General features: G+C 34.5%; 40 protein-coding genes, 1 tRNA gene, 1 pseudogene and 1 CRISPR repeat array (1 of these 43 running past the window's edge). Of the genes and pseudogenes, 22 read left to right on the top strand and 20 right to left on the bottom strand.

Annotated elements, in window-relative coordinates; all coding sequences use genetic code 11:
* The 4 genes in view from ACODSI_RS13095 to panC are tightly spaced (at most 56 nt apart) and all read right to left on the bottom strand, a layout consistent with a single transcriptional unit that may run on beyond the window.
* Positions 1–910, bottom strand: partial view of an alpha/beta hydrolase gene (locus ACODSI_RS13095; RefSeq protein ID WP_488917307.1) — the 5' portion only. The gene continues 245 nt to the left of window position 1, outside the view; only the first 910 of its 1155 coding nucleotides appear in the window; the start codon lies at positions 908–910; its stop codon lies beyond the left edge, outside the window.
* Positions 911–966: 56 nt separating this feature from the next.
* Positions 967–1926: a lysylphosphatidylglycerol synthase transmembrane domain-containing protein gene (locus tag ACODSI_RS13090; RefSeq protein ID WP_488917306.1), complete on the bottom strand. Its 960-nt coding sequence runs from the start codon at positions 1924–1926 to the stop codon at positions 967–969.
* A 4-nt stretch (positions 1927–1930) separates the two neighbouring features.
* A complete protein-coding gene (gene panD, locus ACODSI_RS13085; protein ID WP_274781136.1) occupies positions 1931–2281 on the bottom strand; it encodes an aspartate 1-decarboxylase in 351 nt (116 codons plus the stop codon).
* Positions 2282–2295: 14 nt separating this feature from the next.
* Positions 2296–3144 carry a pantoate--beta-alanine ligase gene (panC, locus tag ACODSI_RS13080; RefSeq protein ID WP_488917305.1) on the bottom strand — a complete coding sequence of 283 codons (849 nt, stop codon included), beginning with the start codon at positions 3142–3144 and terminating at the stop codon, positions 2296–2298.
* Positions 3145–3251: 107 nt separating this feature from the next.
* On the opposite strand from panC, the gene ACODSI_RS13075 reads away from it, so the two are divergent.
* The 11 genes from ACODSI_RS13075 to bioD all read left to right on the top strand — a co-directional run bounded on the left by ACODSI_RS13075 (position 3252) and on the right by bioD (position 17258).
* The gene (locus ACODSI_RS13075) at positions 3252–4055 is read left to right on the top strand and encodes a glycogen/starch synthase (protein WP_488917304.1); all 804 of its coding nucleotides are present in this window, start codon (positions 3252–3254) and stop codon (positions 4053–4055) included.
* Between the two features lie 16 nt (positions 4056–4071).
* On the top strand, positions 4072–5757 hold the full coding sequence (gene bamH / locus ACODSI_RS13070; RefSeq protein WP_488917303.1) for a BamH family beta-barrel-assembly machinery protein: 1686 nt from the start codon (positions 4072–4074) through the stop codon (positions 5755–5757).
* A 15-nt stretch (positions 5758–5772) separates the two neighbouring features.
* Positions 5773–7623 (top strand): glutamine--fructose-6-phosphate transaminase (isomerizing), encoded by a 1851-nt coding sequence (gene glmS / locus ACODSI_RS13065; RefSeq protein WP_488917302.1) that lies wholly within the window; start codon positions 5773–5775, stop codon positions 7621–7623.
* A 277-nt stretch (positions 7624–7900) separates the two neighbouring features.
* Positions 7901–10735 (top strand): TonB-dependent receptor, encoded by a 2835-nt coding sequence (locus ACODSI_RS13060; RefSeq protein ID WP_488917301.1) that lies wholly within the window; start codon positions 7901–7903, stop codon positions 10733–10735.
* 33 nt (positions 10736–10768) lie between these two features.
* Complete coding sequence (locus ACODSI_RS13055; RefSeq protein WP_488917300.1) at positions 10769–12322, top strand: G-D-S-L family lipolytic protein; 1554 nt, start codon at positions 10769–10771, stop codon at positions 12320–12322.
* A gap of 227 nt (positions 12323–12549) precedes the next feature.
* Positions 12550–14061 (top strand): F0F1 ATP synthase subunit beta, encoded by a 1512-nt coding sequence (gene atpD / locus ACODSI_RS13050; protein WP_488917299.1) that lies wholly within the window; start codon positions 12550–12552, stop codon positions 14059–14061.
* A gap of 86 nt (positions 14062–14147) precedes the next feature.
* Positions 14148–14432 carry a F0F1 ATP synthase subunit delta/epsilon gene (locus tag ACODSI_RS13045; protein ID WP_488917298.1) on the top strand — a complete coding sequence of 95 codons (285 nt, stop codon included), beginning with the start codon at positions 14148–14150 and terminating at the stop codon, positions 14430–14432.
* Positions 14433–14494: 62 nt separating this feature from the next.
* Entirely contained in the window at positions 14495–15016 is a 522-nt protein-coding gene (locus ACODSI_RS13040) for a hypothetical protein (RefSeq protein WP_488917297.1), read from the top strand.
* Positions 15013–16167: an aminotransferase class I/II-fold pyridoxal phosphate-dependent enzyme gene (locus ACODSI_RS13035; RefSeq protein ID WP_488917296.1), complete on the top strand. Its 1155-nt coding sequence runs from the start codon at positions 15013–15015 to the stop codon at positions 16165–16167. The genes ACODSI_RS13040 and ACODSI_RS13035 overlap by 4 nt, the downstream gene beginning before the upstream one ends.
* Positions 16168–16201: 34 nt before the next feature.
* Entirely contained in the window at positions 16202–16603 is a 402-nt protein-coding gene (locus ACODSI_RS13030; RefSeq protein WP_488917295.1) for a GxxExxY protein, read from the top strand.
* A 37-nt stretch (positions 16604–16640) separates the two neighbouring features.
* Complete coding sequence (gene bioD / locus ACODSI_RS13025) at positions 16641–17258, top strand: dethiobiotin synthase (RefSeq protein WP_488917294.1); 618 nt, start codon at positions 16641–16643, stop codon at positions 17256–17258.
* A gap of 51 nt (positions 17259–17309) precedes the next feature.
* On the opposite strand, the gene ACODSI_RS13020 is transcribed toward bioD, so the two are convergent.
* Positions 17310–18737 (bottom strand): hypothetical protein, encoded by a 1428-nt coding sequence (locus ACODSI_RS13020; protein ID WP_488917293.1) that lies wholly within the window; start codon positions 18735–18737, stop codon positions 17310–17312.
* 26 nt (positions 18738–18763) lie between these two features.
* The gene (locus ACODSI_RS13015; protein ID WP_488917292.1) at positions 18764–19960 is read right to left on the bottom strand and encodes a hypothetical protein; all 1197 of its coding nucleotides are present in this window, start codon (positions 19958–19960) and stop codon (positions 18764–18766) included.
* Positions 19961–20104: 144 nt separating this feature from the next.
* Between ACODSI_RS13015 and bioA the strand changes: the two genes are divergently transcribed.
* Together bioA and ACODSI_RS13005 are read left to right on the top strand one after the other, a co-directional pair.
* Positions 20105–21376: an adenosylmethionine--8-amino-7-oxononanoate transaminase gene (bioA, locus tag ACODSI_RS13010; RefSeq protein ID WP_488917291.1), complete on the top strand. Its 1272-nt coding sequence runs from the start codon at positions 20105–20107 to the stop codon at positions 21374–21376.
* A gap of 91 nt (positions 21377–21467) precedes the next feature.
* Positions 21468–22622, top strand: a complete 1155-nt coding sequence (locus tag ACODSI_RS13005) for a beta-ketoacyl synthase N-terminal-like domain-containing protein (RefSeq protein WP_488917290.1) — start codon at positions 21468–21470, stop codon at positions 22620–22622.
* A 56-nt stretch (positions 22623–22678) separates the two neighbouring features.
* On the opposite strand, the gene ACODSI_RS13000 is transcribed toward ACODSI_RS13005, so the two are convergent.
* Together ACODSI_RS13000 and ACODSI_RS12995 are read right to left on the bottom strand one after the other, a co-directional pair.
* Positions 22679–26773, bottom strand: coding sequence for a beta strand repeat-containing protein (locus ACODSI_RS13000; RefSeq protein ID WP_488917289.1), 4095 nt, complete (start codon positions 26771–26773; stop codon positions 22679–22681).
* Between the two features lie 475 nt (positions 26774–27248).
* Complete coding sequence (locus ACODSI_RS12995; protein ID WP_488917288.1) at positions 27249–27725, bottom strand: regulatory protein RecX; 477 nt, start codon at positions 27723–27725, stop codon at positions 27249–27251.
* A 127-nt stretch (positions 27726–27852) separates the two neighbouring features.
* Between ACODSI_RS12995 and ACODSI_RS12990 the strand changes: the two genes are divergently transcribed.
* Positions 27853–33003: a DUF8693 domain-containing protein gene (locus tag ACODSI_RS12990; protein ID WP_488917287.1), complete on the top strand. Its 5151-nt coding sequence runs from the start codon at positions 27853–27855 to the stop codon at positions 33001–33003.
* Positions 33004–33071: 68 nt separating this feature from the next.
* On the opposite strand, the gene bioB is transcribed toward ACODSI_RS12990, so the two are convergent.
* From bioB to ACODSI_RS12975, 3 genes are all read right to left on the bottom strand, one after another.
* Positions 33072–34157 carry a biotin synthase BioB gene (bioB, locus tag ACODSI_RS12985; RefSeq protein WP_488917286.1) on the bottom strand — a complete coding sequence of 362 codons (1086 nt, stop codon included), beginning with the start codon at positions 34155–34157 and terminating at the stop codon, positions 33072–33074.
* Positions 34158–34231: 74 nt separating this feature from the next.
* Positions 34232–34672 carry a hypothetical protein gene (locus tag ACODSI_RS12980; protein ID WP_488917285.1) on the bottom strand — a complete coding sequence of 147 codons (441 nt, stop codon included), beginning with the start codon at positions 34670–34672 and terminating at the stop codon, positions 34232–34234.
* Between the two features lie 111 nt (positions 34673–34783).
* Positions 34784–35713: a bifunctional riboflavin kinase/FAD synthetase gene (locus ACODSI_RS12975; RefSeq protein ID WP_488917284.1), complete on the bottom strand. Its 930-nt coding sequence runs from the start codon at positions 35711–35713 to the stop codon at positions 34784–34786.
* 162 nt (positions 35714–35875) lie between these two features.
* Here ACODSI_RS12975 and ACODSI_RS12970 point away from each other — a divergent pair, with 162 nt between their 5' ends.
* The 3 genes from ACODSI_RS12970 (at position 35876) to ACODSI_RS12960 (ending at position 44451) form a co-directional block, all read left to right on the top strand.
* Positions 35876–38560, top strand: a complete 2685-nt coding sequence (locus ACODSI_RS12970) for a zinc-dependent metalloprotease (RefSeq protein ID WP_488917283.1) — start codon at positions 35876–35878, stop codon at positions 38558–38560.
* Positions 38561–38659: 99 nt separating this feature from the next.
* Positions 38660–42019 (top strand): zinc-dependent metalloprotease, encoded by a 3360-nt coding sequence (locus ACODSI_RS12965; protein WP_488917282.1) that lies wholly within the window; start codon positions 38660–38662, stop codon positions 42017–42019.
* A gap of 110 nt (positions 42020–42129) precedes the next feature.
* Entirely contained in the window at positions 42130–44451 is a 2322-nt protein-coding gene (locus ACODSI_RS12960; RefSeq protein ID WP_488917281.1) for a zinc-dependent metalloprotease, read from the top strand.
* Between the two features lie 50 nt (positions 44452–44501).
* On the opposite strand, the gene pth is transcribed toward ACODSI_RS12960, so the two are convergent.
* The 3 genes from pth to ACODSI_RS12945 form a co-directional block, all read right to left on the bottom strand.
* A complete protein-coding gene (gene pth, locus ACODSI_RS12955) occupies positions 44502–45122 on the bottom strand; it encodes an aminoacyl-tRNA hydrolase (protein WP_488917280.1) in 621 nt (206 codons plus the stop codon).
* 199 nt (positions 45123–45321) lie between these two features.
* Positions 45322–45927, bottom strand: a complete 606-nt coding sequence (locus ACODSI_RS12950) for a 50S ribosomal protein L25/general stress protein Ctc (protein WP_488917279.1) — start codon at positions 45925–45927, stop codon at positions 45322–45324.
* 140 nt (positions 45928–46067) lie between these two features.
* Entirely contained in the window at positions 46068–47009 is a 942-nt protein-coding gene (locus tag ACODSI_RS12945) for a ribose-phosphate pyrophosphokinase (RefSeq protein WP_488917278.1), read from the bottom strand.
* Between the two features lie 431 nt (positions 47010–47440).
* Between ACODSI_RS12945 and ACODSI_RS12940 the strand changes: the two genes are divergently transcribed.
* Positions 47441–47520 (top strand) — tRNA-Leu (locus tag ACODSI_RS12940).
* Here ACODSI_RS12940 and ACODSI_RS12935 read toward each other — a convergent pair.
* The 3 genes from ACODSI_RS12935 to ACODSI_RS12925 all read right to left on the bottom strand — a co-directional run bounded on the left by ACODSI_RS12935 (position 47474) and on the right by ACODSI_RS12925 (position 50206).
* A complete protein-coding gene (locus tag ACODSI_RS12935; RefSeq protein WP_488917320.1) occupies positions 47474–49117 on the bottom strand; it encodes a recombinase family protein in 1644 nt (547 codons plus the stop codon). The genes ACODSI_RS12940 and ACODSI_RS12935 overlap by 47 nt on opposite strands.
* Complete coding sequence (locus ACODSI_RS12930; protein ID WP_488917277.1) at positions 49092–49283, bottom strand: hypothetical protein; 192 nt, start codon at positions 49281–49283, stop codon at positions 49092–49094. The genes ACODSI_RS12935 and ACODSI_RS12930 overlap by 26 nt, the downstream gene beginning before the upstream one ends.
* Positions 49284–49348: 65 nt before the next feature.
* Entirely contained in the window at positions 49349–50206 is an 858-nt protein-coding gene (locus tag ACODSI_RS12925) for a hypothetical protein (RefSeq protein ID WP_488917276.1), read from the bottom strand.
* Between the two features lie 94 nt (positions 50207–50300).
* On the opposite strand from ACODSI_RS12925, the gene ACODSI_RS12920 reads away from it, so the two are divergent.
* Both ACODSI_RS12920 and ACODSI_RS12915 read left to right on the top strand, forming a co-directional pair.
* Positions 50301–50678 (top strand): hypothetical protein, encoded by a 378-nt coding sequence (locus ACODSI_RS12920; RefSeq protein ID WP_488917275.1) that lies wholly within the window; start codon positions 50301–50303, stop codon positions 50676–50678.
* 7 nt (positions 50679–50685) lie between these two features.
* The gene (locus ACODSI_RS12915; RefSeq protein WP_488917274.1) at positions 50686–50910 is read left to right on the top strand and encodes a hypothetical protein; all 225 of its coding nucleotides are present in this window, start codon (positions 50686–50688) and stop codon (positions 50908–50910) included.
* A gap of 60 nt (positions 50911–50970) precedes the next feature.
* On the opposite strand, the gene ACODSI_RS12910 is transcribed toward ACODSI_RS12915, so the two are convergent.
* From ACODSI_RS12910 to ACODSI_RS12900, 3 genes and pseudogenes are all read right to left on the bottom strand, one after another.
* Positions 50971–51390: a hypothetical protein gene (locus ACODSI_RS12910; RefSeq protein ID WP_488917273.1), complete on the bottom strand. Its 420-nt coding sequence runs from the start codon at positions 51388–51390 to the stop codon at positions 50971–50973.
* 29 nt (positions 51391–51419) lie between these two features.
* Entirely contained in the window at positions 51420–51632 is a 213-nt protein-coding gene (locus tag ACODSI_RS12905) for a hypothetical protein (RefSeq protein WP_488917272.1), read from the bottom strand.
* A gap of 723 nt (positions 51633–52355) precedes the next feature.
* Positions 52356–53139: pseudogene (locus ACODSI_RS12900) on the bottom strand (endonuclease/exonuclease/phosphatase family protein).
* 95 nt (positions 53140–53234) lie between these two features.
* Here ACODSI_RS12900 and cas1 point away from each other — a divergent pair.
* Both cas1 and cas2 read left to right on the top strand, forming a co-directional pair.
* The gene (gene cas1, locus ACODSI_RS12895) at positions 53235–54119 is read left to right on the top strand and encodes a type II CRISPR-associated endonuclease Cas1 (protein WP_488917271.1); all 885 of its coding nucleotides are present in this window, start codon (positions 53235–53237) and stop codon (positions 54117–54119) included.
* A complete protein-coding gene (gene cas2 / locus ACODSI_RS12890; protein ID WP_488917270.1) occupies positions 54110–54439 on the top strand; it encodes a CRISPR-associated endonuclease Cas2 in 330 nt (109 codons plus the stop codon). The genes cas1 and cas2 overlap by 10 nt, the downstream gene beginning before the upstream one ends.
* A gap of 220 nt (positions 54440–54659) precedes the next feature.
* Positions 54660–57655: direct repeats of the CRISPR family, unit length 36 nt; unit sequence AATATTGTGTTTTCTAATCTTTAATCAATCCACAAC.
* Positions 57656–57671: the final 16 nt, after the last annotated feature.

The following is a 57671-nucleotide window of genomic DNA, read 5'->3' as shown; positions in this document are numbered from 1 at the left end:
CTTCAATGGCTTTGAAATCGTTGATTCTGATGTTCATTTTGATGCCCAACGCTTTGTCTAAAACATCGTATTTGTTTTTAAGATAATCGACATAACCCGATTCTAGCTTGACAATTTTTTCTTGAAATTCAGCTGTAGAAATGGGTTGATAGGCAGCAAAAAACTGATACAACGCACTTGGTATAGAATACAACACTAAAGAATAGTGAGAAGCTTCTTTAAAATCGTCGAATCTATAATTTAATGTAGGATTGTTAAGGGCTTTAATATTGGTGTCTAATGTGGTTATTTTTTCTTTCATGGATTTTACATCACCATCACCCGAAGATTGGTAGTAGAACATGTTTTGTTTAAACGTACCTAATCGTTCTGCAACACGAGTTTCCATTTCAAAAGGCAGTTCTGGACTTAGCGAAATATAGGCGTTAAAAAGCGGATTGTCTTTGTATAAAAATAAATTCATTACGCCAGCAGTAAGGTCATGACCAGCAATCATTCTGAAATTAGAAGTTCGGTATCTGCTTTGGATGTAAGGCACCAATTCACCACCAATAAACTCAAAAAAGTCTTCACCTTTATCTTGTGGTAAACCTGTTGTTTCGTCAAAAGAGCAGTAGTCTTCACGTTCATTATTTTGGTTGAATTGCAATCCTACAATAATCACTTCGGGTAAATCATCCCAATAATAGCCGTAATTTAAGGCACCTTGAAAAGGTTCAAACAAATAATCACCATCTAGAAGTAGCAGTAAAGGGTAGGTTTTTTTAGAATCTTTGTTATAACTCGGGGGTAATGATACTTTTAGGTATTTATAGCCGTCCAATTTTCTAGACAAAACGCTGTCTTTAACCTTTTGTGCAAATCCGTTACAACTAAAGGCAATAACAATTAAAAGAAGTAATTTTTTCATAAAAACGTTTGATTTTGAATAACTAAAAGTAATCTAAAATCAAGCAATATAATAAATTATTTTCTATTCAGTATGGGAAGCAGTAAAAATGATAATAATCCTAAGATCAAAACCAAAAGCATTTGAGACGTCCAAATAATCCATCCAAAGGCAGCCCCAGCGGGTTCTGCAATTGCATAAAATAAAAGTACTTTTGAAGTTAAAAATGGATAGGCTCCAAAGCCACTATTGGTAAATGCAATGGCAATACTTCCTACCACAAAACAAGTAATAATAGCGCCGACAGAAAGTGAAGATGTTTCCGGAATTACCTTGGTAGCAACATAATACGTAACAAGATAGGACAGCCAAATTAGGATTGTTTGGAAAATGTATTTCCATTTTTCTTTCATGTGAAAAATACTTAATAATCCTTCTTTTAATCCAGAGATTTTTTCTTTAAAAAGCAATACGATTTTTAATTTGGAGTATTTGTAAACCAAAATAAAAACAATAAAACCTACGATTCCAAAAGTTAAAATCAAGGCTAGTAAATGCAGTGGAATTTTATCCAGAATAAAGGCTTTTACAATTTTAAATTGGAGTATAACGGCTAATAGCATGAAAAATAACAAGAAGAACATATCTATTATTCTCTCGGCCACAATGGTCCCGAAGCCTTTGTCGAAGGGAATGTTGTTGTATTTTTTTACAATTAAAGCTCTAGAGATTTCACCCGATTTAGGCACGGTTAAATTGAGAAGATAGCCAATATTAACTGCCATAAAATTATTTTGAAAATTGGAATCGTATCCCAAATGGTCGAGCATGTATTTCCAACGATAAGCACGTAGGGCATTGCCAATAAATCCTATGAAAACCGCTAATGTTACATAAAAATAATTGGCATTTTTAAAATAGCCAATAATTTCTTGGATTTGTGCCTCGGTAAATTGGTAGTATTGGTATACAATGATTCCAACGCCCAATAAAATTGGAATAAGAATCGACAGCCATTTACTGATTTGATTTTTCAAAAGATTATTTCAAAGAATTGTCGTTTTCATTCGGAAAAACGAGCCATGGTTTGAATGTTTTAGCTTCTTCAAAATCTAAAGTAGCATAAGAAATAATGATGATGATGTCGCCGGCATGTACTTTTCGTGCTGCAGGACCATTGAGCGTAATTTCGCCTGAATTGCGTGCGCCTTTAATAGCGTAGGTTTCAAAGCGTTCGCCATTATTAATGTTTACAATAGAAACTTTTTCGCCCTCAATAAGATTGGAGGCATCCATTAAAGCTTCGTCGATAGTAATACTACCGATATAGTTCAAATCTGCGCCAGTTACTTTAACGCGATGAATTTTTGATTTTACAACTTGAATTTGCATGGGGCAAAGTTAAATTAATTTAGTGAAATAGTATCAATCAATCTGATTTTGTTAACAAAAACGGCAATAAAAGCACGATATTTCTTGTTTTTATTTTTTCGAATACATGGCAATAAGGTAGCCTCGTCTGCAATTTCAAAATATTCTAGTTCGAAAACAGGATGATTTTGAAAGGTTTTAGCAACAAATTCTGAAACGCTTTTAGCAGATTTTGTGCCAAATTGTTTTTTTGCTTCGTTAATGGTTTTGTAAATTATTGCCGCTTCGGATTTTTCTTTTTCGGAAAGTCTTTCATTTCTAGAACTCATTGCTAATCCGTTAGATTCTCTATAAATTGGACAGCCAATAACGGTTACGGTTAATTTTTCTTTTTCTACGAGCTTTTTCACAATTTGTAATTGTTGGAAATCTTTTTCGCCAAAATAAGCATTCGTTGGCTGTACAATTTCAAAGAGCCGTTTAACAACTGTACCAACACCGTCAAAGTGTCCGGGACGAAATTTGCCTTCCATTTGATGTTCCAATCCATCAAAACTGTACTGTTCAGATTTGGTATTTCCTTCATAAATATCGTCTACTGATGGCGCATATACCAGAATTTTATCGGAAACTGACTTTACTTTTTCAACATCATTTTCTAAGGTTCTAGGATATTTTTCTAAATCATCAGCATTGTTGAATTGCGTTGGATTTACAAAAATACTAATCACAGTAGTAGTGTTATTTTCAACAGATTTTTTTAGTAACGAAAGGTGTCCATCGTGTAATGCACCCATAGTAGGAACAAAACCAATGGTAGATTTAATGAGGCCTTTATCTTTCAAGTAGCTTGTTAAATCGGCTTTTTTGTTAAAAATATGCATCTGTTTTTAATTAAAATAGGGTACAAACTTACTACTTTAGTAATTATCTGCATAAATTTTTGTAATTTTGCCTGTTTTTTATTGCCAATACATACATACATAACATAATGGAAGATAAGAGGATATTATATGTATCATCTGAAGTGGTGCCTTATTTAGCAGAGAATGAAGTTTCTCTAATGTCATATGACGTACCAAAAATGATTAATGATCAGGGTGGACAAATCAGAATTTTCATGCCTCGATATGGAAATATTAATGAAAGAAGACATCAACTACATGAAGTAATTCGCCTTTCTGGGATGAATTTAGTGGTAAACGATGTCGATATGCCTTTGATTATCAAAGTAGCTTCCATTCCGAAAGAACGCATTCAGGTATATTTTATTGACAACGATGAATATTTCAAAAGAAAAGCAACGTTTTCTGATGAAGATGGGGTATTGTATCCCGATAATGATGAGCGTGCCATTTTCTTCGCCAAAGGTGTTGTTGAAACGGTAAAAAAATTGAATTGGGTTCCCGATATTATACATGTACACGGTTGGATGGCTTCCATGCTACCGGTTTACATGAAACATTTTTACAAAGACGAGGCCTTGTTTTCTGAAACAAAAATTGTTACTTCGGTATATGGTCAATCTTTTGATGGAACTTTGGATGTTGAAATGATCAATAAAATTAAGTTTGACGGAATTCCGAACGAGGCTGTTGCCGATATGGAAGTTCCAAATTACGAAAGTTTAATTAAAACCTCGGTAATGCACTCGGATGCCGTGATTATTGCTTCCGAAAATCTTTCTCCAAGTTTAACAAAATTTATAGAATCTTCAGGGAAACCTTTTTTACCTTTCGCTCCGAAAGATGCGTTTGCTGAGGCCTACACGTCTTTTTATAAAAAGATGTTATAATATAATTACAAAAAACATGAAATTTAATTTCTTTCTTAAAACAGTAGTGGTTGGAATAGCAATCGTTTTATTCGCCTCTTGCGACAGAGACTTTAATGAAATTGGTTCTGGAATTGTTGGAGATGAACACTATGGTTTGAACCATAATACATATGATGTAGTTGCATACAACCAAGGGTTAGGTCCTGTTCAGTCTAACAATCTGCCTGTCAATCAGTTTGGTTTTTACAACAATCCAGTTTTTGGAAAAACTACCGCTAGCTATGTTACACAATTGGAGTTGGCTTCAACAAACCCAACGTTTTATGATCCAGCTAATATCGTAGTGGATTCTGTTTATTTATATGTACCCTATTTTTCAACTTTTGTGAGTACGGATACCGATTCGGGTGATAGTACTTATGAATTGGATTCGATTCAAGGTAGCGCACCCATAAAATTGAGTATTTATGAATCGAATAAGTTTTTAGAAACGTTTGATTACACTAATGGTCCGCAACAATTGCAAAAATATTACTCCAATCAACAAGTACAGTTTGAAAATGAAGGAATGATTTTAGGAAATAGATTGAATGATGACAACGGAAGCATTTATGATTTGACCGCTACCAATGACAACAGTCAAAATGATAAATTTACTTTTAGTGATAAGCAAATAAAATTATACAAAGAGGCAGCTCATACTAATGTCGCTGAACGCAAGGCACCAGGTATGTTCATTAATTTGAATAAGACATTCTTTAAAAATAAAATTGTCAATGCACCTTCAGGGAAATTGTACAATAACAATGTGTTTAAAAATTATTTTAGAGGATTGTATTTTAAAGTAGAGCCTTCTGCAGGTTCACCCAGTCAAGGAACTTTAGCCATGATGAATTTTTCTAGAGGAACTATCACTATGGTGTATCATGACCAAACGTCATCTACCGATACTGCGGTAATCCGAAAAACACTCACTTTAAACCTTTCTGGAAATACCGTAAATTTCTTAGATAATGACAATAACTTTCCAGGTTATGTAACTCCAAATCCTACTACTGGAGATGATAATTTATATCTAAAAGGCGGCAATGGATCAATGGCCATTATCGATTTATTTGATGGTAAAAAGAATGATGATTCACCAGCGTTAAATCAGATGCGAACTGATAAATGGTTAGTGAATGAAGCTAATATTACTTTCTATATAGACAAAACTAAATTAGGAACTAGTGCGCCAGAACCTAACCGAGTTTATTTGTATGATTTAACACACAATAGACCGTTGGCAGACTTCTTTATTGATGGGTCTACTAGTACTAGTACTAAATTTAATAAGTCTATTCATGGAGGAATTCTACTGGATGATCAATCTAAAGTAGTAAAAATATCCGATGGGACTCGCGGAACAAAATATAAAGTTAGAATTACAAATCATATAAGAAATCTTATTAAATTTGGTGGTTCGGATGTCGCTACCGACTCAACTAATGTGCGCTTGGGATTGATTGTGACAGAGAACATAATGAATGTAACTAGAGCAACATTAGTATCGCCATTTTCTACTTCAAATGTAAATAACACAGATGGCACATTTGTTTCTAAGTATGTGCCAGTAATGTCAGTTGCAAATCCTTTGGGAACTATTTTGTATGGTTCAACACCAAATGTGCCAGTAGGGAAAAGAATACAATTAGAAATTTATTATACTAAACCTGACTAATTAAATAGTACAACTATGTGTGGAATTGTTGGATATATTGGATATAGAGAAGCTTATCCTATCGTAATAAAAGGATTAAAACGTTTAGAATACCGAGGGTATGACAGTGCCGGTGTAATGCTATTCGATGGAAAAGAGTTGAAAGTTTCCAAAACCAAAGGAAAAGTTTCCGATTTAGAGGAGCGTTCTTCCAAAGAGATTACGACTAATGGAACGATTGGTATCGGACATACTCGATGGGCTACTCACGGAGTTCCTAATGATGTAAATTCGCATCCACATGTTTCAAATTCAGGGGATTTAGTAATCATTCACAACGGTATTATCGAAAATTATGAACCGTTGAAAAAAGAATTAATCAATAGAGGTTACGTGTTCAAATCGGATACGGATACGGAAGTTTTGGTTAATCTTATTGAAGAAGTTCAAAAAAACGAAAAATTAAAATTAGGTAAGGCAGTTCAAGTAGCTTTAAACCAAGTAGTGGGAGCTTATGCTATTTGTGTTTTTGACAAGAAAAAACCAGACGAAATAGTTGTAGCGAGATTGGGAAGTCCATTAGCTATTGGTGTGGGAGAAGATGAGTTTTTTATTGCTTCTGATGCTTCACCTTTTATAGAATATACGTCAAATGCTATTTATTTAGAAGACGAAGAAATGGCCATTGTGCGTTTGCATAAGCCATTAAAAATAAGAAAAATCAAAGATGACTCTTTAGTAGATCCCTACATTCAGGAGTTGCAGATGAATTTAGAGCAAATTGAAAAAGGCGGTTACGATCATTTCATGCTCAAAGAAATTTATGAGCAGCCAAGTGTCATTAAAGATACGTATAGAGGTAGACTTAATGCCAATAGTGGTTTAATCCAAATGGCTGGTGTTGAAGATAATATTGAAAAATTCCTCAATGCAGACCGTATCTTGATTATTGCTTGTGGAACGTCATGGCACGCTGGTTTAGTAGCAGAATATGTTATTGAAGAATTTGCAAGAATTCCTGTTGAAGTTGAATATGCTTCTGAATTTAGATATAGAAATCCCATTATCACTAATAAAGACGTAGTAATTGCTATTTCACAATCGGGTGAAACAGCCGATACCTTAGCCGCTATAAAATTAGCTAAAGAAAAAGGCGCTTTTGTTTTTGGGGTATGTAATGTGGTTGGTTCTTCTATTTCTAGAGAAACTCATGCAGGCGCTTATACGCATGCAGGACCAGAAATTGGTGTGGCTTCAACCAAAGCATTTACGACTCAAATTACCGTTTTAACCATGATTGCACTTCGTTTGGCAAAAGCGAAAGGTACTATGTCTAATTCTGATTTCCATAGATGTCTGCAAGAACTGGAATTGATTCCAGAAAAGGTAACCGAAACGTTAGCTTTAACGAATGATATCTCTAAAGAAATAGCTGCTATTTATAAAGATGCGCCAAATTGTTTATACTTAGGTAGAGGATATAATTTCCCAGTAGCTTTAGAAGGTGCCTTAAAATTAAAAGAGATATCATACATTCATGCAGAAGGATATCCAGCGGCCGAAATGAAGCACGGCCCAATTGCATTAATCGATGAAAAGATGCCAGTTGTAGTGATAGCTCCAAAACAAGGGCATTATGATAAAGTGGTAAGTAATATTCAAGAAATCAAATCGAGAAGCGGAAAAATTATTGCCATTGTTACAAAAGGGGATAAGCAAGTAAAAGAATTAGCCGATCACGTGATTGAAATTCCTGAAACATCGGATGCTTTATCGCCATTATTAACTACAATACCGTTGCAATTATTATCTTATCATATTGCAGTTCTGAGAGGATGCAATGTAGATCAGCCAAGAAATTTAGCTAAATCGGTTACTGTTGAATAAATAGTAAAAATAAACATAAAAAAAGCGAGAAGTAATTCTCGCTTTTTTTATGAAAATATTTTTGAGTAAAATGTAAAAATTTACGCAAAAATAGTATGTACGCATAATAAATTGAGCTAAAATTCACAATAAGTTAAGAAAAACTTAAAAATGATAATTATGCGAATAAACAATAAAGAATCGTAAAAACTGATAATTATTAAAATAATAGTGTCTTTTTTTATTAATTTAAAAATAATTTGTATTTTGGCTACTTAAACCAACAAAATCAAACCTAATGAAGATTTATTATTTTATTTTGACGTTGTTTTTTTGTAGCGTATCCTTCGCACAAAACACAATTTCAGGTTCGGTAAAAAACAGTAAAAACGAACCAATTCCCGGCGCAAACGTAAAGATCGTTGGCGAAACTTCGGGAGCAGCAACGGATGGAGACGGTAAATTCATTCTTAAAGTTACCAAAAAACCACCTTTCACTATTGAGATTACGAGCATTGGCTATGCTACTCAAAAAGTAGAAGTAAGTTCTGCAGGGCAAAAGATAGATGCCGTTTTAGAAAATGCTGACACCCAACTTGATGAGATTGTAGTTTCTGCTTCTAGAACTCCAGAGCGTATCAAAGAGTCGCCTGTTACCATTGAAAGAATGGGAGTAAAAGACATAAAGAAATCGGCTTCGCCAACCTTTTATGATGGTTTAGAAAATCTAAAAGAAGTGCAGATGAATACGAGTAGTATGTCATTTAAATCTATTAATACAAGAGGTTTCGCAACGGTTGCTAATACGCGTTTTATGCAATTAGTAGATGGGATGGATAATTCATCTCCATTGTTAAACTTTGTACTTGGAAATTTAATAGGTATTTCAGAGGTAGATGTTCAAAATGTTGAGTTATTGCCTGGTGCTTCATCGGCGTTGTATGGAGCAAATGCCTTTAACGGAATTATGTTTATGACCAGTAAAAGTCCATTCACAAGTCAAGGGATTACTGCCTATGTAAAATATGGACAAACTAATCAAAAAGCTGCTGGAGCCAATGATTATGTAGATTATGGGGTTAGAGTTGCACATGCATTTGATAAACATTTTGCTGCCAAAGCTAATTTTACGTTCTTAAAAGCTACCGATTGGTACGCAACAGATTATAGAGATTTAAACAACCCAGGAAAAGATAGATCGTATTACAATTATAATGGATTGAATGTGTATGGTGATGAGGCTTCAACTAACCTTAAAGGTGTTGGTCAGTCTTTAGCAGCATTAGGTTTGATACCTGCATCAGCCGTAAACTTATTGCCAAGTTATAATGTAAGTAGAACCGGATACAACGAAGTTGATTTAACCGATAATAAAGTTAGAAATGCTAAAATTGATTTTTCGCTTCATTTTAAACCGTGGGCAAACGATACAGAAATCATTTGGCAAAGTAAATTTGGTTTTGGTAATACAGTATATCAAGGAGCAAACAGATATTACTTGAATGGATTTTTTATGCAACAACATAAATTAGAAATTAAAGGTAAAAATTTCTTTGTAAGAGGTTATACTACCACAGAAGACGGAGGTAAATCTTACGACATGTTGTTTACAGCATTAAATGTAAACAGAGCTTGGAAAAGTGATGCCACTTGGTTTGGACAATATGCCGGACAATATATTACGTCTACTTTAGGAGGCGCAACGCCAGATCAAGCGCATGCGGCAGCTAGAGCAGTGGCTGATACGGGTAGATTAATTCCGGGAACAGACGCTTTTAAAGCAGCTTTCAATAACGTAATATCTAATCCAGATGTGCTTTCAGGTTCTAAATTGGTAGACAATTCTAGAATTTATCATTCAGATGCGAATTATAATTTTAAAGATCTTTTCAAACCAATTGAAATTCAAGTTGGAGGTTCATTTAGACAATACCAATTGAATTCACATGGTAGAATTTACACCGATGCAAATGGTCCTATTTACTATAACGAATATGGAATGTATACACAGTTGCAAAAGAAATTAATGGAAGACCGATTGAAATTAACAGGATCTGTTCGTTATGACAAATCTAAAAACTTTGATGGTAATTTTTCTCCAAGAATTTCGGCAGTTTATTCCGCTGGAGCTCAAAAAAACCATACGTTTAGAGGTTCATTCCAAACAGGTTTCCGTAACCCATCTACTCAAGACCAATACATCGGATTTAATGTGGGTAATGCCGTATTGATTGGTTCAGCACCAGACAACTTAACGAGATATTCAGAAACATTGCCTGTTGCAACAGCAACTGGACAAGCATTTGCAGGAGGAACTTCAGTTGTGATGACTGGTTTAAATGCGTATAACAATTCGTATACAGCATCTTCAGCACAAGCATTTGCTGCTTTAGCAGGAACAGATCCTTTAACTGCTGCAACATTATTAAGAAAATCAAACGTTGGTTATGTAAAACCTGAAACGGTTAGAGCTATTGAATTAGGGTATAGAGGTCAATTTAAAGGTTTTTCATTTGATATTAACACGTATTATAATACCTATAATAATTTCTTAGGAAACTTAACAGTTGTGGCTCCATTCTATGGTGCTGCCGTAGATTCTCCAAACCCACTTGGTAACCCATTAACAGATTTAGGTACTCAATCATTGCACGCTCTTGCTAATGGAAATACTAGAAATTACCAATTGTATACCAACACCGATATCGAAATTAAATCATTAGGATTTGGCGTTGGTGTGTCTAAAAAAGTATACAAAGATTTCGAAGTAAGTGCTAATTATAATTATGCACAATTCGATTTTGATCAAGCAAAAGACCCAAGTTTTGAAGCAGGTTTCAATACACCTAAACACAGAGTAAAAGCGTCTTTTGGAAACGAAAAATTATTTAAAAACTTTGGTTTCAATGTAAGCGGAAGATGGAGTACAGAATATTTATGGCAATCTACCTTTGCTGATGGTATGATTCCATCTGCAACAGTATTTGATGCACAGATTAATTACGCTATTCCTAAACTAAAATCAGTATTAAAATTAGGAGCTGCTAATCTTGGAGGTAAAGAATACCAACAAGTTTTAGGAGCTGGTTTAATTGGGCAACAATATTTTGCATCTTTAACAATCAATCCATAATTTTTAGTAAAATAACATATAATACATACTATTATGATAAAAAATTTCAAATGGCTTTTATTGGTTTCTCTAACCTTTGTAGCCTGTAACAATAGTGAAGATGTAACAGTTGATGCTAATTCATCAGATGGATTGCCACTTACATCAGGATCGGCAGACTTTTCTAAATATGTATCATTAGGAAACTCGTTGACCGCAGGGTATAGTGATAGTGCCCTTTTTATAGAGGGACAAAAAGGATCTTATCCAGCAATTTTATCGCAACAATTTGCTTTAGTTGGTGGTGGTTCATTCTCAATACCATTTATGAATGATAATGTTGGAGGATTGCTTTTGGGAGGTACTCAAGTAGCTGGACCAAGATTGTTTTTTAACGGATCAGGGCCTGTTCCTGTTTCTGGAACTCCATCTACAGAAATCACAAATCATTTAACAGGACCTTTTAATAATATGGGTGTTCCTGGAGCTAAAAGTTTTCATTTGTTAGCGCCTGGGTATGGTAATGCCGCTGGGGTTGCAACAGGTCAAGCAAATCCGTACTATGTTCGATTTGCTTCTTCAGCAACATCTACAGTTATTGATGATGCAACAGCTCAAAACCCAACGTTTTTTTCTCTTTGGATAGGTAATAATGACGTTTTAGCTTATGCTACTTCTGGTGGAACGGGAACCAACCAAACAGGAAATTTGAATCCAGCAACTTATGGGCCTAATGATATTACAGATCCAAACGTTTTTGCTTCGGTTTACAATACTTTAGTAACTAATTTAACCGCTAATGGAGCAAAAGGAGTAGTGGCTAATATTCCTTATGTTACTTCGGTACCTTTCTTTACTACAGTACCAACCAATCCTATTCCGGGATTACCTGCAGCCAGTGCGGCTCAATTGAATCAATTGTTCGGAGCAATTAATCAAATTACTACAACAATTGGACAACCAAACCGTTTTGTTACTTTAGTGGCTGATGATGGAAATCCAGCAACGGTAGAACAAAATCCTTTATTAATTGTAGACGAATCATTACCAAACTTATCAGCTGCTATTACAGCAGTATTGACTCCAGCTTTGGGAGCAACAACCGCAGGATATGTTGGAAATTTATACGGTAGAGCAAGACATGCGAGTAACGCTACGGCTACTAAAGATTATATTTTATTGACAGCTAGAGGTATTATTGGAACGACACAAACAGGCGCTCCTTCTCCTTTTAATACTGTTGGGGTTTCTTATCCAATGCAAGACAATACTACATTAACGGCTACAGAAACAGCTGAGGTTAAAACGGCAACAGATGCTTATAATACAACTATTCAAGCATTAGCTTCTTCTAAAGGATTGGCGTTTGTAAATGCAAATGCAGTATTAGGGCAAGTAGCTAATGGAGGACTTTCTTATAATGGTTTTACCATGACTTCAACTTATGTAACAGGAAATTCTTTTTCATTAGACGGTGTTCATCCAAGTCCAAGAGGATATGCTTTAATCGCGAATAAATTTATTGAAGCAATCAATGCTACTTATGGATCTAATTTAAAAGGAGTTAACTTAGGAAATTATAGAATACTTTTCCCAGCTTCTCTATAAGAAAATAAATATATTTTTATCAAAACCATCAACGTTAGTTGGTGGTTTTTTTGTTTGTATACTATAGATTTCTCGATGATTAATGCGTTGTATGATAAAAAAAACAAAAAACATATAAAAAAATAGCTTTTTGCTATTGATTTTCTATTTAGAAAAATTATCTTTGCACTCTGAAAAATGACATCATTTTTTCATTTCTAAAACGCTATTAAATAAATACATAAGCAATGTCAAAAGCAATAGGAAAAGTTTCACAGATCATCGGACCAGTAGTTGACGTAGTGTTCAATACAAAAGATGCTGAATTACCAAAAATTTATGATTCACTAGAAATCATTAAAAAAGATGGTTCTAAATTAATACTTGAAGTACAATCACATGTTGGTGAAAATACCGTTCGTACTGTATCTATGGACTCTACAGATGGTTTAAGCAGAGGTGTTGATGTTCACGGAACAGGTGCTCCAATACAAATGCCAATCGGTGCTGATGTATACGGACGCTTGTTTAACGTGGTTGGAGATGCTATCGATGGTTTAGGAGATTTACCTAAAGACGGAGCTAACGGAATGCCAATTCACAAACAAGCACCAAAATTTGAAGATTTATCAACTTCTACAGAAGTTTTATTTACAGGAATTAAAGTAATCGATTTAATTGAGCCTTATGCAAAAGGAGGTAAAATTGGATTGTTTGGTGGTGCTGGAGTAGGTAAAACAGTATTGATTCAGGAGTTGATTAACAATATTGCAAAAGGTCACGGTGGTCTTTCTGTATTCGCAGGAGTAGGAGAAAGAACTCGTGAAGGAAATGACTTACTTCGTGAGATGTTAGAGTCAGGAATTATTAAATATGGTGAAGATTTCATGCACTCTATGGAAAATGGAGGATGGGATTTAACTAAAGTTGACAAACCAGGAATGAGAGAGTCTAAAGCTACTTTCGTTTTCGGACAAATGAATGAGCCACCAGGAGCAAGAGCTCGAGTTGCTTTATCAGGATTGTCAATCGCAGAATATTTCCGCGATGGTGCAGGTTCAGATCAAGGTAAGGACGTACTTTTCTTCGTTGATAATATCTTCCGTTTTACACAAGCAGGTTCAGAGGTTTCGGCTCTTTTAGGTCGTATGCCTTCTGCGGTAGGTTACCAACCAACATTAGCAACAGAAATGGGTGCGATGCAGGAAAGAATTACATCTACTAAAAAAGGATCTATTACATCCGTACAAGCGGTATATGTTCCTGCGGATGACTTAACGGATCCAGCTCCTGCAACAACCTTTGCTCACTTAGATGCAACAACAGTATTGTCTCGTAAAATTGCTGAGTTAGGTATCTATCCAGCGGTAGATCCATTAGATTCTACTTCTCGTATCTTGACACCGCTAATTTTAGGTAATGAGCACTACGATTGTGCACAAAGAGTAAAAGAAATTCTTCAAAAATACAAACAACTTCAAGACATCATCGCTATCCTTGGTATGGAAGAGTTGTCTGAAGAGGATAAATTATCAGTATCAAGAGCACGTAGAGTGCAACGTTTCTTATCTCAACCATTCCACGTAGCAGAGCAATTTACTGGTATTCCTGGAGTATTGGTTGATATTAAAGATACTATCAAAGGATTCAACATGATTATTGATGGTGAATTAGACCACTTGCCAGAAGCAGCTTTCAACCTTAAAGGAACTATTGAAGATGCTATCGAAGCCGGACAAAAAATGTTAGCAGAAGCGTAAGAATTAGGATTAAGGAAACAAAGAATTAGGATTTTATGAACTTCCTAAATCGAAAACCCTAAATCCAGAATCCTAAATTAAATAATATGATTTTAGAAATAGTATCACCGGAAGCTACATTATTCAAAGGTGAAGTAACTTCGGTTTCTTTGCCAGGTGTTGATGGTTCGTTTCAAATATTGAACAATCACGCACCAATAGTTTCTATTTTAAAACAAGGAACAGTGAAAATTACTGCTTCTAGTTTTAAGTTTGAAAGTGACGTTTTGGAAGGAAAATTTACTAAAGTAAACGACCAAAACTACACACTTGATATCGCATCAGGGACTATTGAAATGAAAGACAATAAAGTAATTGTTTTAGCAGATTAAGACAGTTCAAAATAAAACTAAAAAGCCAAGCATTATTGTTTGGCTTTTTTTATTTTTGAAGTATGGATTCTTTACAAGATAAAACATTGAAAATATATTCTGGGAAAAGAGCTTGGTATGAACTAGTACTCGCAGCTATATTTTTTTCAATTACTATTTTTACTTTCCTTTTGTTTTTATATCAATTACTATTTAAAACTTCAAGTTTTGTTTTTGTGATTGAGTTATATAAATTTTTCATTTATGGTTTACCAAGTTTAGCAAGTGGAATTACATTTTCTGCGACAAAAGATATTGAGATAGAAGACAATACTATTGTAACACGTTATCTTGTCGGAAAATTTTCTAAAAAGATTGTATCAAAAGTTAGTGAATTTGAATATGTATCCGTGTTTAATAATGGAAATGATGTGTTTCAAACCCTTCTTTGGTATACAGGAAATAAGCATTATGAAATGTTTTGTTTTGATGATAAAAAATCAGCTTTTGATTTTGCACTTATAGTTTCCAATAAATTAAATATTGATTTACTTGATGCTACTAAAAAAGGAGATTTTCAATGGGTAGATAAAATTAAGCTATGAAAAGATTTCCAAAGTCATTACAATTAAAACTGCAACAACGTCAAGACGCTAATGCCTTGCGTAATTTGCCTTTAGGAAATAATTTAATCGATTTTGCTTCCAACGATTACTTAGGATTTGCTCAATCGGAAGCAATATTTAATCAAACACACCACTATCTTCTAGAAAATAATATTAAAATAAACGGTGCCACTGGTTCGCGATTGATTTCTGGAAACCATAAGTTATACCAGATCACAGAAGATGTTATAGCCCGTTTTCATCAATCAGAGGCGGCTTTGATCTTCAATTCGGGTTATGATGTCAATGTGGGTTTTTTTAGCTCAGTTCCCCAACGCAATGACGTAATTTTGTTCGACGAATTGTGTCATGCTTCCATTCGAGATGGCATTCAAATGAGTAACGCCAAATCCTATAAATTTCAACATAATGATCTAGCCGATTTAGAACGTTTATTACTAAAACAGGTTGCCGATGACCAACAACTATCGTCCATTTTTATTGTGACAGAAAGTGTTTTTTCTATGGATGGTGATTCGCCTAAGATAGCAGAATTAGTTACTTTGTCTGAAAAGTATAATGGGTATTTAGTGATTGACGAAGCCCATGCATTAGGAGTCTTCGGAGAAAGTGGCGAAGGATTGGTTCAGAGTTTAGGGTTGCAAGAAAAGGTTTTCGCACGAATTATAACGTTCGGAAAAGGCTTAGGTTGTCATGGTGCTGCTGTTCTAGGAAGTGCAACACTAAAAAGTTATTTGGTCAATTTCGCCAGAAGTTTTATTTATACCACCGGACTTTCGCCTCATTCGGTAGCCACCATTTTATCGGCTTACCACCATTTGAATGCTGAAAAAAAAGCATTGCAATTGCTCAAAAACAACATTGTTCATTTCAACCAAGAGAAAGCGCAACACGGATTAAAACCACTTTTTGTATACAGTAAATCAGCCATTCAATGTGCTATACTACCGGGTAATGAAAAGGTAAAATTTATTGCTAATCAACTTCAAGAAAAAGGGTTTGATGTGAAAGCTATTTTATCCCCAACTGTTCCAGAAGGTCAAGAGCGTTTGCGTTTTTGTTTGCATTCATACAATTCTGAAAAAGAAATCTCGGATGTGTTACAAACATTAAGTACATTTGTGTTTTAGCCACGGACAAAACGAATTTTACAGATATACACAGATGACAACATTATTACACAAGCCTATTACAGATGCTATTTTAAAAGTTTATTACGAAGTTTATAATCATCTTGGTTATGGCTTTCTCGAAAAAGTTTATCAAAATGCAATGTATTTTGAGTTAAAATCTTTAGGATTTAAAGTTGAAGCTCAAAAGAAAATAAATGTTCATTTTAAGGAGCAACTTGTTGGGGAATATTATTCAGATTTATTTGTAGAAGATAAGGTAATTGTTGAGTTGAAGGCTTGTGAACTGTTAATGAATGTGCATGTAGCTCAACTAATGAATTATTTAAAAGCAACACCCATAGAAGTTGGATTACTTTTAAATTTTGGTGATGAGCCCGAATTTAAAAGAATGATTTACACAAATAATAGAAAAATTAATTTAAAAAATCAGTGATAATTCGTTCAATCCGTTTTATCTGTGGCACAACACCATGAAACTATTCATCACAGGCATTGGCACCGATGTGGGTAAAACCATTACTTCAGCCATAGTAACTCAAGCGCTTAAAGCCGATTATTGGAAACCCATTCAAGCTGGCGATTTAGATAATTCAGATAGCCATAAAATCCAGCGGTATATTTCTAACCAAACGACTGTTGTTCACGAGAATAGTTATAAACTAAACACGCCGGCAAGTCCACATTTGGCAGCAGAAATAGACGGAATAACAATCAACTTAAACCAAATCATCGAACCCAAAACCAAGAATCATTTGGTGATTGAAGGCGCTGGCGGAATTTTAGTTCCGTTAAACGAAACCGATTGCATTATTGATTTGATTCAAAACGACTATAAAGTAATTGTTGTTTCGCGTCACTATTTGGGAAGCATCAATCATACTTTATTAACTTGTGAAGCATTGAAAAGCAGAAATATTCCTGTTGGTGGAATCATCTTTTCTGGCGATGAAAATCCAGCTTCCGAAGCTATTATTCTCGCAAAAACAGGCGCAACATTTATTGGACGAATTGATAATGAACCTTATTTTGATCAAAATGTAATTCAGTATTATGCTGATCAGTTTCGAGAAAATTTAATGAAGTTATAAAAAAAAACACCGCTAAATTCTAGCGGTGTTTTTTTATTTTGAAATGACTCGTTATTGCGGCAGAGGCATACTCACAAAATACATTTTGTCTGCACCATACATTCTAGTGAAAAGTAATTTGTTACTGTCATTAAAATAGGCAACCAGTTGGTTTACAATTTTATACGAATAATCGCTATTGAAATTATAGTTCAATCCAACAGAGGTGATGGCAAGTTTATTGTTTGGATCTATTTTATTAAATCCATAATAATAACTACTATTTTTATAATACAAACCGGTGTTTAAAAAATAATTTCCTTTGATGTTTAACAATCCAAAGGAATGATAAAAATCGGCTTCGGTATCATTATTTATAGGAAGTTTGATGTTTTGCTTCAATTCTCCTTCCAATGAAAACACTAATAAGTTAGCTGGACCGTAATTGAATTTTGGATCCGTAAAGGTAGAATTTGGAAAGGTAACACTTGGTTTGGTTCCCGATTGGAATTTACCTTCAACAAACAAATGGATTTCATTGTTCTGAATAAAAACATTTCTAAAATTAACTTCTTTAATGTCTTTGGTCATGTTGAAATCGTCAATATTGTTATTTTTCAGCATTTTTCCTTGAGTCAAATCGTAGAACATAATACTTCCAAAATCACCTCTTCTAATCCCTTTGTTATGATAATTAACAGCAATTAAATAGTCTTGTGTTCCAATAGAAATTGCTAAAGGGCGGTATACTTTCGTGTTTTCTTCAAAAGTTTTCATTTCTTGACCTTGTCCGTCAATAACCGAAAGGTAGTTGGTTTCTTTATAACTTCTAGGGTTTCTTAAAAAGATGATTTTCCCAGAATTGGTCGTAATCCCATCTGTAGTATAAAATTCATCGGTAAACGACACTGTTTTTTTCCAAACAACATCCAGAGTTTTGGCGTTTAACAACGTACAATCACTTTCTTCTGGCTCTTTTTTAGTATTGTATTTTTGATATACAATGCCAAAAAATTGGTTGTTTTCTGATTTTGAAATCGAAAAATTACCCGATTTACTCAATGATACAATAGGATAAGAAGCAATTACCGTTGCAGTAAATTTACCTGTAGTTTTGTCAAATACATATTGGTACAATTCGGTTTTACTGGTTTTGTTAGAATACGAATTGATGAATGCTACAAACTTATCATTACTCAATTCAAACCCACCCAAGTAATTGTGTAAGGTAAACATATTGATGGCAAAATCTTGAGAATAGGTGTTCACCAATTGGTTTTTCTGGTCAAATTTTCGTAAAATAATGTGGTGATCGGCCAACATTCCATCACGATTGGTAACCGTAAATAAGTAATGGTTGTAATTGTCTTTCAAAACCAATTGTGGGTCTTGTTCATATTTGCTGTCAAAGTCAAATTTATCTCCAACAACCACCGGATTTTGTGCCGATGCTGTTGCAAATAACAGTATAAAGAATAGGCTAACTAATTTAAGTTTCATCGTATGATTTTTTAGTTTAAAAACTATTATTTGGTTTTGTAAATCTGATTTTCAATTTGTTTCAATTCATTTTCTTCATCATAAGACAACTTCATGTAAATCATGTTTTCTTGCATTTCATTCAAATACTTTTCAGCATCCGCTTTATTGTTTAAAGCCAAGCTCAAGCGCATTAAATTGAAGTACACCATTTGTGCAATTTTAGCATTGAAATCCGATTTTTTGTCTTTGTAATCAATTTTGGTCAAGGTGCTTTTCCAAATGTCAACTCCTTTTTGCATACCTGTCATGGCAGATGCAGTAATAGCAGGATTTTCTGGATTCATCTTTCTTAAATTGGTAGAAACATAGATGTCTGCTTTTTCTAAATCGTCGTATTTTCCACCTTTGTTTTTCACGCTCAACAGTCTAACTGAAGTTTTCAATAATTGGTAACCAAAATTGTCATTCAAATATTGGTTTACTGTTGCGATAACGTCGTTTAAGAAGTTTTTTTCGGTTAATGGTTTATTGATGTTGTTACTTGGTGAAGAAGAAACAAACTTAAATTCTTGAAAAAAAGTAGTGTTTACTTTTTCAACACCATTCACTTTTACAATCAATTTGGTAGGTTGGTTGGCAAAAGTTTGTCCGGCATTATCTTGAAATTTTAATTTTTGGATGTCTAAGCTCACATCAATATAATTTCCTTCACGAACAAATCCGTTGATATTTACTTGCGTAGCCAAAACACTGTTATTTACAATGATGTAATCGTTCAAGTTTGGATCGCGGTACACTGGTTTTGCTGGTTTGTAATATACGGGTTTAGTTGGAGTAACTAGTTTTGGGTTTTTCCCTTGATCAGTCATGGTTAAACGCTCCAACATGGATAGTTTTTTGAACTCAGCCGATTCTAGTTCAAATTTTGCTTTAGCATTGGCTACTTCAACATCGTAATCGCTTAATTTTTTTTGAAATTCAACTTCGCTATTTGCGACCGTTTTGTCGTAATTTTTTAGCTCTTCGTCAAAATCTTTTTTAGATTGTGCAATTACGTCGTCAGCGGTTAAATTATAAGGAGAAGTCACCGTTACTTTAAATTGTCGGTGTGATTCTTCTGTTGGATTTTTTGGGGATTTTAAAATTTGGTATTCAACATTTTCAGCCGAAATATTTTGCGCTACAGAGGCATTGCCAATCAATAACACAAAAAATGTTAAAAAAGAGTAACTTAATTTCATAAAGTATTTGTTTTTAAATTTTTACAAATATATCAATAAATTTAACGTCTAATAATAATCCTTAAATTATATAAGTAAGATTATTATGCGTTAATTTTGCAACATCAAAAAATGAATGCTTTCAATTTAAAAATAGTATTTAAAATGAACCTTTCCGAAAGAGATTTACTTTGCAATTGGCATCCGTATACCCAACATAAAACAGCGCAATTTCACCCAGCTATTGTCAAAGGAAAAGACGCTTTGCTTTGGGATGAAAATGGTAAAGAATACATCGATGCTATAGCGTCGTGGTGGGTTAATCCGTATGGGCATTCCAATCAAGTCATTGCCAATGCCATTTACAAGCAATTAACTACACTTGAACACGTACTTTTTGGCGGTTTCACCCATGATAAAGCAGTTTTACTTTCTGAAAAACTGATGGAAATCTTGCCTTCCAATCAAAAGAAAGTCTTTTATTCGGATAATGGGTCTACCGCTGTTGAAGTGGCTATTAAAGGTGCTTTACAATATTTTTATAATAAAGGCGCAAAGCGAACTAAAATTATTGCTTTTGAAGATGCTTTTCATGGCGACACTTTTGGCGCTATGGCAGCAAGTGGAATTTCGTTTTACACCGAAGCCTTTCGCGATTCGTTGCTCGAAGTGGTTCGCGTGCCTATTCCAACTGCTGGGAATGAAGCAAACGCATTAGCAACGTTAGAACAATTGGTTGCTACCAACGAACATGCTGCGTTTATTTTTGAACCGCTCGTTTTAGGCGCAGCTGGAATGGTGATGTATGCTCCAGAAATATTAGATCAAATGATTGCTGTTTGCAATGCCAATGGCGTTTTTACTATTGCTGACGAAGTGATGACAGGTTTTGGTAAAACAGGAAAAACATTTGCAACTGATTATTTAGTGAATAAACCCGATATGATGTGCTTGTCGAAAGCGCTGACTGGCGGAGCTATTCCGATGGCGATTACCACTTTTTGTCAGGAAATTTACGATGGTTTTTACGACGATGATGTCAATAAAGCATTGTTTCACGGGCATACCTTTACGGCTAATCCAACCGGTTGTGCAGCGGCTTTAGCCAGTATCGATTTGTTGCAAACGGATGCCATGCAAGCTAATATTGTTCGCGTACACCAATCGCATTTGGAATTTGAAACCAAAATCAAAAATCATTCTAAAGTAAAAACGACTCGTGTACTCGGAGTGATATTTGCCCTAGAAATCAAAACCAATTCGGAAGAAAGTTATTACGGAACGATGCGCAATAAACTGTACAATTTCTTTATTGAAAACGGAATCATTTTGCGTCCAGTCGGAAACATTGTCTATATTTTGCCACCTTATGTAATGACGAATGAACAGTTACAAAAAGTGTATCAAACTATTGAAAATGTTTTGGAAATAGTTTAAATATAAAACCCAAAATCATTGCGAATTTTGCAAAAAACTTTGCGAACTTTGCGGTTGAATAAACTAGATTGCTTCGTGCCTCTCAATGACAATGAAACAAAAGATTGCCATAACTTCTATATCTTCCATATCGCCTTTAGGGAATTCACCTGAAGCGGTTTGGCACAACTATCTTTCTAATAAAACATTAATTTCTTCCAAAGAATTTAATGGGCAAAGTCAGTTTGTGGCAACTATTCCAGACGCATTAAGACAAGAAATAGAAGCACTACGAAAATCGGACATCAAATACAAAGCTTTAGATGAAACCGTTTTAATGGCTATTTTAGTGTCGCGTCAGGCCATAGAAAATGCCGATTGGAACAAAGGTGACGCCTTCGGAATCAACATTGGTTCGTCTCGAGGTGCGACACAATTATTCGAAAAACACCATCAAGAATTTCTAGAAACGGGTAAAACGGCAACTTTAACCTCGCCAACCACCACTTTAGGAAATATTTCATCATGGGTAGCACACGATTTGAAAAATAACGGTCCCGAAATATCACATTCGATAACCTGTTCTACCGCTTTACATGCCGTGTTGAATGCTGTAGCTTGGTTGCAATCGGGAATGGCAACGAAGTTTTTAGTTGGTGGAAGTGAAGCCCCATTAACTGCTTTTACATTGGCACAAATGCAGGCCTTAAAAATTTATGCTAAAGAGCCATCAGCCTATCCTTGCCGTGCGTTTGATTTTACCAAAACCAAAAATTCTATGGTGCTTGGTGAAGCGGCTTCAGTAGCTTGTTTGGAATTGGGAGAGCCTAAAAATGCTCTAGCCTACATTGAGGGAATGGGTTATGCTACTGATGATATTGAGCACAATATTTCCATTTCGGAAGAAGCCAATTGTTTTCAAAAATCCATGAAAATGGCATTGCAAAATATCAATTTGGAAGAAGTCGATACTATTGTGATGCACGCACCAGGAACGTTAAAAGGCGATTCATCAGAATACAAAGCGATTCAGAAAGTTTTTGGAGAAAACGTTCCTATGTTAACTACCAATAAGTGGAAAGTCGGTCACACCTTTGGCGCATCGGGTATGTTAAATATGGAAATGGCTATTATGATGCTGCAACACCAACAATTTATTCAAGTGCCATTTGCTGAAAAGCAGCCTCTAAGAAAAACTATTCGTAAAGTACTAATTAATGCCGTTGGATTTGGTGGAAACGCGGTAAGCATAGTGCTTTCTAAATAAAAAAACCATCAAAATATAAGGTCATTTTGATGGTTTTGGTATCTTGTTTATTTAGATTAGTTTATTAAAACTTTTTTTGTAATTACTACACTGTTATCTAAAGTTACTTTCACAATTAGCATTTGAGATGTTAAATTTAAATCGGAAGAATTAAATTCGTTAGCATCAATCTTGTTTTTAAAATAGATAGATTTTCCTAAAACGTCAAATACTTCAACAGTACTTATAGTTTCATTTCCGCTTTTTACAGCTATATGTTTGTCCTTTTTAATGATTTGAATAGTGTTTTCATCAAAAGCATAGTTGTTATTTGCTAAAGCACCATTAAGATAGTGCAGTTCAAAACGGTCGTTAATTGTTCCTGCCGTAGCCATATTGAAGGTAAAACTTTGCGTTTTCATATCATAATAAGTATTGGTAGTTTTATCCAACAAATAAATATTCTCATTGTTAAATAAGCCATCAAAATTTTCGATGCCAATAGTAAAATCGCCAGTTATAGTAGTAGAAAAACCTAAAGGAACAACATCTGTATTGTTAAATGGTAATGCTCTACCTTGTATAGCTAAGTTAGTGTTATTTAAAATAGAATAAATAGAAACTACATTTCCAGCAGGTAATGTTCTACCATCGTATAAATTATCTTGTTCGTCAGTAGCACCAGTTATGTATCCTACCAATGTTTCATCATAAGCGCCTCCAGCATTAGTTACGTGTAACCAAACCCTGTTTTTTTCAATTGGATTTACTACAACAGGGTCAGTTTGCGGACTGTTAATTATTACAGATCCATTTTTAAAGAATTGATTATTACTTCCTGCAACTCGCATACTATTTTTAAAGGTAGCTTGATAGTTACCATTTGCTAAAGATGGGTTAGCTTCAATAAAGAATCCTTGACCGGCAGCTACTTTTCCAGTAGGAGTTATGCCTCCAGAAACAGCCGCTGAAGCAGTTTTTACACCACCAGTAATATTGTATTTAGCGTAGTCATCACGTGTATAATTGTATATTGCTGTTCCAGCAATTGTGTTAGAAATAGCAGTATTGTGCGTCCATAAATAAATGGTTCCGTTCACAATACTTGTATTTGTGCTATCTAATAGAAATTTGTCTATATCAATCGCAGAAGGATACGGATTTCCAATTAAATTATATGTTGTTCCTGATACTTTAACAATGGGAGCACTAATAACACCATTATTTGGAATACCATTAAAAGTATTATGAAGTACTTGTGTAGTGGCATAATTTAAATTATTAGGAGCTCGTGCAATATATCCTTTGCCAATAGTCATTGTTGTTGAAGCGCTTTCTGCAGCCCAATTCGCTATATTTGGGTTATAAGAATAATAGATTGATGGGCTTGCCAATTGACTTAAAGTTTGACCAACAAGAGGAGAAGACCAATATGTGTAGTCGTATTGTTTTAAAGGTGTAGTATTTCTTTTATAGGTTATACTTCCAGAATTTGTGGCTGTGTCGTCTATTTGAACTAAACTTCCAGTGTCTTCAATAACAATATTGGCCGTTGCTGCTACTGTGATGTCTTTTTGAACAATCAATGTAGTATTTGCAGGAACTGAGACTATTGTTGTGTTGGTAACCTGACAAGAGCACACGTTTAAATTACCAGACAACGTTAGATTACTAGATATGATTACTGGAGTTGTTGCAGTTGGAGTTCCGTTCCAACTTCCGTTATACGTTATTGCTGTTGGAACAATTATTCCAATCGGAATAGTGTATGCAACGCTACAACTACCATTTTGTACTACTGCTCTAAAATATCTTGTTGCAGATAATGAGCCTATTTGAGCACTTGTTAAGGTTGTTGATGTTGAAGCAATATCGGTTACACCTGAAGTAAATGCATTGTCATTAGCATATTGCCATTTAATAACATTTCCAGTATTACCTGATAATACAATTGGACTTGCAGTTGTGTTTTTACAAATAGTTGTAGTACTAGTGGTCAAACTTCCTGCAACTGTAGGAGCACTAACAGTTACTAATTGTGTAACTCCAGATGTAATTGTGCCACAAAATGTATCTACTCTTCTCACCCAATACGTAGTGTCTGTTGTTGGACTTACAGAAATTGAAACTGCTGTTTGTCCGGAGATGGTGTTTGTTCCAACTACAGATCCAGTTCCCCATTGGTAACTACCAGTAGTGCCTAACGTTCCACCTGATGCAGTTAATGTTGTTGAAGAACCATTACAAATACCTGTAGTTCCAGTAATTGCTGTTGGATTTGTAGAAGCAATGTTTGTATCAACTAAACTCAAGCTCACATTTGCTAGTCCAGTATTTTCTTTAATTCGTATTTCAATTTCTGAATTTGAATCTAAAGCATAATTTCCAACAAGTAAATTACTATTTCCGCCACCATTCCATGTACCATTTGACCAAATAAGTGTTCCATTTAAATACAATTGAGCAGTATCATCCCAGTTTTGCATCAACAAATTATAGCTTCCACAAGGGAATCCTTTCCTTTTTGCTACAAATGTAAAGTTGTCTACAGGAACTGGACACCCTAACCATCCAGCAGAACTAGAAGGTGATGTGCTACTACTCCAGTTATTGGTTCCGTTTTGAGTGTCAAAACTTAATGTGTTTGAAGTATAATAACCAGCGTAAATAGCTGTTGCTAACGTGATGTCTCCAGTTGAATATCCGTAAGCATTCCATATGTTAGTTCCAGCTATTGTCGGAGTTCCAGGAGGTGTTGTAATATTTATTGTTGTTGTAACGCCAGAAGTATATAGTGTACAAGAAGGGTCGTAACGTCTAACCCAATACGTTGTAGTTGTAGTTGGGCTAACCGTGATAGAAACTCCTGTTTGGCCTGCAATAATATTTGAACCTACACTTGATCCAGTTCCCCATTGGTAAGTTGAACCTGATTGCGCCGTACCTCCAGTTGCAGTTAATGTTGTACTCGCTCCAGCACAGGCACTAGAACTAGCACCTGATATAGAAGTTGGTGCTGTAGAAGTGGCATTCACGTTTACTGTTGTAGTGGTGTGTCCGGTATTGGTATTACAAGGAGCAGGATCAATTCTCCTTACCCAATATCCCGTCATTGTTGTTGGGTTAACTGTTATGGAAGCGCCAGTAGCACCTGCTATAATATTTACACCAGCATTATAACCAGTTCCCCATTGATAGATAGCCCCAGTTCCCATTGTTCCACCTGAAGCGGTTAGTGTAGTACTGTTTCCGTTACAAATAGTTGTTGTGCCACTTATAGTTGATGGTTGTGTTGACGGTGTAGATACCGTAATTACTTGAGAAACACCACCAGTTGTTACATTACAAGGTGATCCATCCACTCTTCTAACCCAATAAGTTGTTGTTGTTGCCGGATTTATATAATAGGATGAATTGGTCGCACCAGCAATAATATTACTTCCAACAGTGCTTCCGGTTCCCCATTGATAGGTTGCGCCAGGGGCTTCATATCCGCCAGTTGCTGATAAAGTAGTTCCGCCGATTCCGTTACAAAGTGACGTTGTTCCGCTAATTCCGGTTGGTGCTGACGAAAAATTTGTACAAGCTGTGTAGGAAAATGAAACTTGTGAAATCCCGTATTTTTCATAATATTCCAATACAAAGTTAGTAGTACCACTCAAATACAACGTTGTTGAAGTTGCTGTCGCATAAGAGTGGTCAGACCAATTTCCTATAATAAAAGTTGAACCACCATCAATGCTTAAACGCATCCCATCATCACCACCAATAGTAAAAGTATAATATCCTGGTGTAAGGTTTTTTTGCATTTTGAAACGAATTCCAAATAAATCACTGTAAGTTCCACAAAGATTAGTCCCTGATAAAGAGCCATTTCCTAGGTTTAAATTAAATGTTTCCGATTGGTTGATATACCCTTTGTAGTTTAAAAATGCATTTGTTGGAGGATTTGACGTATCAGTATAAGAATACACATAACCAACCCAAGAATCTAAAGTATATGAAGTTTGATCTCCTTGAATAGGTGAGCATTGCCCATTTACAGGTTGTGTTAATCCCAAAAACAAAAAGCTTAACACTATCGTTTTTATTGTTTTGTTTTTTAAGCAATCAAGAGCATCTTTCCAAAGGGATTGATTTAGGTTTGAATTTGTGAATAACAAATTTTTCATATGAATTAGGTTTTTTTAATTCAAAAAGTTTAAATGTTTGACGGTATAAAATATCGACCAAATGTATAAAATATCCGATTAAATACACAATTTTGATTTTAATATACTTTTTTCTTACAATTAACTATTACGTTTTCGTTATATTTTTAATATTTTAAATAATTAAAAATCAACTACTTAATTTTATTTTAAAAATTACATTTTTGCATTTAATATTTATTATTTTTCTTACATTATTATATAAAAAAATAATTTATTTATATGCTTGCATAATAATTTCAGTGCGCAAAAGTAGGTCGCAAAAGAGGATGTTTAATAAAATTTTAGAAATACTCGTTGAGAAACCAAAAAAGGGTGTTTAAAGGTTGGTTTTCAGTTTGGAATTGGTTTCGTTATTACATTTTCAGTAAAAATAAAACGCCCATTTTGATAATGAATAACAATTATTTTTTCATCAAATGGAAATATTATGAAATTATAATGTTTCTAATTCTTTTACTTTTTCGTAAACTAAATCACTTTCCCAACCTTTGCGAAGAATATAATCGCAAAATTTCTTCCTCTTTTTTAAAAGGTTAGTTTCGGAAATGGTTTTCCAAAATTTTTCAGATAAAATAGTAAAGGTGTCGTAATATTCTTCAGAAGGAATTTCTTTGAGCGATTTTGTAATTAAATAATCTGAGATTTTTCGGGCTTTTAGTTCGTTTTTGATTCTGATTTTACCCCATTTTTTTTGGTGGAATTTACTAATGGTAAAAAGGGAGGCAAATCGTTCTTCATTCAAAAAATTATGCTCTATTAAATGCACCATTACTTGGTTTCTTTCGTTCTCGGAAAGGGTAAAACTGCGCAACTTTTCGTGTACTTCCACATGACATCGTTCTTGATACGCACAATAGTTTTCCAACTTATGTACAACTTCTTTTACAGAACTGATTGATTTAGAGTCCACAGCAATTATTTTTTGATCGAATTGTTAATAATTTAATAATACAAAAGTATTGAAATCCTGCAAATTAGCTGTAATTTTGTAGGCCCAAATCGAAGTAATTAATTTTAAAAACATAATTCATCATTGTATGAAATTTAAAATACTTTTTATAGCACTTATGTGCAGTGCTTTTTCTTGGGGGCAAGTTATTTATCAAAATGATTTTGGTACAACTGCAATTACAACAAAGCCGTTTGTAAATACACCTGTTGTTTTTGATGCAAATTTGTCAAGTTCTTCATGGACTACAAGTGCAGCTGCTTTTGGAGGTTTTGCTGGAAATGGAGGAGCACCAAGTCAAAGTTTATCACTGGCAAATTCATCTGGGACACCAACAATGACATTGACTTTTAATGTTGCTGCAGGATATCAATTGTCTGTAACTCAATTTGATTTTTGGAGAGTTAGAAGTAATACCGGTGCTCAAAATTGGAGTATGACAATTAATGGTACTAATGTCGGTACTGGAACTATACCAACAACTGGAGCAATGTTAGGTGCTACAAACGTTTCGTCATCAATTACGGGATTAACAGGAACTATTACGGTTGTTATTACATACTCAGGTGCTACAGGAACAGGAACTTGTCGATTAGATGATTTTACTTTATATGGTTCCGTAACCTCTTTATGTTCTGCAGCAGCAACTACGGGAACTATCTCAGGAACAACAACAGCATGTTCTTCTACTACATTAACCTATGCAGGAACTTCGTCGGCAACTTTTGTCAATTATTGGCAAACTTCAGCTAACGGTACTTCATTTGCAAATCCAGCAGCAAGTGCTTTATCAGTAAGTGCAAGTGGTACAAATTATGTTAGAGCCTATGATACTACTTTGGCTTGTTGGTCTAATACATCTGTCGGACCTACAACGGTTACCATAAATCAACCCATTTCCATTACAACCCAACCGGTTAATAGCACGGTTTCTAACGGAAGCAATGCTTCGTTTAGTGTAGTCGCTACTAATGCTGCAGGTTACCAATGGTATGTCAATACCGGCTCAGGGTTTACTATAATCACTAATGGCGGTGTCTATTCTACTGCTACGACTGCTTCGTTAACCATTACTGGCGCTACTTTAGCCATGAATGGATATCAATACCAATGCGTAGTTACCGGAACCGCACCATGTGCTAATGTTACGTCTGGTTCGGCTACGTTATCGGTAGTAAGTCCGGTGGTTACTTTAGCCGACAATGGGACACAAGTTACTGCAGCCAATGTGCCACAAGGTACGGTAGATGTTATACTTCATAAATTTCAATTGAGTACTAATGTTACCACTAATCTTCAAGGTATTGCTAACGTAGTAACTTCAGGAACCTATGTTTCTGCTGATGTGATTAATTTAAAAGTGCGTTATTCTATTGATAATATTTTAGATGTTACCGACGCAACCTTAAGTACGTTGACTACTCCTGGTGTTGCTGGAGCAAAGACCTTTCCTGGGTTTGTAACTCAATCGATAACGGGTGGTACTACAGGATATATTTTTATCACTGCTGATGTTTCCGCAACAGCAGTCATTGGAAATACGATCGCTTTGAACGCAGTTACAACGGCTAATTTAGTAGTTTCAACAGGTGCTAAAGTTGGGTCTACTACTGCTGGAGGTGTGCAAACTTTTTCGGCTTCTCCACCTGCAGTTCCTACCAATTTAACCAAAGGATGTACTACTAATACTACTCAAGCTTTGACTTGGGCAGCACCTGCCACTGGAACTTTTGATGGCTATATTTTAGTGGTTCGTCAAGGAGCAGTTCCTAACGCGGTGACTACTATTGTTGCGGCTTCTCAACCTAATAATTTAGATTACACTTTAGCACCAACCTACAATGCTACTACTTCAAGGGTTTTATATATTGGAACAGGAACTTCAGCAACGGTTACAGGACTGACGCAAGGACTAAGTTATACCTTCGCTTTGTATGCTTATAAAAACAGTGGAGCTTCTTCGGTATATTCGGCAACAGCAACAACAACTACACAAGTGATGGGATTGCCAAACGTTTCCAGTGCTTCAACAACAGCAGGAAACACGAGTGGTTCGGCTACATGGGTAAATCCAACAGCCGCCTGTTATGATCAAGTATTGGTAGTAGTTACGGCTACAGCAGGAATCACCTTTACTCCAACAGGAAATACCACAACTGCCTATACTCCAAATACCGTTTTCTCGGCATTCAATCAAGCTGTTTTTTATTCGAGTGGTAACTTTGTAAACATTACAGGTTTAACCAATGGAGTTACGTATTATTTAGAAATCTTTGTGCGTAATGGCTCGGAGTGGAGCAGTGGTGTAGAAGTGAGTGTAACTCCTGCGAATGTAGTGCCAACCGTTTTTAAAACCGGAGATTTATTGCTTATCGCATATAATAATAATTCAGGTGGTGCTGATGATGCCATTCGATTATTGACTTTAGTAGATGTAAATCCAGGAACCAAATTTTTGTGGGCCAATGCTACGTATGAAACTGGTGGAAATCCAGCAGCCAATGTGAGAACTGATAAATGGTTTGATTGTACTGCAGCTCCAACAGGAAATGTGCCGTATTTAGAATTTACGTATACTGGAAGTTCTCCAATTCCGGCAGCGTCAACTTTTTGTATTACAACAGTATCTGCAGGAACAGCTTCTACCATAACAGCAGTTTCGCCATCGGGAACAACCTATCCTAATACTTCATTTACCATAGTTGGAAAAACCTCAGACGGAACCACTTTGTTAAGTCATGGTACGGTAAACGTGTCAACGTCTAATCCTGATTCGATGTTTTTAATGCAAGGGAATTTTTCTTATGCTGCAACAGGGTCAACATTCACAGGAACTGTTTTATCAGCTATTCAAGATGGAGGCTTATGGTATGACCTTACCGATGATTTATCGGCAGTTTCAGGAGCAAATTACAGAAGGTCTAGAAAGCATCCACAATTATTATGTGCTTCTATCCAAGCCAATTTATCACCAGCGGCTTATCAAGTAAGTTATAATGTATCTTCTACAACCTATACTACCGGAAACAGACCGTATTTAATAGGTTCTATTTTAAATTATACTACAACTTGGACAACCGCCTATGGAGTTTGTCCGGCAACATCGCCATTTGTAATCACGGCTTCTGATCCGTTTAATAAATGGACAGGAAACATAAGCACTAACTGGTTTGATTGTAATAACTGGGCTTTGTTGACCGTGCCAGATGAATTAACGGATGTAACCATTTTGGCTTCGGCTGCAAGAGATGCCGTTATTGATTATACGGCACCGTATTCGGATGGATTCTTAGATGTTGCTAAATGTAAAACCTTAACCATTTCTGGAAAGAAAGTACAAATCGAAGCCAGTCCTTTAAATAAATTAGAAGTTCATGAAAACCTCGTTATTGATACTTCTGGTTCGTTAGATATGGACGATAGCAATACTGCAACGGCAGACGGTTTAATTACGTTATATGGAAATTGGACTAACAGTTTGGGAACCACTGCCTTCTTAGAAGGAAATGGTACAGTTGATTTTGTCGGAAGTTCGGCTCAAGTTATCAATGCTAATGTTCATGCAAATCCAGAAACTTTTTACAACGTGATTTTGGATAATGATTTTAATACTTCAGTAAGTAACAATTTGATTGCTTCTGGAAATTTAGAAGTGAAAACCAATAAAACGTTGACCATTGCTTCTAATGATTATGTGCGTGCAAATAAAAAGCTAACCCATAATGGTGATTTAACCATTGCCAATAATGGTCAATTTATTCAAGTGGATGAAGTAGATACAAATGATGGAGATTATTCAGGGACTAAATTCCAGGTAAGTCGTATTGCTCAAGCCAAGCATTTTGATTATATATATTGGAGTGCACCAACAGAAAATTTCTCGATTTCTTCTATTCCAACCAACAACCGTTATGAGTGGAATACTTTGTATGCTAATGCCAATGGGACACAAGGAAACTGGGTATTACCATCTACAGCAACCATGACCAAAGGAAGAGGCTATATTGCAAGAGCATCTAATGGTGCGTCAACACCAATGTCACTTCCGGCAACCTTTGTTGGTAAGCCAAATAATGGACAATTTACGTATCCAATTTATAGAGGAAATTATACCGGACCAGATTATGATGCTGATTTAGCCAATCCGAATAACGTTCTTACAACAGCTTTAGATGACAATTGGAATTTAGTGGGTAATCCGTATCCATCTGCTATTGATGCAGAAGAATTTTTAGTGCAAAATCAAACTAAAATTGTAGGTTCGGTTTGGATTTGGAAACACGGACTAGATCCAACTTCTTCTACCAATCCATTTTATGCTAATTTTAATTACAATTATTCGTCATCCGATTATATTAAGTATAACGGATTGGGTTCTACAGAGCCAGATACCTTTGCTGGACAAATTGCTTCTGGTCAAGGATTTATGGTGAACATGCTAGACAGTGCGGCTTCAGGAAGTACGATTTCATTTACCAACGATATGCGAAGTGGTGTTTCTAATGCTTCATACAACAATGGCGATTTCTTTAAAAACTCTAATTCAAGCGTTGGAATGGTTGAAGAAAAGCACAGAATTTGGTTGGATATTATTAACAATACTTCGGGACAAATGGACCGTACATTGTTGGGATATTCTTCTAATTCAACTATGGATAAAGACAATTTATACGATTGTGTTTTTAGAGCACGATCTGAGGTAAGTATGTATTCACTGATTAATAATGAACCTTTTATCATACAAGGGCGTGCATTACCTTTTGAAGAGACAGATGTTGTTCCAATGGGAATTCGAATTACGGCTCAAGGTGCACATACAATTGCCATTAAAAAAGTAGACGGATTGTTCTCGCAACAAGATGTTTATTTAGAAGATCGTTTGTTGAATATTACTCATAATTTGAAGCAAGCACCTTATGTGTTTACGGCTGCTGTAGGAACATTTGATGATCGCTTTGTGATTAAATATACGAATTCGACTTTGGCTAATACCAATTTTGATCTTGTCAATTCAAATGTGCAAGTTGCCTCAAAAGACAAACAAATTTCAATTCGATCTGCCTATCAAAAAATGACAGCAGTTGTGGTTTATGATATTTTAGGAAGAGAAATTGTTAAGAAAGAAAAGGTAAGTGAAAATGAGATTATTTTCTCAAATGTTGTCGCTAAAGGACAAGCCTTAATCGTGAAAATTACATTAGAAAATGGCGAAACAGTTACTAGAAAAGTAATGTTGTAGTGAGTTTTATCTAAATAAAAAAAGTCCCAATCTGAATAAGGTTGGGACTTTTTTATGTAACGTATGTATTATTTTCCTTTGATCGAAGCTTCTAAGTTTCTTTCAATTTTATGATCGGGTCTAGTCCATTTTGGTTTTTCACCTAAGGATTGAAATTGTGAATCTTCTGCTTCAACTGTTTTAGGTTGCATCAATTTAATGAATGGTTTTTGAGGTTGTAATCCTAATGTTTCAAACATTTTCATGTCTTCATTTACATCCGGATTTGGTGTTGTTAATAATTTGTCACCTGCAAAAATAGAATTCGCTCCGGCAAAGAAACACATCGCCTGACCTTCACGAGACATTTCGGTTCTACCAGCAGACAAGCGCACTTGGGTTTCAGGCATTATAATTCGAGTGGTAGCCACCATACGAATCATTTCCCAAATTTCTACAGGTTTTTCATTTTCCATTGGTGTTCCTTCTACAGCTACCAAGGCATTAATCGGCACCGATTCGGGTTGAGGGTTTAAGGTAGAAAGCGCTACTAACATTCCGGCGCGGTCTTCAATAGATTCTCCCATACCAATAATTCCACCACTACAAACAGTAACATTTGTTTTACGAACGTTATCAATCGTTTGCAAACGGTCTTCAAATCCGCGTGTTGAAATTACTTCTTTATAATATTCTTCCGAAGTGTCTAAGTTGTGGTTGTAGGCATACAAACCAGCTTCCGCCAAACGTTGTGCTTGGTTTTCGGTAAGCATTCCGAGTGTACAACATACTTCCATATCTAATTTATTGATAGTACGCACCATTTCAAGAACTTGGTCAAATTCTGGTCCGTCCTTCACATTACGCCATGCTGCTCCCATACATACACGAGACGAACCGCTAGATTTGGCTCGCAAGGCTTGTGCTTTTACTTGACTTACGGTCATTAAATCGTTGCCTTCAACATTGGTATGGTAACGAGCCGCTTGAGGGCAATAACCACAATCTTCTGGGCAGCCGCCGGTTTTGATAGATAATAACGTAGAAACTTGAACCACATTTGGGTCGTGGTTTTCTCTGTGTATTGTTGCCGCTTCATACATTAAATCCATCAATGGTTTGTTGTAGATAGCAATAATTTCTTCTTTAGTCCAGTTATGTTTTGTTTGAGTCATTTTATCGCAAAATTTTACTGCTTCAAAAGTAGGGAAATACTTTTGAACTAACAATTTTGCAAGAATCAATATCGTTAAATTTTAACGGAAGGTTTTGCTTTCCATGATTGCATGCATATAAAAGTAAGAATTACCATTGACGCGATACCTTCAAAAAACAAACCGAAACAATATTCACTAACGGTTGGTTCTTTACCGAATAGAAATCCTTTGGAAAGATTGTTGAGAAAAACTTGTCCGCCATTGGCGTAGATAAATACGTACAAACCAATAATACTCATCATGATTCCTACTAGCGCTGTTTTAATAATGGAAAAGATGTTGTCTCCAAAATCAAAGATTCCTTCGTTACTGTTCGTTTGCAAGCTTCTTCGCATTCCGTAGTAGACAATAAAAATGTTTAGTGTTCTTAAGTAGTTCATTTTTTCTAGGCCTATTAATTTTAGAATAAAAAATAAAGCAGCAATTCCTAAAAAAATAAGCAGTCCGTTTTTAATCTCATTTGATAGTTTCATGATGGTAGAATTTAAGTTAAAATCTAAAAAAACACTATCAAATTTAATTAAAAAAATAAATACTAAAGCACATTTTAACATTTTAAATAACTGAAAACCAATAGATAATAGCTATCGTTTTTGTAAAAAGTACTCTTGGGCTTGAACTTTGTCTTTTTGAATCTGAGTTTTTAGCGCATCTAACGATTCAAACTTTTTTTCGTCACGAATGAAATCTAAAATTTCTATTTTCATGGTTTGATTGTAGAGGTCTTTGTTAAAATCGAAAAAGTTGACTTCAATGGTTTGGGAATCACCGTTTACGGTTGGGCGGGTTCCAATATTCATCATGCCTTGAAGCGGTTGGTTGTTGAAGCTACTTTTTACAATATAAACTCCGTTTTTTGGAACGAGTTTGTAGTCTTCTTTAATGTGGATGTTTGCGGTTGGAAAACCTATCGTTCTTCCCAATTGTTTGCCTTTAACTACTTCGCCTGAAAAGAAATAAGAATAGCCTAAATAGTCGTTGGCTAAGGTAATGTCTCCATCTAAAATAGCATTTCTAGTTTTAGTTGAACTCACTGCATTTTCATTGATTTCTTGTGCTGAAATTTGAGTTACTTCAAAGCCATATTCTAGTCCGAAGGAAATTAAATCGTTGATATCGGCTGTTCTATTTCTTCCAAAACGGTGATCATGGCCAATAATTATTTTTTGAACATTAAGTTGGTCAACTAAAATCTCTTTAACAAATTCTTCGGCGGTTAATCTCGAAAATTCTTTGTCAAATGGATGGATGATGAGGTTGTCAATGCCGATTTCTTCTAATAGAGAAATTTTTTCATCCATGGTATTGAGCAATTTTATTTCAGAACTTTCTTGTAAAACCATTCGCGGATGCGGGAAAAAAGTAAGCACTACACTTTGACAATGCAATTCTTGAGCACTATGAATAACTTTTTCTAGAATTTTTTTATGCCCCATGTGAACACCATCAAAGGTGCCAATAGTAACCACCGATTTGTTTTTAGGGTAATTGGAAATTTTAGAAAACGTTTTCAAGCAAAATAATTTGATTGCAAATGTAATTTATTTTGATTTACAGCGGTAAATAAATTGATAACATAATTATAACATGTTCTTTACCTGTTTTGTAAAAAGTTAATTTTTTTGACTAATAAAAATAATAATTATATATTTGTTTCCCTATTTAACTATTTAAAAATGAAAAAATTATTACTATTAACCTTTTTATCTTCTTTGTTTGCTCTTAACGGCTATTCGCAAGCTGATAAATTATGGTCTTCTGTGTCTAAATCAGAAGGAATCAGCATCAATAAAATTGCTGCAAGACAAAGTTTTCCTCAAGAATTTAAGTTGTTTCACTTAGATTTGGCTTCATTGAGACAAAAATTAAATTCCGCTCCAGATCGTTTTTCAAGAAATGCAAGTGGAGTTGTAATTAGTATTCCTAATGCAGATGGTGTGACTGAGCGTTTTCAAATGTTTGAGGCTTCAAATTTTGATCCAACATTACAAGCACAATTTCCAGAGATTAGAGCGTATATTGGTATCGGAGTGGATGACGCACATGCTCAATTAAGAATGAGTGTGGCGCCAAACGGTGTTCAAACCATGGTTTTTAGAACGGATAAGCGAAATGAATTTATGGAGCCATATTCTGCGGATGGAACGGTGTATGCGGTGTACAATTCTTCAAGAGTGAAAGGATCGCTACCTTTTACATGTTCTACAGAGGATGTTGCTTTATTTACAGAAAGCGCTAACCGAATTCAAGCATCACAATTATCCAATACAGCACAGTTAAAAACTTTCAAATTAGCGTTGTCTTGTACAGGTGAATATGCTAATTATTTTGGAGCAACAAGCGCGGCACAAATCGGTTTAGTTATGGCGGCTTTCAATGCTACTATGACTCGTGTGAACGGAGTTTTTGAAAAAGATTTTGCAGTTCACATGAACATGATTACCAATGAAGCAGCGATTATATACTATAATGCCGCTACTGATCCTTATTCTGATGCGGCCAACATGGGTAACTGGAATGCAGAATTACAAGCTAATTTAACAGCAACCATCACAGAGTCAACCTATGACATTGGTCATTTGTTTGGCGCTACTGGTGGAGGAGGTAATGCCGGTTGTATTGGTTGCGTTTGTGTTAATGGTTCTAAAGGAAGTGGAATTACTTCGCCAGCAGACGGTGTTCCTGCAACTGATACATTTGATATTGATTATGTAGCACACGAAATGGGCCACCAATTTGGATGTAACCATACTTTTACTCATACTACAGAGAATAATACTGTAAATGTTGAGCCAGGATCGGGTTCTACAATCATGGGTTATGCAGGTATTACAGGTTCTACAGACGTACAAGCACATTCTGACGATTATTTTGCTTATGCCAGCATCAATCAAGTTCAACTGAATTTAGTGAATAAAACCTGTCCGGTAACTACTGCTTTGACAAATCCAGTATTTAGCATTAATTCTGGAGGAAGTTATACCATTCCAAAAAGTACTCCTTTTAAATTAACAGGTTTAAGAACGGATGCAGGAACGAATGCGTTGAGCTATTGTTGGGAAGAAAACGATGATGCTAATGCTTCTAACGTAGGTGCGACAGCTTGTTTCCCATCATTAACAAAAACAAATGGACCTAATTTTAGATCTTTTTCGCCTACGTCAACACCCGTAAGATATTTACCTGCTTTTAGTAGTGTTTTGAACAATACATTAACTACTACATGGGAAACGGTTTCTTCAGTAGCTAGAACCTTAACTTTTGCATTAACGGCAAGAGACAATGTTGCTGGTGGAGGACAAACACAAACGGCTACTATGGTAGTTACGGTAAGTGGAACCGTTGGGCCATTCGCAGTTACTTCTCAAAATGCTGTTGAAGCATGGCAAATTGGTCAAACCAAAACAATTACATGGAATGTAAATTCTGCTAATACTTTAGCGGGTTCTGCTAATGTTGATATTTTACTTTCTACAGATGGTGGTTTAACGTTCCCATACACACTTGCTTCGGGAGTTACTAATAATGGAACTGCTACTATTACGGTTCCGTCGGTTACGCCTTCTCAAACTTGTAGATTAATGGTGAAACCAACAGGAAATATTTATTATGCTTTAAATACTACTAATTTCTATATTGGTTATACGATTACCAATACCTGTACAACTTACAACTATACTACAGCTTTTGCTGTTCCTGATAATTCAACTTCTTATACTGTAAAATCAATTGCTGTTCCTGCAACAACAGGTACTATTTCAGATGTTAATGTTACGGTTAATGCAACGCATCCAAACATTCAAAATTTGAATATTGCTGTAGTTCGTCCAGGTGGTTCTTTGGCTACATTGTACAATCAAGGATGTGCGAGTGGCGCTAATATGAATGTTGTTTTTGATACACAAGGAACAACCATGGTTTGTGCTAGTCCAACAGCTGGAACTTATCAACCATCAACAACTACTGCTTTAAGTGCTATGAATGGTAATACTGCAACAGGAAACTGGCAGTTTGGGTTTAGAGATTTAGTAGCGGGTAACACTGGAACTATCAACTCTATTACGCTTGAAGTTTGTACGCAAACAGTTGCTTTGGCTAATGAAAATTTTTCTTTTGAAAACTTCTCATTGTATCCAAACCCAAATGGAGGTGCTTTCAGTGTTAAATTCAACTCTAATTCAAGTAATGATATTAAAATTGCTGTTTACGATATGAGAGGAAGAGAGATTTTTAACAGAGCCTATCAAAATTCAGGAGTTTTTGAACAAAACGTACAATTAGACAACGTGCAATCTGGTATTTATCTTGTAAATGTTCAAGATGGAGATCAAAAAATTGTTAAGAAAATTGTTGTAGAATAATCTATATTTTTAGATATCTAAAGAAGGCCGCATTGTTTTGCGGCCTTTTTTGTTTTAACATTTTTTTATATATTTACGAACTATTTAAACTAAACAACCATGAAAAAAACTTTATTTTTAACATTTTTAAGTATACTATCGGTAACGTTAGGGTTCTCTCAATCCAATCGATATTGGACTAGTCATCTTGAAAACGGCACTAAAATCATTACCGATAAAGGTGTAGCTCGATTGTCTTTTCCTAAAGAATTCAAATTATTTGATTTGAATACAGATTTAATAAGACAAGAGCTAATGTTGGTGGTAGACAATGCTTCAAAGCATTCAACTATTATCACCTTGCCTAATGCTGACGGAGGTTTCGAACAATTTGAAGTGTATGAAGCTTCTAATTTTGAGGCTGATTTGCAAGTTCAGTTTCCTGAAATTAGAGCCTTTTCAGGACAAGGAATTACTGATAAATACGCGACTTTAAAATTAAGTCTTTCGCCTCAAGGCATCCAAACAATGGTTTTTAGAACCGATAGAGAAAATGAATTTATAGAACCGTATTCGCAAGATCACACTATTTATGCGGCTTTTAAATCACACAGAGAAGTAGGAAGTTTACCATGGACGTGTTCTACAGACGACAGAAAAATGACTACCGATGTTACTTCTAGAATGTCTAATGGTACTTTAAGTCCGCAATCAAGTGCTGGGCAATTAAAAGTAATTCGTTTGGCACAATCGTGTAATGCCGAATATTCTAATTATTTTGGAGCAACTAGTGCTGCTCAGGTTGGCTTAGTATTGGCTGCCTTTAATGCCACTTTAACCCGTTGCAATGGGGTTTATGAAAAAGATTTAGCATTACACTTAAATTTAGTAGCAAGTTCAACAAACGTTATTTACTATGTAGCGTCAACAGATCCTTATACCACTATGGCCAATTGGAATGCACAGTTGCAAAATACATTGAGTACTAAATTGACTGGAACTGGAACAACATTAGCGGCTAATAACGCGGCCTATGATATTGGTCACATGTTTGGAGCTTCTGGCGGTGGTGGAAATGCAGGTTGTATTGGTTGTGTTTGTGTAAACGATACCGCAAGTACTACCGACTTAAATAAAGGTGCTGGAATTACCTCTCCAGCGGATGGAATTCCACAAGGAGATAATTTTGATATTGATTATGTTGTACATGAAGTAGGGCATCAATTAGGAGGGAATCATACGTTTTCTAATTCAAACGAAGGAGCTGGAGTAAGTAAAGAAGTGGGTTCTGGGGTAACTATCATGGGTTATGCGGGAATTACAGGTCAGGATGTGGCGCCACACTCTATCGATATTTATCATGAAACAACGATTGAGCAAATTCAGAATAATTTAGCAACTAAAACGTGTCCAGTTACTACATCATTGGCTGGTACGAATGCAACCCCAGTTGTTGCTCCGGTTGGTAATTATATTATACCATACAGCACTCCGTTTGTTCTCACCGGTTCGGCTACCGATGCTAATGCCGGTGATGCCTTAACGTATTGTTGGGAACAAAATGACGATGGTGGTTCTTCAACTGGAGCTGCTAGTAGTGCGGGTATTACCAAAACGGTTGGTCCAAACTTTATCTCATGGAGCCCAACAGCTTCGCCTTCAAGATACTTTCCAAAACTGACTTCTGTTGTTGCCAATTCTGCTACCACAAGTCAAGTAGGTGGTGATGCTGGAATGTTGTCTGAAGCATTAAGTTCGGTTGCTAGAACGTTAAATTTTAGATTAACGGTTAGAGATAATAGCCCTTATAGTTCAACTGCTCCCATAAAAGTAGGTCAAACAGCGTATACTGATATGACCGTTAACGTGACTTCAGCAGCAGGGCCGTTTGTAGTAAGTGCGCCAAATACCGCTGTTTCATGGGTTGCAGGTACCAATCAAACGGTAACTTGGAATGTTGCAGGAACTACTGGAAATGGAGTAAATGCTCCATTTGTTGATGTATTTCTTTCACTTGATGGTGGGTTTACCTATCCAATTCAATTGGCTAATAAAGTTCCAAATAACGGAAGTACAGTAGTTACTGTTCCTAATAATGTTGGAACAACAAACCGAATTATGGTAAAAGGATACCAACACATATTTTTTGATATTTCAAATACTAATTTCACTATTACGGCACCAGCTTCAACTTTTGCAGTTGCTCAATCAAGTGCTCAAAGTATTTTGTCGTGTTCGGTTCCTTCAACATCTTATACTTTTAATTATAGTGCGCTTGGAGGTTTTACAGGAACTACAACGTTTAGTGCTTCAGGTACGCCAGCAGGAACTACAGTTTCTTTTTCGCCAACTACAATGAGTTCTTCAAATGGCTCGGTTACCATGACCATTGGTAATTTAACTGGAGCGCCATCAGGTGTATATAACATCGTGATGACAGCTACATCAGGATCTACTGTAAAAACAGTTCCTTACTATTTGTATTTAGGACTGCCAGATGTGGTTTTGACGTCACCAGCTAACAATGCAACGGCTCAATATACTTCGTTAGCATTGACTTGGGCTGTAAATGCTAATGCAACTTCCTATAATGTTCAAGTAGCAACAGATGCTGCATTCACTTCTATTGTGAGTTCAGGTTCTGTAACTACCAATGTGTATAATTTAACAGGATTAACTCAAGGTACTGTTTATTATTGGAGAGTCGCTCCTGTAAATGGTAGCTGTCAAGGAAATTATAGTGCAAATTATACTTTTTCTACAGGTATCATTTCTTGTAATAATTATTTTTCATCAAATATTCCTATTACGATTCCAACTACAGTAGCAACGGTAACATCAACATTGAATATTCCATCTGGTACTTCAATATCGGATTTAAATGTGAATCTAGACATCACCCATACGTGGATTAATGACTTAACTGCAACATTAACAAGTCCTTCAGGAACTGTGGTTACTTTGTTTGCCAGTCAATGTGACCCTAACTCGAGTGTGAACGATGTGATAGCTACTTTTGACGATTCAGGATCGGCTATTGTTTGTGGAAATTCGCCAGGGATTTCCGGAGTAGTTTTACCCGCTCAGGCTTTATCTACCTTTAATGGTGAAAATGCTACAGGAACATGGACCTTAACGGTTGCAGATGCTTTCAATCAAGATGGTGGCACAATAAATGCTTGGAGTTTGGATATTTGTTCTTCATCTGCTTTAAGTACTGCTGAAAATCAACTTGAAAACTTCACGCTATTCCCAAATCCAAATAATGGTAGTTTTACAATTCAGTTTAACGCTGCTTCAAATACCGATATTCTTGTTGGAATACACGATATGAGAGGAAGATCAGTATATACTAAAGCGTATCCTAATAATGGATTTTTTAATGAAACCATTCAGTTGAATGGGTTGCAGTCTGGAGTTTATTTAGTAAATATTCAAGACGGTACTAAAAATATTATTAAGAAAGTAGTTATAAAATAATTAAGAATTGCTTAATTTTCTTAAAAGCACCCAAATTTTGGGTGCTTTTAACATTTTTATAAAAATGAAATGATAAATTTGGCGACTATTTTTTACTAAATCAACCAAAAATGAAGAAACTATTATTTTTTATTGTGCTGATAATGACATTTGGACACATTAGTGCACAAAACGCTTCTATATGGCGCAAAACAACTTCAGAGCAAACAGCAAAACTTGCAAGAGTTCGAACAAACATGATTTCTGAAGGAGAGCAGTATTTTACATTGGACATTAATGCTCTAAGACAAAAATTGGCGAACACTACGGATAAGTTTTCAAGAGCTGCTGGTGTTGAAATTGAAATTCCTAACATGAATGGAGACATTGAACGTTTCGCAGTATGGGAAAATTCTAATTTTGAACCAGCCTTACAAGCGCAATATCCAGATATTAGAGCTTATGTAGGAAAAGGAATTACAGATAAAGGAGCTACCATTAATTTTAGTGTTTCTCCTCAAGGAATTGAAACTTTAGTATTCAGACCAGATAACGGAACAGAATTCATTGAAGCTTATGATAAATCGGCTACGACTTATGTTTTGTTTAATTCTAAAAATAGAAATAAAGGAAAACTACCTTTCAACTGTTCAACTGCCGAAACTAGTTTGGCTAATGATATCTTCAATAGAAGTGCAGTTACAAATCTTTCAAGTATTAACTCGTATAAAACGATGCGTTTAGCTTTGTCGTGTACTGCAGAATATGCCAACTATTTTGGAGCTACAAGCAGCGCTCAATCGGGTTTGGTCTTGGCGGCAATGAATGCTACGATGACTCGTGTAAATGGTGTTTTTGAAAAAGATTTAGCATTGCATTTAAATATCATTGCTAATGATGCAAGCGTGTTTTATTACAATGCAGCAACAGATCCTTATGATGATGCTTCGGCTGGAGCTGGAGGAACTTGGAATGCACAACTTCAAAGTACATTAACATCTGTTTTAGGAGATTCTACCTATGATATTGGACATCTATTTGGTGCTTCAGGTGGTGGTGGAAATGCAGGTTGTATAGGTTGTGTTTGTGGAACTTCTACACAATCATGGACTGATATAGGTGATGGTAAAGGAAGTGGTTTTACTTCGCCAGCTGATGCCATTCCACAAGGAGATAACTTTGACATTGACTATGTAGTTCATGAAATGGGGCACCAGTTAGGAGGCAATCATTCGTTTACGTTTGGCTATGAAGGCACCAATACTTCTGCACCACAAACAGAGCCTGGAAGTGGATCTACTATTATGGGATATGCAGGAATTACCAGTTATGATGTGCAAGCACATTCAGATGCCTTGTTTTCATATAAGAACATTTATCAAATACAAACCAATTTAGCAACTAAAACGTGTCCGGTTTCGACAACTATGACTGATAATCTACCAGTTGTTAATGCTGGTGCCGATTTTACTATTCCGAAAGGAACAGCGTTTATGTTAACAGGAACTGCTACAGATGCTGATGCTACAGATGTGTTGACTTACAATTGGGAACAAAATGATCAAGGTACTTCTGCAACAGTAAATGCAACGAGTAGAGTTCTTGCTACAAAAGCTGTGGGACCAATTTTTAAAGTGTTTCCATCGTCGTCATCTCCGGTACGAATTATGCCTGAGATGGCTAGAGTGATTGCTGGAACTATTTCAGTTACTACTTCGGCTAATACTTATTGGGAAACGGTATACGGTACGACAGCTACTACAGCTAATAGAAACTTAAACTTTACATTTACAGCAAGAGACAATAAAGCAGGTGGTGGATTGACGGCTACTGATGCTATGGTAGTGTCGGTAGATGCCACAAAAGGGCCGTTTACAGTAACGTCGCAATCGACTACAGGGTTGAGTTATGCAGCTGGTTCAACTCAAACAGTAACTTGGAATACGGCTAGTACGAGTACGTTAGCTGGTGCATCAACGGTTGATATCTATTTGTCTACCAATGTGAATGGCAATAGTACTACCTTTCCTATATTGGTAGCCTCTGGCATTTCAAATGCAGCAGGTACTGCTTCGGTAGTGATTCCGGCAAATGCACCTGTTTCTTCAACATGTAGATTTATGGTTAAAGCGTCAGGAAACATCTTTTTTGCTGTAAACTCTAGAAATTTTGCGATTACCGCTTTAGCAAATGATACTTTTGGGTTGTCTAATTTTGGAATTTATCCAAACCCTAATAACGGGAACTTTACTGTTCAGTTTGATTCAGCTACTGCCAATGATATTGTTATTGCTGTTCATGATATTAGAGGTAGAAGTGTTTATGAAAAACAATTTACCAATACAGGATTGTTTTCTCAGAACATTCAGTTGGATGGCGTACAATCGGGTGTTTATATGGTAACGGTTAAAGACGGCGACCATAAAGTAGTTAAGAAAATAGTGGTAGAATAAATTCGAATCACGATAAAAAAAAAGGGAAGTAATATTATACTTCCCTTTTTTTATTTTCCATTATAGCTGTTCATGGTGTTGTTGAGTCCGGCTAGAGCAAAAGAATTGACTATTTCGGCTGCTATTTCATAGCGTTCGGGTAGTTTGGCTTTTTCATCTTCGTTCCATTCACCGAGTACATAATCTACTTGTTGTCCTTTTTTGAATTGGTCGCTGATGCCAAATCGGAAGCGTGGATATTCAGAAGTGTTTAATAACAGTTGGATGTTTTTTAATCCGTTGTGACCACCATCGCTGCCTTTTGACTTGATGCGAATGGTTCCGAAAGACAAGTTTAAATCGTCGGTGATGACTAAGATGTTTTCTTTGGCTATATTTTCTTTTTCCATCCAATATTTTACCGCTTTTCCACTTAAATTCATATAAGTGTTTGGCTTTAAAAGAAGGAGCGTACGGCCTTTGGTTTTATACTCTGCGATATCACCCAGTTTAGCAGTTTGAAAGCTAGTATTCTCTTTTTTAGCAATAAAATCTACGATTTTAAAACCGATGTTGTGGCGTGTGTTTACATATTCGGCGCCAATATTGCCTAGGCCGACAATTAGGAATTTCTTCATTGGGTCTGTAATTTCTTTTTCTTTGATTTGAAATAATTTTGAAAGCCAATTCATGGTGTAAAAATACTATAATTGTTTAGAATTTTAAACTTTATGCAAATGGATTGCCAGCTAACCCTGATTGAGGTGATAGCTCGCAGCGCAGCAAGACTAAAACCGAAAGCAGGAATAGGGTTTAGGAAGGAGCCAAAACATTCGTTCATAAAAAAAGCACCAGTAAAACTGATGCCTTTTGGTATGGATAAGATTGAAATTATTTTTTCTTTCCTTTTGCTCCTTTTTCTGCTTTTGCAGCTTCTTGAGCCGCTTTCATAGCAGCACGTGAAATCTTCACTTGACATACTACAGTGTTGTCTGGGTGCATTAATTTGAAATTGTTGGTAGCTAATTTAGTTACATACAATTTGTTCCCCATTTGTAATTCAGAGATGTTAGCTTCTACAAAATCAGGAAGATTTTTAGGTAAAGCTTTTACTTTTAATCTTCTTTGGTTTAAGTTTAAAACTCCTCCTAAAAGGACCCCTGGAGACGTTCCAGTAACTTTTACAGGTACTTCCATAACGATTTCTTTATCGTCTGATAATTGGAAGAAGTCGATGTGTAAAATAGCATCACTTACAGGGTGAAACTGGATGTCTTGTAAGATAGCATCGAATTTTTTACCTCCTAAATCAATGGCAACTGTGTGCGCATTTGGAGTGTAAACCAAACTTTTGAAAGCTTTTGCTTCCGCTTGAAAATGTACTGGTTGACTTCCTCCGTAAATTACGCAAGGAACCATTCCAGCATCACGTACGGCCTTAGTCGCAACTTTACCTACGCTTTCTCTTTCTGATCCTTTAATTGAAATTGATTTCATTGTAAAAATATATAGTTAATAATTATAAAAATTCATTTTTTAGCTTTCAGCTATTAGCCTTTAGCTTTTTTGGGCGTTCCCTTCGGGCGGGCTTTCGGCTGCACGCGGTGCTTGCCTCTATCCCTAACGCATTCTGTTCATTACATCAGGAATTTACCACTGATGGAATTGTTGTGTTGTACCATGTGCATTACTTCTGCAAATAGTGGTGCACAACTCACTACTTTTATTTTGTTAGACTCTTTCTTTAACGGAATGGAGTCGGTCACAATTAATTCTAATAACTTAGAATTTTCTATTTTTTCGTAAGCTTCTCCCGATAAAATGGCGTGTGTACAAATGGCTCTTACACTTAACGCACCTTTTTCTATCATGAGGTCGGCTGCTTTGGCTAAGGTTCCTCCAGTGTCGATCATGTCGTCTACTAGAATTACATTTCTGCCTTTTACTTCTCCGATAAGTTCCATAGTGTCAATCACATTGGCTACTTTTCGTTGTTTGTAACATATTACTACGTCCGATTCTAAAAACTTAGAGTAGGCGTAAGCTCTTTTTGAACCTCCCATATCGGGTGATGCGATGGTTAAATTTTCTAAATTTAAACTTTTCACATACGGTAAAAAGATAGTAGACGCAAACAAATGATCTACTGGTTTTTCGAAAAACCCTTGAATCTGATCGGCATGTAAATCCATGGTCATGATTCGCGTAGCACCTGCGGTTTCTAGTAGTTTTGCCACTAATTTTGCTCCAATCGGCACTCTTGGTTTGTCTTTACGGTCTTGTCTTGCCCATCCAAAGTAAGGAATTACAGGAGTTATGTGTCTAGCTGAGGCTCTTTTAGCAGCATCAATCATTAACAATAATTCCATTAAATTGTCGGCGCTAGGAAATGTAGAGCAAACAATAAAAACGCGTAATCCTCGAATTGATTCTTCAAACGAAGGTTGGAATTCACCATCACTATATTTAGAGAACGTAACTTTACCCAGCGGAACGCCATAGTTTTTGGCTATTTGTTCGGCTAAGTGGACACTTTGGGAACAAGCAAATATTTTTGCTTCTGGTTCTTGATGTGACATTTTGTGTTGTTTTAGTTCCGCTGCGGTTCTTTTTTTGGAATAAATTCTAAAAATATAATTGCCTCGGATGTAGTTAGTTAGTTGTGTGTCGTGTTAACGAGGTGCAAATTTAGAAATAAAATCGGACTCTGAAAGGATATTTTTAACTATTTTCTTGAAAATATGAATAAAAATTATTTACATTTGCACTCCTAAATATTTGATATGAGATATTAAATATTAGATTTACGTTCTTTTTTATAAAATTTAGTATTAATTATTATCCAAATAGTATTAGTTTTAATTGTTTTTTTTAATTCTAATCTATTTAATTATTGTCTAATTAGCATAAATTTTGATTGTTTTTTGAAATTTTAATCTACTAACGACTGCCCGGATGGCATAATTTTAATTAATTTTTTCTAAAAATTATAAATAACACATCATCTCTAGCCCGGATGGCGGAATTGGTAGACGCGCACGACTCAAACTCGTGTACTTAGGTGTGTGGGTTCGATTCCCACTCCGGGTACTAAACTAGACTCATCACTTTTTAAGTGGTGAGTTTTTTGTTTTAAATCAGTATAATTACTTGAAAAACTGATAGTTAATACAAATAAAGAATTTACTTTTTTGGTTCGATATTCTCTATTTTTGATAGAATATTTAAAACCTTCAGGAAACAGCATTTCTTGAAACTTCCTTTTTTTATTAAAATCTAACGAAGTATAGAATTCACTGGGGTTATGACTGATTTTGAAAAAATATTTCATTACTTTTTCATGGTTCGATTTTTTTGTAGGTATTTTTTCTAATTCGATTAACTTTTGTTTGATTTGATCATTTACTTTTTGTCCTTGTCTTTCAAAAATATCTTTGCTAATTTCTCCAATTGCATATTTATATTCCATTTTATCAATGATTTCCTTTAACTCATTAATGTCTTTGGAGAGCAATCTTTTTCTTTCTGAAACATCTGTCATTTCTTCGTCTAAAATTTTTTTAAGTTGTTCCGAGAATAAATTTTCAAGATCTTTTGATAATTTAAATTCATTTATTTTAGCAAGAAATTGTTCATGTAAACCTTCATGTATAGATCTTTCGGTTGAATTAGCGTTAGCCGTTTTATTGCAAACATTACATTTATAATAGAACACTTGTTTTTTCTTATTTAGGTATGAGGTCATGGATTCATTACACTCATTACAAATTAAAAATTTTGGAGCTAATGGAGTTTCTTCTTTTCCTTTCAATTTAGAAATGCCTATTTTACTCGAACCATTAAGTATACTTTGTAGGATATTAAATTCTTTTTTTGTGATTAAAGGTTCCCAAGGCCCTTTTATGTATTCATCATCTAGAAGTGTATTGCAAACTCTGCCAGCATAGAATTCATTTCTCCACATATTGGCTAGAGATTGATAAGCTAATTTAATGCCTTTAGATTGTAACCAATCAAGAACTTCCTTGTCAGTATATGATTTGTATATTTTTAATTTGAATGCTTCTTTAAATAGTATTCCTTCACGATTAATTTTAATTTCTTGAAATGCTTGTACCATATTTGGATTGGTTACTCTTGGGCCATAATGATCATAACCTCTAGGAGTTCTTCCAAATAGTTTACCGTTGTTTAACGCATTTATCAGACCTGGAATTATGGTGTCCTGTCTATTGAAGTTTTCTTTTTGAGCATAAAGTAATTGAGTCGAAAATTCGTTTTCAGCTCTTTCATTGAATGTGTTGTGCTCCGTACTTACTGAATATAACAGCACATTAAATTCCTTGCGAAGTTTTACAAATAGTTGAATATGTTCTGCTCCAGCTCTACCAAAGCGACTAGGTGACCAAATCAATATGATTTTGGGTCTTTTGGATGGAGTTGTTTTCTTAATCTTGTCAATTAATTCTTTTAGTGTACTTTGAGTATTTATTTTTTTTGAACTTTCATATTCAGCATCGAATTCTTCAGTTATTATTAAACCATTATCTTTAGCAAATGCTTTAATTTTCTTCACTTGTGTTTCAATACTACCATTATTTACAAATTGCTCTTTTGTTGATACTCTAGTATAAGACCAAACAGTTGATCCATAAAAATCTTTAATTGTTACGTTTTTCTTTTTCATTTTTATAATGATCAAAAATTAATTTAGTGAATTGGTATAATGATTTTGAAAATTCTAATGCTGTTTCTTCGTTTAAATGATTTTTTAAACTAGGAACTATAGTTATTAACTCTGAATAATCTAAAAGATTGTCTTTTTCATCAGATGTAAATTTCTCTTGGCCCATATCTTGTTACAGATAATACGGGCTGAGTGTACAGGAACCGAATGCGTTTTACAATAAACATATTTTTACGATTTAATAGTTACTTTATAATTGTTTTGCGAACGAGTGTCAACAGTAATTTTTGCGCCTGTAGGAAGTTTTGTGTTTAGGAAAAATTCTGCTAGTTCTTCTGCTTTTTTATGACTTTCAGTTATTTTGTATATTTTACTTTCGCCTTTTTCATTAACAATAATTTCTAATAGTTTGGGTCTATCAAAAATTAATACTCGTCTTATTTTATTTTCAATTTCTGAAAGATAAGTTAACTCATTTTTATTTCTTTCAAAGTCTAAACCAATAAGTTTTGATAGATGTGGGAAATAAGGTATTGTTATTAAGGTTTCTCTATAAAAAAGATTGTTGAGTTCATTATTGATGTCATTTCCGCTATAACTAAATCTATATTCTTCTGTTTTTGGACAATAAATAAAAGAGACGTTCTGTCTGTTACTCTTTAAACAATTTTTGATAGTATCTTTAAATGGTGTTATATCTCTTCTGTATACATGATGCATCATAACTTCATCATCTAAAAAGGTTTTGAACCATTCTTTTTCTTCTAATGAAAACTCTTTTTTAGGATCTTTTATTGCATCTTTTAATACTTCGTCTGCATAGGTGCTGAATAATGGTTTAATCCAAATACGTTCTGAAAGGACTTCTAATTTATCTGAAGTAATTCCTATGTTAGACAACTCATTTATTATCAATATCCATAATGCTTCTGGAAGTGTCATCAATGCTTTTCGTTCTTTTACTAAAAAAGGGATGATGTTTCTGTCTTTCCAATAATTCATTTGTCTAGATGTTATTTCTAAGTCTTTGGTCGTGTATTTTTTTTCAGATATTAGTTCACCAATTTTTGAGTAAAATGTTTTCTTCATGTATTTAATTATTGATAAGACGATACAGTTAAAATTTACTACGTGGTAAATATAATAAAAATATTTATCTTTGTAAAATATAATAAATAAATTTATGAAAAAACCAATAAAAAAATGTAAAAATCCTGAATGCCAAGATGTTATTTTGGAATATAAAAGTGCAAAGCGTAATTATTGTAATGACAGTTGTAGAAATAGAGCAGGCTATTTAAATAGATTAGTTGAAGAAAGAGAGTTTGAATTGGAAAAAATGAAAGCAAAGCTGAATTATAAAGCATTAAAACAATGTATTAATAAAAATTACCTTGAAATTGATTTAACAACACTTGAACTATTGAATTTTGATATTAACTATCTTAAATTTAATAAACTATTAGTTGACAATAATGAACAATACAAAGCATACAAAATAAAGGATATTGAATTTTATTATAATTCAACAAAAGCGAAAATGATAATAATTAAAACTTAATACTACTATGAAAGAAATTCATTTAACACCACATCAAAAAATGTTGTCTCCATTAGAGTTGTCTAGTGAACTTGGCTTAGTTAAACCAATTGAAGAAATACAATTCAACAATAAAATAGGTTATTTTTTATTTGGATCATTAATTACCGTTACAGCAATTTTTATTTTTATAAATTGGAAAAATCACAATCAAGAAAAGAAAACAAATCTCATTGACTGTTCAATAAGTTAGAATCAGTGAAAATTGATGAAAATCGATTATAATTAATTTTTAATTTTTCTCACTAATTTTTTAATCAATGGCAACAAGTTGTTTTAATACTGGTTTTGGTGTTGGGTTTCTTTTTCCCTTATAATCATTATCATTAGGCAAAACAATATAATTTATACTATAAGAAAGGATTTGATTGGCATTGTATATTTCTTCATTTTTGGGTAATGGAACAATACTTATTTTGGTTGATGAAGCATTAAATATAATATCAATATCATGTGAATCATATTTGTTTATATTATCGTTTAAGTTAGGATCAATATAATATTCAGTTGTATTATCCTCTGATTGAAGAATTATTTTAAACTTTTCAGGTGCATTGATATTAATGGCAGTTTCGAATTGTATCAATTTTATCAATCCATCCTTGATGCTGATCCAAAATGGGTCTCTTTTATAATATTTTGATTTACAAATTGTAGCTGAGCAATTGTTCATATACTTTTATTCTTTGTGATAACTATATTTTAATCTTCCCATCCACACAAGGTTAAACCTAATGCTTTAGCTTCTTTTAAAGATTTTTTGACTACTTCATGCTTACAAGCATTTAGTCCACGGCAGGTTTCTGTATAATGGTATTTGGTTGCTTCTTTACTATTGCAAATATAAACATCGTCTTTAACAATAGTAAAGGATGTTAGACAGTACAGTAAACAGATTGATATAAATTTTTTCATAGAGTTTAATTTCTACTTTAATGGTTTTCGATACAATTTTCACTTCATTACATTACGTGAAAATCACTCCAACTGACGTATTGAGATATAGTTCTTGTTCGCGATATAATTTTCACCTCATTGCTTTAAGTGAAAACCACACGAATTGACGTTGTAGTATTTTATAAAAGTACTAATATTAATTTACTTGTAATTCATATTCTTCTCCATTTTCATCAATGGCTTTTAGGATTCCTTTATTAATCCATTCTACATCAACTTCGAGTTCTTTTCCTTCGGGATTGGTTATGAAGCCTGTGCCGTATTTTCCTTCAATTGTAATATTCCCAGTTACTTCATTACCTTGTGTGTCTGTGCCAGTAACGTCGTAATTGTAAGAGTAGTTTCCATGTTCTCCTTTTCGGAATTCATATTGGTAGTTGGTATCTACATGATGTGTTGTTTCTTCTTGAGTTATTAAAGTATCAACGGACTTTTTAACAATTTAGTCTTTAGGTTCTTCTTTTTTTCTACAGGTTGTCATTAATAATGAAAGTAAATAGTAGAACAGAATCACGGAAGTTTTAAATTGCGGTTTCATGGTGTTGCTTTTTTTCAAACTTACACCTGATGTTTATTATTACCTTACGGGAAACCGTAATAAGAAGAGAAAAGATAATAGATGAAAGATAATAGATTGGGTTGGTTTTTTATTAGAACATATAGTATTACACTTTGAGGATGTTATATTAAATTAAATTCTAGTGTGATGGGGATGTGGTCTGATATTTCTTTAGCTTCTTTTAGGGATGTGAAGTTATTGTAGAAATGAATTACTTCTGCTTTTATAGCTCTTATTTTAGTGTTGTTGTACCATATAATGTCAAATTCTGAGGCTAAACAATCTTTGGAATTGCATTCTTTTTTGAGCGATGTTTTTTGATTAGTAAAGGCACAGTTGTACCCTAGTTTTCTTAAAGGATTGAACACAGTGTGGGATTGTGGACAATTGAAATCGCCAGTAAAAATAAGGTTTAGGGTTGGGTATTCATCGGGTAAATATTTGAAGTATTTTATTTCTGTTTCGGGCTGTTTGCTTTTGGTGATTGCGTGAAAATTGGCAATTGTGAATTGTTTGGAATTGTATTCGAAGGTGCAAAAATAGGGTTCTCGATCTATTTCGAGGTTGTATTTCTTTGCCTATTTTTTTGACTTTGGCGGTTTTCCAGAGAAAGGCGTAGCGTTCTGTTTTGTAGGCGCTGCTTGTGGTGGGGTCGCTAATGGAGTAGTCCCATTTTGTGCCTATTCTGTTGAGTTCGTCGGCGAGTTTTGCTACTGCTTGTGCGCCACCGTTTCCGGCAACTACTTCTTGAATGGCTACGATATCATATTCTTTGAGCGTGTTGGCGATGTAGGTTAGGGTGGAGTAGGTTTTTGATTTGCCAAAGTTTTCTAGGTTCCAAGAGAGGAGTTTTACTTGGGAAAATGAAATTGTTGATATTAAGATAAAAAAAATACTATATTTCATTTTTTTCTTCAAAATTAAATCTTTTTTTAAAATTTATTTACGGTTTCCCGTAAAACTAATGTTTTAATAGTAAGTAATTTAGTGTAAAAACTATTATGCTTAAAAAAACTATTTTACTTGAGAATAAAGCATCGCTAACAGCAAAAAATCTTCAATTAGTTGTAAAATCTGAGATTAGGGAAAGTTCGATACCTGTTGAAGATATAGGGTTTTTGGTTATAGATCATCCTGAAATATACCTAAGTATTCCAGCTATGAATTTATTGGTAGAATACAATGCGGCAGTGATTATATGCAGTACTAATCATTTACCTAATGGCATGTTTTTAAACCTTAATAGTCATCATATCCAACAAGAGATTTTTAAAAATCAGATAGATGCTAGCGTACCGCTAAAGAAGCAATTATGGCAACAAACGATTGTTGAAAAAATCACGAATCAAGGGATTTTATTAGAGAAAATTACGGGTAATAAAAATTCATTTCCTTTTTTAGCTGGTAAAGTATTAAGTGGTGATACTACTAATATGGAAGGTGTGGCTGCTAGTCAGTATTGGAAATCATTTTTTGATGCAACTTTTAAGCGTGAACGGTTTGGGGATTACCCTAACAATTTTTTAAATTATGGTTATGCAGTGTTGCGAGCTGCAACGGCAAGAGCTTTGTCAGGAAGTGGATTATTAAATACTTTAGGAATTCATCATAAAAGTAAGTATAATGCTTTTGCCTTGGCTGATGATATTATGGAACCTTTTCGCCCCATTGTTGACGAAAAAGTTTTTGAACTAATGCAGAAGTATGATGAGCAAGAGTTAAACACATTACTTAAATCGGAACTTTTGCAACTATTAACACAAACAGTTTATTTCAAAGATGAGAAAAGCCCTTTGATGGTGGCGTTGCAAAAAACAGCAAGTTCATTGCAACAATGCTATACTGGAGATAGAAAGAAGATAAAATATCCAAAATTATGGAGCTAAACGGATATCGAATTATGTGGCTATTTGTATTTTTTGACTTACCGACAGAAACAAAGAAAGACAAAAAGAATGCGTCTGGATTTAGAAACAACTTGCTGAAAGATGGATTTAGTATGATGCAATATTCTGTATATGTACGTCATTGCGCTAGTAGTGAAAGTGCCGATGTGCATGAAAAACGAATACACCGATTATTACCGCCTTTAGGCAAAGTGAGTGTATTACGAATAACCGACAAGCAATTTGGCAATATACTCAACTTTTGGGGCAAAGCCGAAGTGCCTAAAGAAGCACAACCTACACAGTTAGAACTATTTTAAATTATTATCTTACGGCACAATATAATTATTACATTCCGCTTTTTGTCATTCCGAGGCACGAGGAATCTCATAATCCAACAAACCCAATAAAAATTAGTAATTCACAATCACTACAAATAAAAAAATGCTTCAATCTTGCCTTTTCACTGCAAAAAAGAAGCATTTTTTATCACGATATAGTGGTTTATTTTGTTGATTATTAGAAGGTAAGAAGCCAACTAATATTGTGTTTTCTAATCTTTAATCAATCCACAACTGATAAACATTTCCGATGATTTCATAATGAAATATTGTGTTTTCTAATCTTTAATCAATCCACAACGGTAAAACAAATGGAATTTGTACAAACTGAATATTGTGTTTTCTAATCTTTAATCAATCCACAACGCATCGGCAACATTTCTAGTGATTTTAGTTAATATTGTGTTTTCTAATCTTTAATCAATCCACAACCCAAAAGGTTACATTGAACTGGGTAACAAAAATATTGTGTTTTCTAATCTTTAATCAATCCACAACTATCCTGCCATAATTTAAAATTTAAATGTAATATTGTGTTTTCTAATCTTTAATCAATCCACAACACAACAGATAGAGTTATTCCAATAATGGGAAATATTGTGTTTTCTAATCTTTAATCAATCCACAACAATCACAATTAAAAATGATAAAAAACCATTAATATTGTGTTTTCTAATCTTTAATCAATCCACAACTGAGTGCACCTTTACAAATAGTTGTGATGAATATTGTGTTTTCTAATCTTTAATCAATCCACAACTCTACAACTCCAGTTGAAATATTAGACGCTAATATTGTGTTTTCTAATCTTTAATCAATCCACAACTTCTCTTTCAAAACCCTTGAAAGTATTTTTAATATTGTGTTTTCTAATCTTTAATCAATCCACAACAAATCGTTACTAATATGAAACTGTTTTTTTAATATTGTGTTTTCTAATCTTTAATCAATCCACAACCGAGAAGTTAAAAGCGGAAAAGCAGGAACTAATATTGTGTTTTCTAATCTTTAATCAATCCACAACTCTACAATGATAAAGATATGGCGTTGAAATAATATTGTGTTTTCTAATCTTTAATCAATCCACAACACAGCACCAACAATAGGTCCACTATTCGGAATATTGTGTTTTCTAATCTTTAATCAATCCACAACAAGAAAGCTGAATCATTATTGAGAGTGGCAATATTGTGTTTTCTAATCTTTAATCAATCCACAACTAGATGGTCAGACTTTTACTGCTTATTTAAATATTGTGTTTTCTAATCTTTAATCAATCCACAACGAAGGTGATGTACAAATTGCAATTGAAGAAAATATTGTGTTTTCTAATCTTTAATCAATCCACAACATTCTAACAAGCGCAGTGTGGCTTCAAAGCAATATTGTGTTTTCTAATCTTTAATCAATCCACAACACAGTAGGTATACTCATAATTTATGGTATTAATATTGTGTTTTCTAATCTTTAATCAATCCACAACCCATTGATGGGTAAGAATGATTGTGGTTGTAATATTGTGTTTTCTAATCTTTAATCAATCCACAACTAGTTATAGACGATCCAATTAAACCCGAAGAATATTGTGTTTTCTAATCTTTAATCAATCCACAACATAATACTTTGTCGACCGCCTTACTTGTCGAATATTGTGTTTTCTAATCTTTAATCAATCCACAACTATCCGAGAGTAATACGATAATAATTAAAAAATATTGTGTTTTCTAATCTTTAATCAATCCACAACAACCAATATTCGGTTTGTGTTTGTTAATTTAATATTGTGTTTTCTAATCTTTAATCAATCCACAACAGATTCCATTTTTCAGTTTTATAATTCCAAAATATTGTGTTTTCTAATCTTTAATCAATCCACAACAATTGTAGGTTTACAAGTGATAACAACAAAAATATTGTGTTTTCTAATCTTTAATCAATCCACAACTTGGTGGCGTAACTTTATTTGCAAGTATTTAATATTGTGTTTTCTAATCTTTAATCAATCCACAACACCGCATTAACAATTATAGACTCATTGTATAATATTGTGTTTTCTAATCTTTAATCAATCCACAACGGTTACTTGGGATTCTCCATCATAATAACTAATATTGTGTTTTCTAATCTTTAATCAATCCACAACATATTCCTAATAATAGCAGCTATTCTACATAATATTGTGTTTTCTAATCTTTAATCAATCCACAACACCGCAACACCAGTAAGATTAAAAAGAATAATATTGTGTTTTCTAATCTTTAATCAATCCACAACTATTGTTGAAAGAATGTCATCCATTCCCCAAATATTGTGTTTTCTAATCTTTAATCAATCCACAACAAAACGTGCTTATTCATCCCAAAAGCTAAAAATATTGTGTTTTCTAATCTTTAATCAATCCACAACAGTAGCTACATTATTTGTACAAAATACTATAATATTGTGTTTTCTAATCTTTAATCAATCCACAACTATTCGGGTTCTAAACCGCTTAAGCAACCAATATTGTGTTTTCTAATCTTTAATCAATCCACAACATGGCAAGTGGTGGCTTTTCTTTATACAGAAATATTGTGTTTTCTAATCTTTAATCAATCCACAACAACAATATGACTTATACATCATCTAATAATAATATTGTGTTTTCTAATCTTTAATCAATCCACAACGCTACTAAAGAAATTGCATTACAACAAAAGAATATTGTGTTTTCTAATCTTTAATCAATCCACAACAGTAATGGTATAGTTAATTGGGTAACAAAGAATATTGTGTTTTCTAATCTTTAATCAATCCACAACTCTGTAAGCTTTTTAAATAACTGGCAGGCGAATATTGTGTTTTCTAATCTTTAATCAATCCACAACCGTAAGTAAAACAGCAATCGCAAAAAGAAAAATATTGTGTTTTCTAATCTTTAATCAATCCACAACACTATACAAAAGAAGATAATATAACTATTAATATTGTGTTTTCTAATCTTTAATCAATCCACAACGTGAGCCATAATACAACTTACGGATTTAAAATATTGTGTTTTCTAATCTTTAATCAATCCACAACAACGGAATAAAAGACGATGTGACTTATATTAATATTGTGTTTTCTAATCTTTAATCAATCCACAACAATGGAATTAAAGACGACGTTACCTATATTAATATTGTGTTTTCTAATCTTTAATCAATCCACAACAACACTACGCAAATAT

This window comes from Flavobacterium sp. FG139 (assembly GCF_057809695.1).
Note: the sequence above shows the minus strand (reverse complement) of the source record. Positions and strands in the feature narration are given on the sequence as shown.

What these genes read in the sequence shown, in the direction of transcription:
- bioD (WP_488917294.1), top strand. Translation starts at nt 16,641, where the DNA reads ATGAAACTATTCATCACAGGCATTGGCACCGATGTGGGTAAAACCATT.
- ACODSI_RS12970 (WP_488917283.1), top strand. Translation starts at nt 35,876, where the DNA reads ATGAAAAAATTATTACTATTAACCTTTTTATCTTCTTTGTTTGCTCTT.
- ACODSI_RS12990 (WP_488917287.1), top strand. Translation starts at nt 27,853, where the DNA reads ATGAAATTTAAAATACTTTTTATAGCACTTATGTGCAGTGCTTTTTCT.
- ACODSI_RS13045 (WP_488917298.1), top strand. Translation starts at nt 14,148, where the DNA reads ATGATTTTAGAAATAGTATCACCGGAAGCTACATTATTCAAAGGTGAA.
- ACODSI_RS13000 (WP_488917289.1), bottom strand. Translation starts at nt 26,773, where the DNA reads ATGAAAAATTTGTTATTCACAAATTCAAACCTAAATCAATCCCTTTGG.
- ACODSI_RS13040 (WP_488917297.1), top strand. Translation starts at nt 14,495, where the DNA reads ATGGATTCTTTACAAGATAAAACATTGAAAATATATTCTGGGAAAAGA.
- ACODSI_RS13005 (WP_488917290.1), top strand. Translation starts at nt 21,468, where the DNA reads ATGAAACAAAAGATTGCCATAACTTCTATATCTTCCATATCGCCTTTA.
- cas1 (WP_488917271.1), top strand. Translation starts at nt 53,235, where the DNA reads ATGCTTAAAAAAACTATTTTACTTGAGAATAAAGCATCGCTAACAGCA.
- ACODSI_RS13030 (WP_488917295.1), top strand. Translation starts at nt 16,202, where the DNA reads ATGACAACATTATTACACAAGCCTATTACAGATGCTATTTTAAAAGTT.
- panC (WP_488917305.1), bottom strand. Translation starts at nt 3,144, where the DNA reads ATGCATATTTTTAACAAAAAAGCCGATTTAACAAGCTACTTGAAAGAT.
- pth (WP_488917280.1), bottom strand. Translation starts at nt 45,122, where the DNA reads ATGAATTGGCTTTCAAAATTATTTCAAATCAAAGAAAAAGAAATTACA.
- ACODSI_RS12980 (WP_488917285.1), bottom strand. Translation starts at nt 34,672, where the DNA reads ATGAAACTATCAAATGAGATTAAAAACGGACTGCTTATTTTTTTAGGA.
- ACODSI_RS13035 (WP_488917296.1), top strand. Translation starts at nt 15,013, where the DNA reads ATGAAAAGATTTCCAAAGTCATTACAATTAAAACTGCAACAACGTCAA.
- atpD (WP_488917299.1), top strand. Translation starts at nt 12,550, where the DNA reads ATGTCAAAAGCAATAGGAAAAGTTTCACAGATCATCGGACCAGTAGTT.
- ACODSI_RS12910 (WP_488917273.1), bottom strand. Translation starts at nt 51,390, where the DNA reads ATGAACAATTGCTCAGCTACAATTTGTAAATCAAAATATTATAAAAGA.
- ACODSI_RS12965 (WP_488917282.1), top strand. Translation starts at nt 38,660, where the DNA reads ATGAAAAAAACTTTATTTTTAACATTTTTAAGTATACTATCGGTAACG.
- ACODSI_RS12960 (WP_488917281.1), top strand. Translation starts at nt 42,130, where the DNA reads ATGAAGAAACTATTATTTTTTATTGTGCTGATAATGACATTTGGACAC.
- ACODSI_RS13060 (WP_488917301.1), top strand. Translation starts at nt 7,901, where the DNA reads ATGAAGATTTATTATTTTATTTTGACGTTGTTTTTTTGTAGCGTATCC.
- ACODSI_RS13015 (WP_488917292.1), bottom strand. Translation starts at nt 19,960, where the DNA reads ATGAAATTAAGTTACTCTTTTTTAACATTTTTTGTGTTATTGATTGGC.
- ACODSI_RS12925 (WP_488917276.1), bottom strand. Translation starts at nt 50,206, where the DNA reads ATGAAGAAAACATTTTACTCAAAAATTGGTGAACTAATATCTGAAAAA.
- bioB (WP_488917286.1), bottom strand. Translation starts at nt 34,157, where the DNA reads ATGACTCAAACAAAACATAACTGGACTAAAGAAGAAATTATTGCTATC.
- glmS (WP_488917302.1), top strand. Translation starts at nt 5,773, where the DNA reads ATGTGTGGAATTGTTGGATATATTGGATATAGAGAAGCTTATCCTATC.
- bamH (WP_488917303.1), top strand. Translation starts at nt 4,072, where the DNA reads ATGAAATTTAATTTCTTTCTTAAAACAGTAGTGGTTGGAATAGCAATC.
- ACODSI_RS12930 (WP_488917277.1), bottom strand. Translation starts at nt 49,283, where the DNA reads ATGGGCCAAGAGAAATTTACATCTGATGAAAAAGACAATCTTTTAGAT.
- ACODSI_RS13055 (WP_488917300.1), top strand. Translation starts at nt 10,769, where the DNA reads ATGATAAAAAATTTCAAATGGCTTTTATTGGTTTCTCTAACCTTTGTA.
- bioA (WP_488917291.1), top strand. Translation starts at nt 20,105, where the DNA reads ATGAACCTTTCCGAAAGAGATTTACTTTGCAATTGGCATCCGTATACC.
- ACODSI_RS12945 (WP_488917278.1), bottom strand. Translation starts at nt 47,009, where the DNA reads ATGTCACATCAAGAACCAGAAGCAAAAATATTTGCTTGTTCCCAAAGT.
- ACODSI_RS13075 (WP_488917304.1), top strand. Translation starts at nt 3,252, where the DNA reads ATGGAAGATAAGAGGATATTATATGTATCATCTGAAGTGGTGCCTTAT.
- ACODSI_RS13020 (WP_488917293.1), bottom strand. Translation starts at nt 18,737, where the DNA reads ATGAAACTTAAATTAGTTAGCCTATTCTTTATACTGTTATTTGCAACA.
- ACODSI_RS12935 (WP_488917320.1), bottom strand. Translation starts at nt 49,117, where the DNA reads ATGAAAAAGAAAAACGTAACAATTAAAGATTTTTATGGATCAACTGTT.
- panD (WP_274781136.1), bottom strand. Translation starts at nt 2,281, where the DNA reads ATGCAAATTCAAGTTGTAAAATCAAAAATTCATCGCGTTAAAGTAACT.
- ACODSI_RS12905 (WP_488917272.1), bottom strand. Translation starts at nt 51,632, where the DNA reads ATGAAAAAATTTATATCAATCTGTTTACTGTACTGTCTAACATCCTTT.
- ACODSI_RS12915 (WP_488917274.1), top strand. Translation starts at nt 50,686, where the DNA reads ATGAAAGAAATTCATTTAACACCACATCAAAAAATGTTGTCTCCATTA.
- ACODSI_RS12950 (WP_488917279.1), bottom strand. Translation starts at nt 45,927, where the DNA reads ATGAAATCAATTTCAATTAAAGGATCAGAAAGAGAAAGCGTAGGTAAA.
- ACODSI_RS12920 (WP_488917275.1), top strand. Translation starts at nt 50,301, where the DNA reads ATGAAAAAACCAATAAAAAAATGTAAAAATCCTGAATGCCAAGATGTT.
- cas2 (WP_488917270.1), top strand. Translation starts at nt 54,110, where the DNA reads ATGGAGCTAAACGGATATCGAATTATGTGGCTATTTGTATTTTTTGAC.